The sequence below is a fragment of the Paenibacillus tabacirhizosphaerae genome (assembly GCF_040812395.1).
Taxonomy (GTDB): Bacteria; Bacillota; Bacilli; order Paenibacillales; family NBRC-103111; genus Paenibacillus_E.
The window spans coordinates 1-57,671 of sequence record NZ_JBFNXH010000025.1 but is presented as its reverse complement, the minus strand read 5'-3'; the positions used below and the strand labels follow the sequence as shown (position 1 = coordinate 57,671).

Below are 57,671 nucleotides of genomic sequence, written 5' to 3'. Positions count from 1 at the left end.
CTGAAGATTGTGAAGTTGTAATCGCCTGATTTGTCGATATCATTCAACAAGGAGATTTTAACTTCTGGAATATCATTTCCATTGTCTTCAACTTCATACGTAACGTCTTTGCTATCGATGTAGTTAGTCCAGATCAGTGTAGGATCGGAATAAATTCTAGCAGCAGGAGTTGCGCCGTTTGTTTCGTTGATCAAAGAATCGTAAGAAATGTTGCCGCCGTATTGGTCGTAAAGGTTAACGTCAAACTTAACGTTTTCACCCTTACCAGTCAATTCAGTACCTACTGAGTAACGAGCAGTTCCAAGCTCAAGTTTAGTAAGAATTGGTTGTGTACCAAGCTTGAAGTTCTTAGTTGCTGTTAAGTGGTTATCGTTGTTTACGATTGTCACAGGGATGATTGAAACACCTTGAGTTGTTTGACCATCAACATTAGTATCCAATGTAATCAACAATGTACCTTCGGAATCTTTAGTGATTTTTGTGAAAGTAGCTGCGGATGTGTAAACATTGTAAGAACCAGCGTTTGTAGTAGCAGCTTCACCGTATTGGTTAACAGCTTTTGCTTTGATGATAACTTTGTTCGCGTAAGCGATTGTGTCGCCAGCAGTTACGAAGTCAATTTTTTGAAGAACTTCATCTTGACCTGTGAAAGTAGCTGTTGTTTTATCAGTAGTTGCTGCATCAAGTCCAGTAACATTTACTGTGTACTCGCCAACGCTGATTTTGGTATCAGTCAAAGTCAGAACAGCGGATTTCTTGTCATCAGCAAACTTTGTAGTTGTTACTACATCAGCAGTACCTTTTTTCAAAGCAACTTTTGCTTTGTCAGTATCAACTGGTTTGTTGAAAGTTACTGTTACTTTTTGAGCGCCAGTAGCTTTAGCTTCAGTAACGGATACTTTACCAGCAGGTACGTATTGTTGCTTAGCTTCGTATGCGCCAGTCAAAAGCAGGTCGCGAGTTGCGTTTGCTTGACCTTCGAATTTGCCGCCGTCACCAGCAGGAAGCAATTTCAGTTCAAGAGCAAGAGCTACATAACCTTGTGCCCAATCAGTAACAGTGGAGTCGTTACCAGTTTTTGCTTTTGCATCAGCGTCTTTACCAAGAACACGAACCAAGAAAGTAGCCAGTTGTTCTTTCGTTACTTTACCAGCTGGGTTGTAAGTGCCTTCGCCGTAACCATCAGTTACGCCAGCCGTTTTCAAAGCTTCGATGTAAGGAAGTGCGTAGCCATTAGCTGCATCATTAGCTTGAACGTCGGAGAAGCTGGAAGTTTTCAGATCCTTGTTTATATCAACACCTAGAATCAATGCTGCTACTTTAGCGAATTGCGCACGGTTCATTTCTTCTTTCAGACCAAACTCAGTGTCGCTCACGCCATCAAAGATACCAGCGCTGATCATCGCGTCAAATTTCGCTTTCGTTGCTGCGTCAAGATCCTTAAGATCTGTGAAATCAGCGGATGTTTTCTTAGCTGCAGTAGTCGTTGCTGTGTCAGCAAGTGCTACGGAAGAAAACACGGATAATGCCATTGCAGTCGATAGAATTACGGATAAACTTTTTTTCATAACCTCTATAGTCTTCACTTAATTATGCGAACTACGCGATATCCGAAGAACCTTGATATCAAAGGTAAAACTAAAATCCAAATTCACATCATTTTTTAGAATAAGCATAGTTAAAGTTTAAATCGCATTGTAACTTAAATCATTAGATTTCCAAAGTTAGTTTTTCATTAGGAATCGACCAAAAAAAAATTTATTTGCCGATTAGCACAGAAATTTCTTTGTGATACCCATACTTTTTGAAGAAATCGACTAATGCTACCTCAAAAATATCCTTCTGTGAAACATTTTTCTCCAAACTGAATTCACGTGTCATTTGATCTAATCCGTAATTCATATGCACAGACTTTGTAATACAAACACCTGGTATCAAATATCTTGGAATTTGCATAACATTGGATTGATTATTGATTATATCCATGAGAACTTCTTTGTTGATTTCCAGAAAATTAATGAGTTTCATTGAATTTTCAGTGTAAGGCATGGGTGGCGCGCCTCCTGCTCTTAGTTTAACTTCATCGGGCTCAGATTGTTTAACCTCAAGAGCTTTCTCCTTTGTTTCCTTGATCATTGGCTTGTAACCAGCATCTTTGTACTCTGATTTGTATACATAGGTCGATTGTTCGACATCCCAGACATAGCCTTTACTTTTCAAATAAAGAGCCATTTCTCGGTGGTCTCGAAATTTCAGCTGTAGAGCAATCTCTTTGGCGTCGGCTCCATTTTTAAATAACGATAAAATAGTGGCAACTCGACCTTCGGGATTAGGCAATACATTGACAGAAGATTTCTTCTCTTTAACAGGAAAATAACTCTTCCTTACGCTGTCCCACTCAAAATTCTTTCGTTTCATGTAAGTATCTACGCTTTTCGAGTCCTTATAATTCAACTCTACGGCGAGTTGATCTCTGCTTTTGCCGGCGGACAAACTCATTAAAATGAATCGCACTTTGTCATCTTTATCTTCTTTATAAGCCATAGCTTGCGTCACTTTGTCACCCTCCCAATAACAATTAATTGCTTATAGTTGATTTACGGCCGATGTTAAGTCATCTAATTTCGTATGTGTATAGACGGTTGTTGTTGATAAAGAAGTATGGCCTAAAAGCTTTTGGATTTGAACAACATTCACATTCTTTTTCACAAGATTACTTGCGAAAGAATGCCTAAACGTATGACAGGTGACTTCTTTATTCCAACCCAATTTATCCACGGCCGTCTTGATTAATTTATTTACGTAAGAGTCGGAGACTCCGCCTGATGCAGCGGTACAAAATAAATTGTTTGTTTTAGAGTAGGGACGTTCGTTCTCGATATAGTGAAGCAAAATTTCCTTCAGTTTAAGATTCAAAGGGACGATTCGTTCTTTTTTTCCTTTACCGTAGATCTTAATTGTGTTGTGCTTAAAATCAATCTCTTCGAGCGTCAGATTGATACACTCAGAAATCCGTAATCCCGTGTAATACAACGTAAGAACTACTTTTTTCATTAATTGATGATCGATCGCATCCACAAGCTGCAGTACTTCTCCAGATGTTAAGAATTCCTTCTCTCTATGCTCTTGTTTTATTGTTTCCACGTGTACAGCCGCATTGGTGTTACAATACTTCTTTTTGTTGCAGAAGTTATAAAATGTACGAAATACCGCTAATTTACGCTTTAAGCTGGCAGGAGAGTACCCTCTTTCTTTTTTTAGATAAAAAAAATAATCCTCGATATCCTCTGAAGTAACATCAGTCAAATAGGGCGTGCAATTATAGGCATCCACTAAATATTTGACGAAAAAGAGCAAGTCATTCCGATAGGCTTCAATCGTTTTTTCGCTTCGATCAATCGAAGTCTGGTACTTCTCAAACTGTCCTATCGCCTCTAGCAAAACCATATCCTTTCATCCCTTCTTCGAATGCTCTGTAATACTAGCTTACTGTGCAGCGAAACTTACCCTTAAACCACTCCTTTCATGGTACAAAATTACTCACAGCAGTTAGTGTATCCGACCCAGTAACAGGATATGCAAACTAAGTCACATACAGAAATGAAGACGATTACACTGAAAATCCACATGTTCGTAAGCTCTGGCTGACATAAAAAGCGTCGTCTTGGTTGAATGGTTCGGGATGAAATCGTTCAGTGCCCATAATGTAAGAGGAGATGGGCTGCCCGAAATAATGAAAATGCAGGTGAACCTAATGGGAAGGGCACATCTTTAACGCAATAATCTGAATGTTTGTTGCAATTTTAAAAACTATAAATCTACTTATCTAGTTTCATCTATTCTTGACATGTTAAATAGACTTTAATCCGTGTAAGGAAGAGTTTAAACCATATAAATCATGAAACTCACCAAGCTTGTATTTAATTTTCCAGATTGTCGCTCCTTTCAAGACATTAATTTTAGTTTTCAAACAAAAATAAATGTCCACAGATATTACTATAATTCTATTTTCTATTTAAGAAATGTCAATACACAGATCAATTTTGTTTTCCATCTTGTCAAGTAACTTGGGATAGTGTAATTTGTCGAATTTTCGAATACATTTTTTTATTGTGTTTCAATAAACTGTAAGCTTTTCGATTTAAGAACGGAGTCTCAAGAGAATTTATATATGGGTGACCTCGATCCTAGCCTTGCATACCGCAAACACATTAGAAATATATACATATAGAAAGAGTCCGTATTTAGAACAAAACCTACAGATTGGATTTGCAAAATGCTCATTTAGTAAATAAATTTGTAACAAATAAAGTTTTTTGCTCTGAGACGCAACTTTTTCAAACCATTTGCGTTTAACATTTTAGAAGCAAGTGACGATATAATATTTATTCTCCTGCTTCTCAGTTTAGCTGAGCACGAAAATAATACTTTACTACGCAATTCGACCGCTGTATAATCTATAGTGGTATACGTATCTATTTTTCTTTTTAGTAAGTTTACTAGTTTCCAATGTAGCCACTCGGGCTACAAGCGAACTTAGTTATACATATGCTCAACTCTGGAAAGGGGGTGAACCGGACAATGAGTGAATCGAGCTCAAATATGGTTAGAACCAAACAAAAAAATAAAGCGAAAGATATTCGAGGAGGAGAAATAGAGGTTATGAAGAAAAGTTTATCCGTAGTTTTGTCGACTGCAATGGCATTATCCCTGTTTTCATCTGTAGCATTTGCTGACACAGCAACGACTGAGGTTAAGAAAACATCCGCTGATTTCACGGATTTGAAGGATCTGGACGCAGCAACAAAAGCGAAATTTGACGCATTGATTAGCGCTGGTATCTTTAACGGAACAAGCGACACAACTTTCGGTCTTAAAGAAGAAATGAACCGTGCGCAATTCGCAAAGGTAGCTGCTTTGGTTATCGGTCTTGAAATCAACAAAGACTTGAAAACATCCAGCTTCTCTGATGTTAGTGTATCCGATTCAGCAAATGGCTATGCGCTTCCTTACATCGAAGCTTTGAAAACGGCTGGCGTAACTGATGGTTACGGCGAAGGTACTTACAACCCAGCTGGTAAAGTAACGAAAGAACAATTGGCTACTTTCCTGGTTCGTTTGTTGAATAAAGATGCTGATGCAAAAGCAAAAACTGGTAACGACTCCACTGTTACTGATTGGGCACAAGGTTATGTAGCTCTTGCTCTTGAACTGAAATTGCTTCCTGCTGGTAACGGCGGCAAATTCGAAGGTCAATCAAACGCAACTCGTGATCTGCTTTTGACTGGTGCTTACGAAGTGAAACAACAATACGTTGCTCCTGGTAAAGTATCGGTTACTCAAGCTAAAGCGACTGGCGCTAAAAAAGTAACAGTAACTTTCAACAAACCGGTTGATACAGACAAAGCAAAAATTGCGTTGAAAAAAGGTACTGCTGATGTAGTAACAACTACTAAGTTTGCTGATGACAAGAAATCTGCTGTACTTACTTTGACTGACACGAAAATTTCTGTTGGTGAGTATACGGTTAATGTTACTGGTTTAGATGCTGCTTCCGTTGATAAAACATCTGCAACATTTACTGGTGAAGATGAAGTTATTCAAAAACTCGACTTCGTAAATGCAGGAGATACGATTGCGTATGCTGATAAAACTATCGTTAAAGTAAAAGCTGTGAACCAATACGGTGAAGCTGGTACGACTAATGCTGGTTCCTACAACGTATATACTTCTTCTGCTGAGTTCATCAAAATCACTAAAGACAGCGAAGGCGTTTTGTTGATCACTTTGGATACTGCAACAGTCAATACTACTGCAAGTCTTTCCACTATTCCGGTAACTGTTGTTAACTCCGATAACCATATGACAATTACTAAAAACTTCAAGTTGGGTACACAACCATTCCTTTCAAAGATTGAGCTTGGCGCAGCGCGTTACTCGGTAGGAACTTCTTTGAACGGCAAAGGTGAAAATGTTAAGTATGATATTAACCTTTACGATCAATTTGGCGGTACTGTGTCTTATGATACTCTGATCAATGCGAAAGTTGTTAATAGTGGCGTAACTGGCACGCAGGCGCTATTCAGCGATACAAATGTTATTTGGACTGATGCTATTGATAGAGCTACTGTTGAAACTAAAATTGAGGACAATGGTAACGATATTCCGCAATTGAAAATCTCCCTTATTAAAGATCTTGATAAGTCTGGTGATTACAACTTCACAGTGAATAACCAAGCTGCAACAACAACGGGTAAAATGACTGTGAAATCTGCTAAAATTGCTACTAAGATTAAAATTGGTAACTACGATAATGTAATTGCGGCTGGCGATACAGATATATATATCCCAATCGACGCTTATGATGCTCAAGGAACTGCAATCAGCAAAGAAGATTTGGCTAGCAAAGCAAATCGCGAACGTATCAATATTAATCTCTCTGGTGCAGTTGGCGATGACAATGCAACTTCAGTTAAAGTACAGGAATCAGGCGAGCATAAAGGTGAAATCAAAATTGCAAAAGTGGGCAATAATGCCAAAGGTGCTGTTAACATCTCTGCAATCATTGCTACTATTAATGCAACAAGCACAGATACCAAAACGTTCACTATTCAATCCGCTCGTACGCCAGATCACTTCAATGAAGCAACAGTGCCTGCTAAAGCTGCTGTACCGGGTGGAGATTCCGCATTTAAATTCGAAGTAATCGACCAATATGGTAAGAAGCTTGAAAATTCCTTCTTCACGGATACAGCTGGAAATGCTTATACTACCAACGCTAATGGTCTTAATGCTTATGATGTTGTAGTTACTGCTGCAACTTATAAAACTGTGGGTTCTGCTACAACCGCCGATAAGACTAATGCTTATGTTTTAGCTCCAAATAGTGACTTAACTACTGATCGTGAAGGTGGTATTCCTACTAATAAGAGTATTCTTGCTAATAATGTGGAATACAAGTTTGACCGTCTTACAAATGGTGACTTCAACGCATTTGATGAAGAATGGAAATTCAAGACAACAACCAATGCTACTAATGAGCGCGTTGAGTTTGTAGCTGTGATCCGCAAAAATGGCACAGAGATTTCTAAAGTATCTAGAACTCTTAATATTTCTGCTAAAGATGCAGATTTGAACTACTCCGTGAACGCTGTGAAAGACTTGTTCTATGCTTTGGATAGCGGAGTTGTAACTGAGCAAACGTACAAAGGGTTAACTAAGAAAGACCAAGAATCACCTACGATAAGTAAGCTTGCTCGTGAAATTACTGTGTCCGCTACCAATAATGCGGGAGAAACAGTTAAACTTCCTAAAAACATTACTCAAATTTATTCTTCCAATCCAAGCGTCGCGAAAACTGACCTTGATACTGTTAACAACAAAGCGTTTGTAATTGGTAACAAAGTAGGTACAGCTACTCTGAACGTATCCTACACAGCTGCTGATGGCTCCACTAAGAGCGCTCAAATTCCAGTAACAGTTAAAAACGATGCAATTTCTGTAGCTAAAGTTGAAGCTAAAGGATCCGCTGAGTTCTTTGCAACTGCAAGTGCTAATGCATTTGAGTTAGCTGAGGTGAAAATTACTGATAACTATGGTGTTGAGTATGAAAAATCAGATGCTTATAAATATAACTATTTGTTAAGTATCAACTTCTCTGTAAGTAACGTTAAGAATGGTAAAGTTGAAATTGATCAATATGGCTTTATTAAAGGCACAAAAGCTGGGTCTGAAGCTATTACATTTGATCTGACAACTACTTCGGTTAACGGTAAGTCTGATGTTACTGCTATTACAATCAAGTAATTTAGAAAAAAAGAAGACCCTAGGGGTCTTCTTTTTTTTGGAGTAAATAATTTCTTGTTTACTCAATATCCTGTACCATCAACTCATGAATATAACTTTTAGTGTTCTCAACATTTTTCTGTGTGGATTGAAGAGTATTGATCATGCTGAATTTGAGCGTGGAGGTAATTTGAGCATCACTTTTTACAGTTAGCCATACTTTTAATAATTCTTTAGTTTGTTTAACTTGATCAAAGGCTTTGGATTGGACAGACATAATATCTTGAATGTGGCTATTGGAGTTCTTCTCGGCTATTTTTAAAGCGAATTTCATGGATTCATCATATTGTTTCGAAATATCCAAGAAATCATTGTCAATAATTTGGGATATATTCGACGCATCAGAATTATCTTTATATTGTTGTAATTTCACAGTAAACATCCACAAAGCAACATCGGTATCATTTAACCATTGATATGCGTCTCGCAGGCTTTGTGTCTCCGTAGTGATCGTATTCGAATCCGTTTTTGTATCCTTACTCTTATCTATACTCACATTCACACTATAAGTCGAGTCATTCCAAACAACATCAGCACCGAGTTGTTTTAACATATAAATAGGAACCATTGTTCTTCCCTTATAGTTAATAGCAGGGACATCTTCGGTTTGAATGTTTTTTCCATTGGATTGTACGGAAACAATCGGATTTCCTTCAAAGTCTCCATGACTTGAGGAAGCATTGACGGTACTAGAGATAAAGCATAAACTTATAGCAACAGTTAGTATTTTTTTCATAAGAATCACTCCGTTTTGTTGAAGTATTTGTTTGAATCATATTTCAACAAAACCAGTAAGAATTCCTTTAATTTTACAGATTTCTATTGACAGGAGAGTTTGCATCTAATGAGAAAGAAACAATTTATTTTAACAATTGCCATTGTAATTCTTCTGTTATCATCGTTTATTTCAGTCTCCCAAGCAGAAGCCCCGGCCCCCGGCTCCGCGACGGATCCGGTAATCACCAAGAGCTACTTCGAACAGAACAGCTTAAGCGAAGCCAAGGTGAAGGATCTCATCGCCTCCGCGATCGCGGGCAATGCTGGCAGTAGCCAGCCTAGCGGGAGCAACGGAGGCACTGGCTCTACCGCTTCGGCAGCGGCTCTGACGGTTGTCCAGCTGAAGGCGGGACAAACGCTTTACGCCGGCGCTGGCGCGGAATTTATCGTTCGCTCCGGCAAGGTAATTGCCGTGAGTGGCGACGAAAACGGGATCCCTGACGTGACCGGTGGCAAGGATATTGCCGCGGGAACGGAGATCGCGGCGAATCATCTTTTGATTTTCCCGCGTGATGGGCGTGGTATTAAACCAGCGGCGAAGAATACGGCTGATATCTATGTGATGGTGCGCGGCAGTTATATTTTGCTGAATGAGGATGGCAGTACGGCTACTCCATAATTTTACCCATACTGACAACTTCTTATGCGGTTCAACTTCGAGGTACTAGCCATACTAGAGGTGTACTCAGAACAAAGTAAAGTTGCTAAGTTCTTTACCTGAGGATTATCTCTCAGCAATGCTTACGGATTTTTGCAGAGCAAAATTCTAAGGAGGCGATTGTTATGGCTAGAAGTAACTCGAAGGTAGTTCCCGAGTCGAAGAAGGCATTGGATATTCTTAAGTATGAGATTGCTGAAGAGCTAGGGTTACCAGTAGGCAAGCACTTCTCCCTCCATGCAGACACCGAATTTGCAACAGAGCTTGGCTCAATACCGTCTACTTCGGTGAAAGAAGATTATTGGGGCCACATTTCATCCAGGGATGCGGGCGCGGTAGGTGGAAATATTACGAAAAGGCTGATTCAAAAAGCGGAAGAAGTTCTATTTACTCTATAGGTTAAATGCCCTTCATCTACTAATAATCTTAACAATTGTTTCATTGACACTAGACGACAAATAAAGTAAGATAACTAATTGAAGGTCAATGTTTAATCAAACCTTTTCCAATCGGGAAAGGTTCATTTTTCGTTGCAACCACAGTACTTAATTGCTTTTACCATTCTGGAATTCAAAGTTCTCTGGAGCGCGTGGGCGTATAAGAGAGAGATTCCACTTGGCGTGAAAAGCTTACGCTTAAACGGGCCCATTATTGGCGAGTAAACCTTCCTAGTAGCACGTTCGCTCATCTTTGAATGGCATCCATAGAGGTTTTCTCATATAGGCATCGATTAGAAGCTTTTCAAACATACTAAGAATGATTAGGAGGATGAATAATATGACTTTAGGACGTCGTTTATTTACATCCGAATCCGTGACAGAAGGTCATCCGGATAAAATTTGTGACCAGATTTCTGACTCGGTATTGGATGCGTTTTTGGCCAATGACCCGAATGCTCGTGTAGCATGCGAGGTTTCTGTAGCAACAGGATTGGTTTTAGTTATTGGTGAGATCACTTCAAGCTCTGAATATGTAGATATTCAAGCCATTGCAAGACAAACCATTAAAGAAATTGGTTATACGCGCGCGAAGTATGGTTTTGACTCCCAGACTTGTGCGGTTCTCGTTTCTTTGAATGAGCAATCCCCTGATATTGCACAAGGTGTTAACAAAGCCCTTGAAGCAAGAGAAGGCCAAATGTCTGATGAAGAAATCGAAGCAATCGGAGCAGGTGACCAAGGTCTGATGTTCGGATTCGCTGTTAATGAGACGCCTGAACTTATGCCGCTTCCTATTTCGATTTCTCACCAATTGGCTCGTCGTTTGACTGAAGTTCGCAAGAACGGAACGCTTCCGTACCTGCGTCCAGATGGTAAAACTCAAGTAACAGTTGAATACGATGGTGACAAGCCTGTTCGTGTGGATGCTATTGTTGTTTCCACGCAACACAGCGAAGAAATCACGTTGGAGCAGATCCAAGCGGATATCAAAGAACATGTTATTAAACCAATCGTTCCAGCTAACTTGTTGGATGAGAATACAAATTACTTTATTAACCCGACTGGCCGCTTCGTAATTGGCGGACCTCAGGGGGATGCTGGTTTGACTGGCCGTAAAATCATTGTTGATACTTACGGTGGTTACGCTCGCCACGGCGGTGGCGCGTTCTCTGGTAAGGATCCAACGAAAGTTGACCGTTCCGGTGCATACGCGGCGCGTTATGTTGCCAAAAACATTGTGGCTGCTGGACTAGCTGACAAATGTGAAGTTCAATTGGCTTACGCTATTGGGGTAGCTAGACCGGTTTCAATTGCAGTTGATACGTTCGGTACAGGAAAAGTTAGCGAAGAGAAGCTGGTTGAGCTGATCCGCAAAAACTTTGACCTTCGTCCAGCGGGTATCATTAAAGAATTGGATCTTCGTCGTCCGATCTACCGTCAAACAGCTGCTTACGGTCACTTCGGCCGTAATGATCTGAACGTTCCTTGGGAGCGCACAGACAAGGCTGAGACTTTGAAAGCACAAGCTTTGGCTTAATCCATATAAGTAAAGAAAAAGGCTGTTCGTCGCGAGACGGGCGGCCTTTTTTGCTGTGTAAATACACATATTTCCACTCTATGATTATCGTAACTTTTTCCATAGTTTAAGAGTCTATATAGTTATCTGCAAAAAAGATAGCTCATAGACTTAGACTGAAAGAGGAGAGTGGAGAAGCAACATGAAAGTACAGAAGCAATTAGGGATGGGTGCGCTGGCTTGCGCACTGATGTGGCAAATGGTGGCTGGAACAACGGTGCATGCAGCAGGTCCGACATTAACATTGAGCTCACAAGAAACGATTACGTCTGGTGCCGTTATGAAAAACTATGTTTGGACGACGACTAGAAGCAATAAGGATGTTTCGGTGAATGCGAATGTGGTAGAAGTAGATTTAACGAATCCAAACGTGAAGATAGACGCAATGGCAGGAACAAACACACAGTTCACGAAGAAGCAAAGTGTCTTGGGCATGGTGAAGGATTCAGGTGCGGTAGCTGGGGTGAACGGTGATTTCTACAACACTCAGGCTGAAGGTGTTCCTGAAGGCGCACAAATTACGAACGGCCAGGTAATGGCCACGCCTGCTAAGATATCTGGGCTGTATTCGTTTGCGATAACGAAGGATAATCAACCGATTGTTGATATTTTTGATTTTACAGGAAAGGTCACGGCTAAGGATGGTACGGCATACGAACTTGGCGGTGTGAATAAAACATATTACTGGTACGATGACGGAACACCAAGCCTTGACGATGGGTTGTATTTGTATACAAATGCATGGGCTATGGAGCAGAGGGCTGTAGATGGCTCGCACGTTCCTACCGAAGCGCTCGTTCAGAATGGTGTAATTACAGAGATTGCTATAGATACGAATATTAAGAAAATTGCCCCTGCAAATGGTTACATTTTGAGAGGTTCGGGCAAAGCAAGAGATTTTATTGCTGATCATATGAAAGTGGGAGATAAAATTTCCACAGTTTATGACATGGTTCCGCATGATCCTTCCAAGAAGTATGACTGGAAAAATTTTAAAATGATGATTGGCGGCAGTACTTTATTGGTGGATGACGGGCAGCCGAGCTATTTTACAAGAAATATTAAGGACTTTGATGGTTATTACTATCGTTCCAGAACGGCGCTTGGTTACTCCAAGGATATGAAGACGGCCTATATTATTACTTCCGATCATAGTGCGGGCAGTGCGGGTATGACGCTACCTGAGTTGCAGCAGTTCATGATTCAAGCGGGCGTATGGAGAGGCATGGTACTGGATGGCGGGGGATCGACACAGATGGTTTCTAGGCCTTTAGGCGACGTTGATCCGAAGCTCGTAAATAAGACGGAAAACGGGAATCAACGCGCTGTTGTCAATGGTGTTGGTGTTTATTCCACAGCGCCGAAGGGTGAATTGAAGGGTCTTATTTTAAAAGGGCCAAAACTATTATTCATGAATGAATCCAGCACTTATCAATTCAAGGCCTACGATGACTATTACAATCCAATTGCTGTAGATGGTATTGTTCCACAGTGGAGCAGTTCCGCGGCGATCGGAACTTTCAAGGATAATGTATTCACGCCTACCCAGGTTGGCAAAACGCAAGTTGTTGCTAAATCAGGCAAAGGCTCTGCGACGATGGATGTCGAAGTCGCCGGTAGAGAGCAAATTTCATCGATGAAATTTAGTTCGGGACCATTCTCTGTGACGGAAGGTGGGGATTTTAAACTGCCTTTAACTATAACGACGAAGAATGGAATATCGAGAGAGTTACCGCCAGCTGGCGCCCAGTGGGAGTTAAGCGGCGTGAAGGGAACGATCAAGGATGGCGTTCTGCACGTGGATAGCGCTGCGGGCAGTCAGTCCGCTCAAGTGATTGCGAGATACGATGGGTATAGCACAATGGTTACACTTCCTGTTGGTCAGGAGAAGGTGTGGTATGACCTCGATAAATCTGCTGTGCTTACAACGGGCGATAAGTATCCTGCTGACGTTGTTGCAAACGTGAATATTGCCAAAGAAGCGAATGGGAACAAGAACTTGGAGATTGCCTATGATTTCACCAAAGGAACGGGGACGAAAGCCGCATACGCCCGTTTCGACGGAATGAATGGGATTCAAATCGAAGGCGAGCCGCAATTTATTACGGCTAAGGTTTTGGGAGATGGAAGCTTTAACTGGGTTCGTGCTGAGGTTGTCGATGGGAATGGCGACCTGAAATATGTAAGTTTCACTGAGAATATGAATTGGACTGGTTGGCGCAAAGTAACGGCTGATGTGTCTGATTTAAAATATCCGATCAAAATAAAAAGCGTTTATGTTGCGAATCCGGCAAATGGACAAGATGAAAGAGCGCCCAAAGGAAAAGTAAACATTGATGACATCTCTTTCATATATAAAGGGCAGCTGGCGGCTTTACCCAAGAATTCGGTGAGTCTAACGGTGAATAAAAAGCAAGTTTCGTTGAATGGCAAGTCGGTGACTCTGGAGCAAGCACCGACGATTATTAAGGACAATACGATGATTCCGATTCGTTTTGTAGCGGAGGCTTTGGGAGGCACCATCAAGTGGGATGATAAAGAACGTAAAGTGACGATTACCCGTGGAGATAAACTGATTGATTTGTGGATAGACAACCCGGATCTGATTGTAAATGGGGATCGTGTAACTGCGGAAGTTGCACCGAAAATTATGAATAATTTGACGATGGTGCCACTAAGGCTCATTTCAGAGAAATTAGGTTGGAAAGTAGGCTGGGAACCCAAAAGTCAAGGGATAACGCTTGAATAAATAGTGCTAAAAGTACACTTCAAATAGGCAGAGTTATGATACAATATGGGGTAGACTAATTTGGTTTTTAAAAAGGAGCTTGTTTCGCTTGCAGCCAGACGCTCTAGATCGTGTCATTAAAAATGCCATTAACGTCATGGAGAGCAGTAAGTATCAAATTTTCGAGATTGCAGAAACGTCCCGATTGGAAAAAGAGTCACTGACTCGCGAGCTAGATGAAATTAAGGATGAAACAAGTGTCACGATTGAGTTGGTCGATAGTCTTGAAAATGACTATAAGCGATCTCGGATTCGACTTACTGAGGTTAGCCGGGATTTCAACAAATACCGTGAAGATGACATTAAAACAGCCTACGAGGCCGCAATAGCGCTCCAGCTTCAACTTACAATCGCTAGGGAAAAAGAAAATCATCTTAAGGCTCGGCGCCATGATTTACAGAATCGTGTAAAAAATGTAGACAAGCAGGTTGAACGAGCAGAGACGATTATTTCCCAAATGAATGTTGTCTTGGAGTACTTATCAGGGGATCTCAATCAAGTCACCCGTATATTAGAATCCGCTAAGAATAGGCAACTGCTTGGTTTGAAGATTATTTTGGCGCAAGAAGAAGAAAGAAAACGGATTGCCCGTGAAATTCATGACGGTATGGCGCAAACAATGGCTAATGTTGTGCTGCGCACCGAAATTGCGCAGCGCATGCTTGTCAAGCAGGATATTCCGGCGGTTCAGGAAGAATTAGTAGATTTGAAGGGGCAGGTCAGAGGAGGCCTTGAAGAGGTTCGCAAAATTATTTTTAACCTCCGCCCGATGGCGCTCGATGATTTGGGTATTGTGCCTACATTACGCAAGTATGTACAGGATTTTGAGGAAAAAAATAAGATTCGTGCACAATTCAATCTTGTAGGTAAGGAATCTCGTGTTCCGTCCGGACTTGAAATCGCCGTTTTCCGACTGGTGCAAGAAGCGCTTTCGAATGTGATTAAGCATGCGAAAGCCAGCTTCGTTTCCGTCGAACTCACCTTGGAACCTGATCAAGTACAAATTTATGTGGTAGATAATGGGATCGGCTTCGATGTAGCTCAGACTGAGCAGCGGATAGCTAAGGGGAATAATTTCGGTTTGCTTGGCATGCGTGAGCGTGTTGAGCTGCTGGAAGGCTCGATGGTTCTAGAGTCTGAAAAAGATTCGGGTACAAAAATTACGATGCTGATCCCTATCGGCGGCGCAGAGAACAAGGAGGAAAATCAGAATGGACAACACGGCGAGTCATAAACGCAATGTGCGCATTGTGATTGCGGACGACCATCAGCTTTTTCGCGAAGGCGTTAAACGAATTATTAATATGGAAGATGACATGGAGGTTATTGGGGAGTGCGGCGATGGTATTCAAGTTATCGAGCTGTGCAACCAAATTACACCTGACATCGTCCTGATGGACATCAATATGCCACTTGAGAATGGCGTTGTGGCTACGGAACGGTTAAAGCTTATTTTCCCCGATATTAAAGTTATTATCTTATCGATTCATGATGATGAAAGCTATGTGTTCGAGACGCTCCGCAAAGGGGCTTCCGGATACTTATTGAAAGACATGGAAGCCGAGGCGCTTATTAATGCGATTCGTTCCGTTGTCGTGGGTCATGCTTATATTCATCCAAAGGTTACAGGCAAACTGATCAATCAATTGAGACGTATGACGTATCTGGATGATGTCGGTATCGTTGGATCTGGTCAGGGTGTGAAGGATTCAGCTCTTAAGTACATACATAATGCGAATAGCCCGCTAACGAAACGGGAAGCCGAAGTGCTTCGACTGATGGCGGAAGGCAAGAGCAATAAGTTGATTGGAGAGTTCCTTTACATAAGTGAGAAAACAGTGAAGAACCACGTCAGCAGTATCCTCCAAAAAATGGAGGTTGATGATCGTACACAAGCTGTTATTATTGCCATCAAAAATGGTTGGGTAACCTTGTAGATATCCCTATAACAGGAACCCCCCTTTGCTCTGCCGCATACACTGCAGGTAAGGGAGGGACCCGCCATGTGGATTGGATTGCTTTGTATTATTGGCTGTTATGGACTAAGCGTTGCTGTGCTCCATCTATTACTTGGAGATCGTAAAGGCAGAGGGAAGAAGCCTGCGAACGTTTTACTTATTACTAAAAATAATCAAAATCAAATTGAATGGGTAATTCGCTCTTTGTTTTTCTTTTCACGTATGAAGGGCAGCCAAGTCACGGCAACCATTATCGACGAAGGTTCGTCTGACGATACAAAAGAAATCATTGAGCGATTATCTCATACGCATTCGATTGAACTGCAGATTCAGACGGATTTTGATGCCATTGGCCGTTTTTTACGTCAGCATGATGATGATCCTGTCGTGATTGTTCATTTGAGCAATCGGGGAGACTTAGTGAAGATACCTGTCATCTGACGGCGAACGCTTTTAAATACTTATGTGATGAAGAGGCAAGGTGAGGAATGAAGGCTCAGCTTTATGCCGTTCGTAAGGGAAATGTATGGGAATGGCGATTAACGATTCACCCAGAGACAGATTGTCAATATTGGTTCGAGCAATACGCAGCCGACGCCGGCCTCGTAATGTTCGAACCTTTTATTTCGTTAGGGCAGGGTGTGCGACTGCGCGAGAAGCTTCAAATGCAACTGCATCGTGAAGGCTTAAATGCGGTGGAAGGCAGCGATGATGGGAGAATACTCGGGCGAATTCGGCAGTTGGCAGAGGAATGTGGCATCCTGAACAGTGAAGCTTTGGAGTTAAGGCGAGTTCATTATGAACAGTGGATGCAGGGTAGATGCAAAGGATTTACCTGGCATGCCGATGTGTATGCCAAGCTAGTAAAAGCTTGCAGTGGTCGCTCGTTGCTTGTGGAGGAGCTACAGCAGCTTGTCCTGGCAGCAGGGTTGGAACTTGGGGCAGAGGATGACTGGCAGCCCTATGTGCAGCTTGCTCACCTGAATGGTGATGTGGAAATAATGAATGGCTTGAATGTCTTGGAGCGGCGAGATTGGCGCCGGTGGTTTAGACCGGTTACGGGCTACAGTTGCAAGCGATGCGGAAGTGGGACGGAACGTATGTTTTGGTCAGCATGTCTTCATTGCGGACATGCGTGTCCTTATTGTGAAGAGTGCTTGACGATGGGAAGGGTACGGATGTGTTCTTTGCTTGTTGTGGGGCGCTCCGGTGATACTTCAATTTCGGACAGGGGATACGGAGATGAAGTTGGAGATGGCATACATGAAGTCGAAAGTGATCTCCAAACATACATAGAACCGTGGGGGCTCAGCGAGGCCCAAGAGAGAGCGTCTATGGAGGGTCTACGCTTTATAATCAGGCCAGAGGTGGGAGGAGGGGGAAAACGAGGGGGACGCAAGGAAGGAGGAATAAGGAAACAGCCTGACCCGCGCAGGTTTCTCATCTGGGCCGTCACTGGTGCCGGGAAGACGGAGATGATATTCCCTTTCATACACCTCACCATCGCGCGAGGCGGACGTGTTCTCATTGCGACACCGCGTAAAGATGTGGTGTTGGAACTGCAGCCTCGTATCGAGCGAGCGTTCGCTGATTACAGCGTGGTTACGCTGTATGGGGGGAGTGAGCAGCGCTGGGAGCAGGGGCAGATCACGATTGCGACAACGCATCAATTACTGCGTTTCCAGGAAGCTTTTGATCTTGTCATTATTGATGAAATTGATGCTTTTCCTTACCATAACAATCCGATGCTGGGTTATGCCGCCGCCAAAGTATGCAAGCCCAGCGGGACGAATATTTTGCTATCAGCTACACCTTCAAGAGCAATAAGAAAAGCTGCTGAACGCGGGCGATTACCGCATGTTCGTGTGCCTGTACGCTTTCATAAACACCCCCTGCCTGTTCCTCAGCTAATATCTGTTCCCACATTAAGGAAGTCTCTCAAGGTTCAAACACTCCCTCAATCACTATTGTCTCGTTTCAAAGTTTCTGTAGAACGGGGGGCACAAGTCTTTGTTTTTGTCCCCAATATCCAGCTCGTGGAGCCAACGGTTGCACTGCTAAGGTGTAAGTTGCGAATGGACAAGCAGCAGGCTGCTGTCCGTATAGAAGGAACCTCCTCTAAGGACTTGTCACGTACAGAAAAAGTGCAGCTTTTTCGCAATCGGGAGATTCGCGTTCTGGTCACTACTACCATTCTTGAACGTGGCGTTACAGTACCTCAGTCCGATGTATTCATTATGGATGCCGACTCAAAAATATTCGATGAAGCGGCACTTGTGCAAATGGCTGGGCGTGCAGGGAGATCGAAGGATGATCCCGCAGGAAAGGTTTATTTGGCAGCTGCAGAAATTACGCTATCACAAAAAGAGGCTGTTCGACAGATTCGAACAATGAATCGTATTGCTCGTAAACATGGTTTTTTACTGAGGGGGAAATGAATGAGCACGTGGTGGATGCAGGTAAGGGAGATGTTATTTTCGCTGCTCAATCCGAAGAGAGAGGTGTGTTTACTTTGCAAACAACAGAGCAGCCTTGATCGGGAGGAGTTAGGGCTTTGTCGCGCATGTTTCTCACGGATTCCGTGGATTCGTAAAGTACTTTGTTCATCTTGTGGGCGAGGAGAGTCGTGCCTCGATTGCCGCAGGAAGCCACATACCCACTTCTCTAGAAGCCGAAGCGCTGTTCGGTATGATGACACGATGAAAGAGCTTTTGGCACGATATAAGTACCGGGGAGATGAACGTTTGAAAGCGGTGATCGGGCAAATGCTTGTTCATGCTTATCAGTTATTGCAAGTAGAGAGGGCGTCGTCGTTGCCAAAGAATTCTGAGTTGGTGAAGGAGATCATCACATTCGTGCCTGTGAGTGATCGCCGGATGCAGGAACGTGGGTTCAATCAGGCGGAGCAAATGGCGGTGGAATTAGGACGGCGAGTGGGTCTCCCTGTTGTTCGTTTGCTCAATCGCGCCAAGCATACAGATAAGCAAAGTTTTAAAAAAAGAAGTGAACGTATTGATGATCTGGCGCACGTATTTGAAGTGGTTGCGTCGATTCATAGCGATCTGAGAGAATACCAGGGGGCAACAATTCATATTTATGTTGTGGACGATGTGTACACAACTGGGAGTACCATGAATCAATGTTCGAAGGCGCTGAAAGATCACGTATCTGCTAACATTTATGGGTTAACCTGGGCACGGTAATAAAAGGAGCATGTCGCTATTTCAAAAATACTATTATACAAACCTTGTCGAATTGCGGTAAACTGGAATTAATAATTAGATAATGGGAATAATAAAAGGAGGGCCATATAATGGGCATGAATGTAGCCAATTGTCCACGTTGTGGGAAAATATTTGTGAAGGGCTTTGCTGATGTATGTCCGAATTGCTTAAAAGATCTGGAACAACAATATGATAAATGCTTGAAGTTTCTACGTGAAAACAAAGGTGCGAACATAAATGATTTAAGCGAAGCAACAGGTGTGACGGTTAAACAAATCACCAAATTTATTCGTGAGGGCCGGATCTCGATAGTGAATGCTCCGAATATGACTTATCCATGTGAAGTATGCGGGAATTTAATTCGTGAGAAGGCAATTTGTGAATCTTGTCGTATGAAGCTTGTTAAGGATGTTAGGAACAATACGGAAGATGAGAAGAGAGATGAAGAGCGCAGAAGACAAGAAAACAAGATCACATTCAACATTCAGGATCGTTTGAAAGATAAACGGTAATTTTAGAAATAGGCTTATAGAGATATAAAGTTTCATATTGAGGATGCCGATAATAGTTCTAACGATTATCGGCTTTTTATTTTTTAGGTCAAAGAACATAGGAGTGTATCGGTATGAAAATTAATGATAATCAACGCATCGGAGCTGTGAATCCGTATAAGAAATCGGGAGATGCCACTTTCGCTCATGCTGCCGGCAAGAAAGGGAAAGCGAAGGATCAAGTCGAAATATCAGCAGAAGCGAAAGAGCTCCTTGGTGTGCAAGGCAGCGCTCGTACGGAAGAACAAGCTCGTCGCATCGAAGACCTGAAGGGGTCAGTAGCCTCCGGAACATATCAAGTAGACGCTCGTAAGCTCGCTGAGAAGCTTCTTCCGTACCTGAAGAGCAACTAGGCGCAACAACAGATAAGTAGGTGAACGAGCATGTCAATTCAGACTTTATTGGACACGATGGATAGACTTCAGGAAGCACATGAAGCACTGCTCGAGTTAGCTCAAGATAAGAAGCAAATTCTTGTAAGTAACGATGTGGAACAATTGAATCTCATAGTAAATAAGGAGAGCAAATGGATTCGCGTCATCTCAGAGGCTAATAACCAGCGAATTCAGCTCATTAATTCCTATTTGATCTCTAGAGGTTATAATCCAAACTCGCTAATTACAGTCAGCGACCTTATCAAGGTGATTTTTAATGCACAGGAAAAACAAGCGCTCACGCAGGCTCAACAGAAATTGCTAGCCGCAGTGAAACAGTTGAAAAGTGCCAATACTTTTAATCAACAACTGATAGAGCAATCACTTTCATTTATTAATTATACAGTGGATCTAGTATTAGGTGCTCCTGAGGATGATGTGATCTATCATAATCCAAATCAGCAGGCCTATGGAACGAAACGACTAGGTCTCTTCGATACTAAAGCCTAACTGAGGAAATTCGAAAGGAGATCACAACGATGCGTTCCACCTTCACAGGAATTGAGATTTCTAAACGGGCGTTGTTTACGCAGCAAGCCGCTTTGAGTACAACAGGCCATAATATTGCTAACGCGAATACAAAGGGATACTCTAGACAAGTCGTCAATATGGTTGCGTCTATTCCTATTGAATATCCGGGGTTATCTCGAAGTAATGTTCCGGGCCAATTGGGACAAGGTGTTGAATTCGACCAAATTACCAGAATTCGGGAAAAGTTTTTGGATGACCAATTTCATAATGAAAACAAAAATCTGGGAGACTGGTCCATACGAAAAGATACACTGGATAAAATCGAATCCATCGTCAATGAACCATCGGATACGGGTATTCGACAAACCGTGCAAGGATTTTGGAATGCCTGGCAAGAGTTAAGTAAATCCCCTGAGAACACAACAGCTCGAGTCCTTGTCAAAGAGCGGGCGTTGGCAATGACAGATGCGTTTAATCAAGCTTCAAGGCAATTAAAAGATCTATCGACCGACTTAACCACGAACATAGGCATCAAAGCGACAGAAGCAAATACTGCCATTGGTCAAATCGCAAAACTGAATGGAGATATTTACCGGATTGAGGCTTTGGGAGACGATGCTAATGACTTGAGAGATCAACGAGATCTTCTCATGGACAATTTGTCAAAAATCATCAATGTCACCTTTACGGAAGATAGCAGTGGATATAACGTGAGAATGGGTAGTGTAGCATTAGTAACAGGCAAAGAGGTGTCTAGCACACTAACAACTGCATCGCTAGAAGGCTCAGCTTCCTCCGGTGATTTGAATAGCGGAGAAGTATACGGGATGATTCAATCCCGTGATAAATATGTGGCTAATTATCAATTCCAATTCGACTCTATGCTGAAGTCCATGGTACAGGGCGACATACAAACCACACTGCCTCAAGGCATGGTTGTTCCTGAGGGAACTATATTAACGGTCGTGAATGCGGATGGTACAACAACAGCGCAGACCTTCAGCGGTGCAAATCGTACTTTAACCAGTGATTTGAATGTCATTGTGAAAGGTTTTAATGGCTTGCATCAGCTAGGTTACTCGGGTTCTAGTCCTTTGAAGTCAGGTGTCCCATTCTTTACCTTAAAGCCTGGAGAAACAGAATTTAATGCAGCAAGTATTACGGTGAACCCAATCATTCTCAGCGATGCTTCTAACGTATCATCCTCGGCGAGGACTTATGTAGATCCTGCAGATGGCGTAGAGAAAGTTGTAAAAGGGAACAATGATATGGCGTTGTTGCTGGCAGGACTTAAAGAGAAGAAGATTAATTTCGATTCTTCCACCTCAGGTAATACAGTTCTCAAAGATGGCACTTTCGACGAATTCTTCCGTTCAATCGTAGGTCAGTTAGGTGTTCAAAGTCAAGAAGCCACAAGGCAAACTACCAATCAGCAAATTTTAGTTGATCAAGTTGATTCTAATCGTATGGGCGTCAGCGGTGTTTCCTTAGATGAAGAGATGTCCAATATGATCAAATATCAAAAAGCTTACAGTGCTGCCGCTCGTGTTATGACAACCTTTGACGAAATGTTGGATAAAGTTATTAATAGCATGGGTGTTGTGGGTAGGTAATTGAGGTTTAACTAAATCTAGAACGGAGTGTGTCTTTTCATGACAACTCGAGTGACTCAAGGTATGATGAACAACCAGTTACTTCGTAATGTTAGCGCTAACCTTGGAAGAATCAATGATCATCAGAATCAACTGTCTACAGGCAGGAAAATAAATAAGCCTTCTGATGATCCAGTAGGAATCAGTTTTTCACTCCGTTACCGAAGTGAGGGCTCAGCGAATGAGCAGTTTAAGTCGAATGCAGATGCTGCTGTATCATGGCTGGATTACACGGATACAACTCTGAATCAAGCTAATACAGTTATGCAGCGCGTTAGAGAATTAACTGTGAATGCTGCTAATGGAACCAATCCGCAATCGGCTTTGGATGCTATCAAAAAGGAAGTTGATCAGCTTACTGAGCAAATGGTGACAATTGGTAACAGTCAGTTTAATGGTAAGTATGTATTTAATGGTCAACTCACTGATAAACAACCATATACGTTGGCTACTGCCGAGACGGTTCAAGTGGACACAGGAGATATTAAATTCGATATTGGTGTGGGTGTCCGAGTATCAGCCAATGTCTCTGGAGATAAAATATTTGGTGCCCCAGGCGCAAGCGATAACATTTTTACTGTGATGAAAGATTTGTCTGCAGCTTTAGGTTCTGGAAATCAAAATGCTATTGGGGCTTGTATTGGAAGGTTAGATAGCCGTAACGAAGCTTTTTTGCAAGCAAGAGCAGACGTTGGTGCTAGGCAAAATCGGATTGAGCTAGCTCAATCGCGTCTTGAAGACATTAGTATGAATCTTCAGACTCTCCAGGCTAAGGCCGAAGATGCGGACATACCAGGAGTCATTACAAATCTAAAAACAGATGAGAATGTTTATAATGCCTCTTTATCCGTTGGTGCTAAGATTATAAGCACAAGTCTTGTTGATTTCCTTCGATAGGAGCGGTTAACGATGACGTTACCAATCCCACAAATACAGATTCGTCAACAAAATGCCCAGCTAGGTATTGATGCTGATATAGGTAAGCTGGACATCAAACAACCCAAAGCTACTTTCGAAATAACTACCGAACGTCCTAAGCTTGAAATTCACGCGGAGACCGGCGTGCTTTACATTGACTCCAGCAAAGCTTGGGATGCGCTTGGACTTGGCCCTGCCCTTGAGACTATGAATCGTATCTATTCCAGGGCTCATGAAGTAGCCTTGCAGGGGATCGCCAAAATTGTCGAAGACGGTAATCGGCTGGCGGCAATTCAAGAAGGCGGTAATGCCATTGCTGATATTGCGAAGGAAAAGGGCGCGGAGTTTTTCGAGTTTGAGTTCATGGGAGACGCTTCTATGGATAATGTCGATTTGCATTACGAGCCGGGCAAACTCGATATTCAAGTCAAGGAAGGCAAAGTAAACGTGAACACACATCCGAATCCTCCGGAAATTAATTATACCCGGGGTAAGCTCGATATTTATATGATGCAGTACCCTAAAGTGGAGATTATTCCTCCACAAATTGATATCAAAGCATAGGTCCGTTGATGTTCAATTAAAACGCATGACTAATACAAATAATAAAAAATAATGCTATAGCGCAAGCTATAGCATTATGTGTTTAGGAGAAGATTAGAAAATGCTTGAATTTTTGCATGAGAAAGTGATTCGTTTTAATGGAAGTATCCTCGGGTTTGAGGAATTCGATGATTTTGTAATCTCTGTAGTTGAAGAAGGTAGTCCGTACGCTTATTTGCAAAGTTTACAAGATGAGAATATTGGCTTTTTTGTAGTGACGCCTTTTGTCTTTTATCCTGAGTATACATTTGAAATTGAGGATAAAGACAAGAGCTTGCTTGAGTTGAAGTCGAATGAAGAGGTCGCCGTACTTAATATTGTAACAATTAAGGAGCCGTATATAAAGTCTACGGTGAATTTGTTAGCGCCACTAGTGTTAAATATAGCCACTGGGCAAGCTCGTCAATTGGTGCTACCTCCACAATCAACTTATGGGACTAATGACCCTCTCTTTAAAGAAACCCCCGAAGAAGGTGGTGAGCGGCGATGCTGATCCTGACAAGAAAAAAAGGGCAATCGATCATTATAAATAACAACATTGAGATCGTGATATCGGCATTTGACGGAGATCAAGTGAAGATTGGCATTAATGCTCCTAAAGAAGTAAATATTTTGCGCAAGGAATTGTATGAGGCAGTTCAACAAAGCAATAAAGAGGCGATTCGGTCCAAAATAGATTTAAAGGACTTGAAAAATTTTATAAATCCAGAAAAGTGATTTGAAAAGGAGCTGGCATTCGCTTGAAGGATATATATTTTATATAAGGGCACACCCTGACGTCGAACTTGGTTATCGAAGGTAATCTTGAATATTTGGATGTTCTGAGAAAGTTGTTAGATCCGAACGTGCAATAGGCGAAATTATTTGGCAATAAAGAAGACCATCCAGCGATATGCAAGATGGTCTTTTAAATTTTCCTCCCTAGATTCTATTTGCTGTATTGATTCACCTCGAAGTTTTTATTGGTAAATAATGTTTCTACAAACAATTGGACATATTGTAACATAATAACGGAAATGGGTTTGCTCAAAATATGTTAACTCACTTTGATTTATCCAATAATTTCAGCTATTAATTGATAGTCCGTTGTATATGAGATTCTATATGCCTTTCTGCCACAGTCGAAATTATACACACTGCCCAATTGGAAATCTGTTGACTGACTTTTTTTCAACAAATTCCTTTCATCATTATTAGCTGTGAGTTCAAACAAACCTCGTAACGATGCATCCATCCCATGGTTTAAATTTTTGAAGATATTCCCATCTATATCACTTTCGCTGACTTTAGTGAAATAAGTTTGGTTATAATCGCTTAAGATATTAGCAACTTCTTCTTTCTCCCCCACCGGACACATCTGGTCATTTTTGCTGTGATAAATAAAGTAATTTGTTTCAGATTTCACTCTATGCCTTTTTTCCAACAAACTTCTTATCGATCTATGGCTGTCCGAAAAATAATTAGGAGCATTTTCATTTAAGATCGTCCAAGGTTCATTTGATACGCCTTTAATGAATATTTCATCGTCTTGGTATATTGCAGGACCGCCTTTAAAATCCTTCGCGCAAATATTATGTAAGCTAATCCTGGAGAATCCAGAATTGTCTATCACTGTTGAAAATGTATGGGGAGCAAACTTGCCCATTAACATCGCAATGTATCCACCATATGAGGAACCGAATGCGATTATTTTTTTCTTGTTAAGGTGGTGTTGTTTTAAGATATCCCCTAATACGACAAGGCAGTCTATAGCGGGAAGGAATCCAAATGATTCGTATTCACCTTTTGTGTGGCGGATCGTTTGCGTAATAGGCCCTTCCTCAAAACGTTTTATGCCCTTAGACTTTAGCTGAGATACAAGAACTGGAAAGAAGTCAGGTCGAATACCGCCGTTACCAATAAATACAGTATGAGGTATTCCGAAATGATCCTGCAATTCGGCAATATATTCTGCATCAAAATCAATAGAGTCGGGGCTACGTTCTATACCAAAAAAATTAATTCCAGCAACGATACAGTTATAATTGTCGGCAAGGTGAGGGCGTAATTTTTCAGTTTGATAGATAGAGTTAGGTGTGTCTCCAAATGGTGTGATTACCATTATAAGACCAGTTTCTTCGTTGATTCCTTGAGAGGGATATGTCAATACATATTCTAATTGATCCCTTTTATAGTTTAATTCAATGTCGGGGTGCGCTTTAATAGAAACATGTTTTATAGTTGAAATCATTTTTATTCTCCCTCTATAATTCAATGCTGCATTTATATCTGATTCCAATCTCTCTTCTCAGATCTTAAAAAATTATCCTTTGACCTAATCGCTGTCAAACTAATTTTTTATCAAAATTGTCATATAGGGCAAACTAGTGTAGCCGTCCTTTTTTAGCAATCGAATAAGATTTTGCAAAAATTGCTGATCATGACTTAAAACTTTAGTAAATGATTGAATCAGCTTTATTACGTGTTCGGTATTGAGCCCTTGATGTAACCCCGATATTCCAATTAAATGCAATTTGATCATGGCATAATGTACCGCAAGCATGACGTATTCTTCAAACACAGAGTCGTAATTCCCGATGGGGAAAAAGTTCATATAAACATAATTTACCAAATAATTTTCTAAAATATATTCATGTTCTTTCATGAACGGAACGAAATACATATCGAAAGATTTCTTATAATACTCTGTACACTCTTCCACTGTAGCATTTTCGTCGTATTTTAGGCCTTGAATCATTTCCTGCAAACATTCCAGGTATCTCGGAGTGTTTATGCCGCCACTGTTTAAACGTTCTTCTATGATTTCGATCATCAGCTTTATCTGAATAGAATAGTTAACTGGAATATCGTTCAACTGTTCTCTGAGCGAACCGTCATTAATAATGTTTGTGTAAGTTTCGATAAGCTCCGGTATTTCATCGTATTGGCCGGAGTTAATATATTCTTCTACTTTCTGAAAGAACAACCCCAGCAAGACAAGGCGTTCCCACAAAGCGTAGGTACGCAGCTGAAGCACCTTTATTGTAAAAATCCTCAGCTCCCAAAAATATTGTACATACGTATGTCGAAACTTCTTGGAACGAGTGTCGATTGACTTACTAATTATACTTCGCAATTGCGCGGATTCAACGATTTCGTCAAATTCCATTTTGGCAGGATTCAACAAAGCAAGCCGTGCTACCTCGGGACATGATAAAGTGGCCGATCTTTCCAGCACGCCATTAACAATGCTTGTCACTCTGGGATAACTAGTACATGTATCAGAGAGGTAGTCCTCTCCCAGCTTTTGTTGCAGCTTGCATAACTTTCCTTCTGATAAAAACGGGCAAGATCTGGTGGTTTGATTTATTCGGATTTTTGCATAGTTGATCTCAGAACGATTAGATTTTACTCGAGCGATATTTTTTTCAATTAAAGGTTTCAGTTCTGGCTCCCGGATGCGATTATATTTCTTGTAGGTCGCTTCGTCTATATTTACCTGCCAGCCTATGCAGCAGCTATCCTCACAATCGGCCCCAATGCATGCGAAATCATGCATATATTTAGGAACTAGCGCCATCCGCTGATTCTGGTTCATCCATGGTCTCCTCCTTTTTACGTATATATAAATTATCGGTTTACGACATGAAAATAATTAAGAAATGAATTATTGTTTTTACAAGTCTGCGGCGAATTGTTTGGAAGACGCGGTAACAGTCGAAGGAGTTAAGGACGTGAACAGATCAGGGTAGTACAGCTTTTTGATGACCTTGCGATTGATGCTGCCCATTACGGCGAGTTGGGTTCCAAGGTCGATCCGTCCAAATACGACACCAATCAAGCGGGCGACGATATGTTCAGAACGAAGACCTTGTGTACATTGTGAATCAATCAATAAGTCGAATAAATTCTAAAATCGCAAAATTTGCTCTAAACTATTAAGCGACATGTTCCGATATATAAATCAAGCGCTTCTCCTTTAGGGCGGCCGACCTAATTCGGAAAGCGGAAAATTAAGGACACATGGATGTGTTCTTTACAACTCAAGGAGGAATAATACATGATTATCAACCACAACCTGCCCGCACTGAATACGTACAACAAACTGACTACCAACAATGCTGGTACAAATAAGGCTATGGAGAAGCTCTCCTCTGGTCTTCGCATCAACCGTGCAGGTGATGACGCTGCAGGTCTGGCGATCTCCGAGAAAATGCGCGCTCAAATCCGTGGTCTTGATCAGGCTTCCCGTAACTCTCAAGACGGTATTTCCCTGATTCAGACAGCTGAGGGCGCACTTAGTGAAACGCAAAACATTCTGCAACGTATGCGCGAGTTGACAGTTCAAGCTGGTAACGATACCTATGTGACTGCTGACCGTAAAAAGATTGGCTTGGAAGTGCAACAGTTGCAGAAAGAAATTAATCGGATCTCTTCTGCTACGGAATTTAACACTAAGAAGCTGTTGAACTCCACAGTTAGTAAAATCGGATTTCAGGTTGGTGCTAACTCCAAACAAACCATCACAGTATCTGTGCTTGTTAATGCTAAAGCGAGTAAATTAGTTGGTGCGCTGTATGGCTCCAAGTTCTCGGCAATCAAATCCAGCACTGTTGGATCTATCATTAAAGCTATTAACGATGGCATTGGTTCTGTATCTTCCATTCGCGCGAATCTTGGTGCGTACCAGAACCGTTTGGAATATACTATCAACAACCTGAATACTTCATCGGAGAATTTGTCCGCCGCAGAATCCCGTGTTCGCGACGTGGATATGGCGAAAGAAATGATGAACTACACCAAGAGCAACATTCTTGCTCAAGCAGCGCAAGCGATGCTGGCGCAAGCAAACCAACAGCCGCAAGGCGTTCTGCAATTGCTTCGATAATTTTTCTCCCGTATTTCATAAAAAAGCCAACCCGAATGAGGTTGGCTTTTTTAAAACAAATGATTTGCTGTAAATGAATGGGGGAGACTATGTACGACAGAATCGTTGAGGCACTACATGAGAAAGTGAAGCGCATTTGTTATGCTTTCTATCGCTATGAAATAAAGGACGGCTTGAAACAAGTAGAACTTTTTACAAAGGAAATGTCTTCATTATTGACACATAAATCTGTTTCTGAGGCACAACATCGGGAACTGAACAAACTGCTAGAACTGATCTTACTGGCTGTGGAAAACAGAGACTATTTGATAGCTGCAGATATATTAATGTATGAATTGTTCGGACGGATAAAGGCTGTTGCCGGGTCTTCCGAATAAAAGGAGTTTAGTATGAACTATTACGATAGCAATGTACAATTCTTCACGGAATACAACGAATGGCTCTTGAAGCAGATGGAAAAAATCAGTACCGATGAACTTGCATGTATTCATATTGGCGACGATATTGCCTTTAAACTGACAGATGGGCAAGGAAATGAATTTTATTCGGCAAGTATGTATGATCCGCAGTATGAGGCGGAACAATTTTTGGATGGCATCAATTTCGACAATACAGGTTATATCCTGTTTGGGATGGGCTCTTCTGCGATTATCAAACAAATATTGGAAAACAAAACCGAAACGGCATGGGTTTTAATTATAGAGAAAGATCCCGCACTTGTGAAGAAATTTTTTCAGGAAGTTGATTTATCGCCATATCTGTTGGGAAAATTGCAGAGAATTATTATTTTGACTGACCTTATGGGTGATTTGTCTGCTTTAATGAGTCACTATATTTTTTCCTATATCGGATATTATTTGTTGCAGACCGAATTACTGCGTACGTTTGCCAGCTACCGCCGGGATTCCGATTATTATGATACGGTTATCAATATTATTGTAAATCAACTGCGCACTACTGTGACTGCTATGGGTAACTCCATGGACGATACTCTGCTTGGCATGTCCAATGAATTGAAAAATGTCCCAATTGCTCTTCGCTCCCGAAGCATTAAAGATTTAAAAGAAAAATATAAAGGAAAGCCGATTTTTTGCGTAGCATCCGGTCCATCATTGGACAAACAACTTCCCCTGCTCAAGCGGGCTAAAGGAAAGGCGCTGATTATAAGCGCAGAATCGGCGTTCAAAGTACTAATGAAAAACGGGATCGCCCCTGATGTGCTGTGTATTTTGGAAAGGGGGCCCAATTCTTATGAACTCAGTACAAACGGTATGGAAATACCAGAAGAAACGGCCTTGATTGCGCTGTCATTAATGGATCCGCGGCTTCCGCGTGCCTGGAATTCATATGTGGTACCCATATTCAAAGCAAATATTACACATTCCCGGCTTATGAGTGAAGCGCTCGGGGACATGGGGACGCTTTACAATGGCAACTCAGTAGCTCATTTGAGTTATTCCCTGGCTCAGCATCTCGGCGGGTATCCAATTGTTTTTATCGGTCAGGATTTAGCTTATTCGGAAGAGGGGGTTACGCACAGCAAGGATAGTTTTTATGTTGACCAAAATGACGAACAGGTAACCGATGAACAACGCAAGCAGCTTCAAGCTGCTTTGCAGCCAGATCAAAACTTTTATAATAAAACGGTTTATGTGGACGGGTATTATGGCGGGAAAGTGAGATCAAGGGAATTATGGAGACAGTTTCTGTTTTGGATGGAACACATGGTTGAGGCTTTGCCGGCCCCGTTGGTAATCAATTCCACAGAGGGAGGGGCGGATATTAAGGGGACGATAAAGATGCCGTTCCAAGAGGTGCTGGAAAAATATTGCCAAGATCCGACTCCGTCTATTCCCGATTTGTTCCGAGAGTTGCCGTCGCAGCCATCAGATTCAGAATTGTACGATAAAATGAGAAATATGATCGATTTCTTTAATGAACGGCTAGGTGAGATCGAGCGTATAAGCAAGTTTGCGGAAGAGATTCTGCAATCAATTGATCAATTGTTAATGGAGCAGCCGTTTTTGCTGGAGAAGCCGGTGCAATTTTTGGAAATGAAGGCTAGCCGGATTATGCGCAATGTAGAGCACTTGATAAAGGACATGTTAAAGGATCCTTTCAGCATGTTTTACCTCTCCCCGCTTCTTACCAATTATCATGTGAAAATGAATCCGATTTCCCGTGTGTCCTCAATGGAGCGCTTGAAATCTATTTTGGTGCATCAAAGCAACTTTATGATGTGGGTCGTTGAGGGAAAAGATCAAATTATGGACGTGTATGAGAGAGGAATTCGGGAGGCAGTTGCCGAGCTGGAATTAGATGATAAAGAGTTGTACTTTGACCCGAAATTAAAATGGGAAGCGCCGAATCTGGAGCAAGAGGAGGAAGAAGTTTAATGCAAGACATCGTTCAGGAAACATTGGAAAGTATGAAAGACTACGTACCTAGATTGGCAGCGGCTTCTGAGCAAATTGCTCATGATATTCAAACTCACCAGGCGGGCTGGTTAGACACACTAATGGCCTATTTGGAAGGGTTAGATTGGTTGATATCAGCTGTCAACGGAATCCAGCGGTTGGATCGGCGCTTTTTGGAGGGGTGGAACGTTGAGCTCATAAAGCCGCTCATTGATCAAATGGGGGAGGCGATGGAGCAAAAGGATTTTGTATCTTTATGCGACCTGTTGCAGTATGAACTGCGCCCAACGTTGGAATCTTGTGAAAATCAACTAAGAGGAATGGTTCAGTGAGTGAGCGACATCACTTTATCCAAAAGGATGATCCGCGATTTCATGCACCTGATGTGACTCTTGAAAGAGCGAGAAATGGATCGTGGACGGCCTTGATACATGAGTACGGGGTTCCGCCTGTTTACTTGCACAGCCGCTACGATCCCATTGTTGAAGCCAACCGGTTCGCTGCTTCACAATTGAGCAGTTTCGACGGGGAGGATTTGGAGCGTATCGTGCTTTACGGCGTTGGATGCGGGTATCATGTTAGCGCCCTGCTGGAGCAAACAGAGAGTCAGAGAATTCCTATCGAAGTATGGGAGACTAATGTTGCGGCCTTTTTGTATATCAAACAATCGGGTGCAGTTACAGAAATTATGAATAACCCACGGCTAACGTTAGTCGTTACGGATGATTTGAAAGTTTTTGGCGAACGGGTGAATGCTTGGCAGGGCGATTGTGTACACGTAATCGTCCATGAACCGTCTTTGCGCGCAATGCCCGCGGAGTTGGAGTTTTTAAAAAGAATTTTGCAAGATTATAAAATTAAGCATAACAGTGCAATTATTAACAAGGAATCGATGCATCATAATTTTATGCAAAATACTCGGCAGGGTTGGCCGTCAGTTTCAACATTTCAAAGTTTTCCATCTTCAGTTCCAGCTATCCTCATTAGCGCTGGCCCGTCTCTTGCCAAAGCATTGCCCCTCTTGCAAACTGCTGCCAAACATTGTTTACTCGGGGCAGTAGGAACGGCATCTTCTTTGTTGGTTCGTCATGGAATCAGACCCGACTTTATAGTTATGACCGATCCGCAACAGGGAATGATCAGACAGTTGGAAGGTTGGGAAACAGCTGAAATCCCCTTGTTATTCTTGAGTACCGTCAATTCGGAAGTTGTGGATCAATACGCCGGTCCTAAATTTATCCTCTTTCAGGAAGGCTTTGTGCCAGCAGAGAAGATGGCTGCTCTTCGCAGCGAGCCGCTTGTACAGACGGGAGGCTCCGTGTCCACAACGCTATTTTCTCTTGCCCGATTATTGAGCATGCGCCCGCTTTGCTTGGTTGGTCAAGATCTTGCCTACACGGACAACCAGACACACGCAGTGGGGGCGCCGCTCTACAAGAGATGGGAACAGCAAGCGTCGGGAGAGCGTGTGTTAGCGTTTGATCGCAAAGGAACTGTTGTTACCTCGCGCAATTTGCTTGTCTATAAAAAGTGGTTTGAGGAGCAAGCCAGGAGCAGCAATGAGATTTATTTCAATGCTACGGAAGGCGGCGCCTATATCGACGGGTTTGCTCATGTGACACTTTCGGAATTTTTAACAACTTTGCAACTGAACGATGTTTCAAAGGAACGCGAAGAATTTCAGCGATTGGTACGATCCGCATCTATGAACTGATTTGGAGTTGGAAGCATGAACTATGAAGGCAAAAAAATATTGATCATCGGTGGTACTGGAACGCTCGGTCAACATCTTACCCGTTATTTATTGCGGCAAAATCCGCAGGTTATTCGAATTATGAGCCGTGATGAGTACAAACAGTATGAGATGCAACGACATTTTACAGAACACTTGTCGAAACTGCGGTTTTTAATCGGGGACGTCCGGGATGGACAAAGGCTTCTTCGTGCCATGGAGGATATTGATTGCGTCTTTCATCTGGCAGCTATGAAACATGTGCCGTTCTGCGAATACAATCCATTTGAGGCCGTTCAGACGAATATCATCGGTACGCAAAACATGATTCAGTCGGCTATTCAGAGCGGGGTAAAGAAAGTTCTCTTCACTTCTACTGATAAAGCCATATCGCCAACTAATACGTACGGAGCGTCTAAACTGATGGCCGAACGTCTCATATCGGCAGCAGAGTACCAGAAAGGGCCAAAGAAAACCGTATTTGCATCCGTCCGTTTCGGAAATGTAATGGGATCTAGAGGTTCTGTTATCCCACTCTTTGTCAAGCAGATTCTGGAGAAACGGATAGTTACCATAACGGATCTACAGATGACTCGTTACATGATGACGGCCACACAGGCAATTACGCTAATGTTACAGGCGAACGACATATCTCAGGGTGGGGAAGTTTTCGTGTTAAAGATGCCGACCATTTTGCTCGTTGATCTGGTCGATGTAGTCATTGAAGAGGTATGCAAAAAATACGGAATTTCCGAAAAAGTGGTTCGCGAAGAAATCGGCTTGCGGCCAGGGGAAAAGCGGTATGAAGAATTAATGACTGAAGATGAAACGTTGCATGCTTGGGAAACTCCAAATATGTTTATCGTTCCTTCTGCATTTCGTGATGAAAAATGGGAAACCCCGTACCCCAACGCTCAAAAAATGCAGCAATGCACAGTCAACTCTCATCAGGAACAACCTATTGATCGTGATACCCTCCGCCAGTGGATACTAGAGGAGGGTTTAATCAAGGGGGATTTATCTTGAAAAATGTGGTGATCATTCAGGCGAGAATGGGATCGACCAGACTCCCTGGAAAAGTGTTGAGAACCTTGGCTGGTAAAACGGTTCTTGCGCACGTAATTGAAAGAGTGCAAAATTTTCAGAACGTGCAAGGGATTGTGGTTGCGACAACAGACGGGACTCAGGACGATCCGATTGTTGAAGAAGCTAAGGCTCGAGGTGCTATGGTTTACCGCGGTAGCGAATCGGATGTTTTATCGCGGTATTACGAAGCCGCGCTGCAAGCGCAAGCAGATACAGTCATTCGGATTACTTCCGATTGTCCACTGATCGATCCGGAAGTTTCTTCCTTTGTGATCCAGGAGTATCTTATCGGCGAGAAATATGATTATGTAAGCAATACTTTGCAACGCACCTATCCGCGAGGATTGGATACTGAGGTATTTTCCTTCGCTTCTTTGGAGGCGGCACATCGGAAAACGCAAGAGGCCCATGATCGCGAGCACGTTACTCCCTATATATATAATAACCCGGAATGCTTTTTCAGCCGTTCTGTTGTATGTCAGGACGGTATTCCCGAATACCGCTGGACACTTGATACTCCTGAAGACTGGGAGCTAATCTCGCGGATTTATGAAGCTTTGTACCAGCCCGGTCGTTTGTTTTCATGGAAAGAAGCGGCATCTCTCATGCGTCAAAATCCTGATTGGGCGATGATTAATTCACATATTCAACAAAAGCAGTAAATCAAATCGGGACTTCTGCCGATATATAATATAAAACACTTGTGAATGCGAGGGTGATTCCATTGACGACTCGAATTAGCGGATTAGGCTCATCAGGATTGGATATTGATTCGCTTGTTAGCCAAATGATGAAGGCTAAACGAGCCCCTATCGATCAAATGATTCAGAAAAAGACATCTCTCACTTGGCAACGCGATGCTTATCGTGATATGAATACCGATATGTCAAGCTTTATGAATGAAGCGCAAAAGTTGACATATCAGTCCACATTTATGGCGAAAAAGACGACTTTATCGACCTCTGATACGAGCAAAGTACAGGTTACTCCGACAGCTAATGCATTGAGCGGAAATTTTACTTTGCAGGTAGATAAGCTTGCAAAAGTTGCGACCATCACCAGCACCGGTCCAGTTGGGGCTTTCTCCGGGACTGCCGGTACGATAAATGTAGCAGGGACGTTGGGCAACAAAGACATCACGATTAATGCCGGGGATAGTGTGAGTCAAATCGTTGCCAATATTAATGGAGCAACATCATCTACCGGGGTTAAAGCAATTTACGATCAGCTTTCCGACAAATTGACGTTCGTTAGCAACCAAACGGGCTCGACAGCGAAAATACATGTAAAAGAAACGACCCCCACATCAAATTTGACGAATCTCAAGATTGGTGCCGGTCAGATAGATACAGATGTTTTTGGACAGGACGCAGAAGTTTATTTCAACGGTAGTCCGGACGTTGTAAAGTCTGCTTCCAACTCTTTTACGTTGAACAACATCAACTTTACGTTGTTGGCAGACCCGGCTGGTGTCCCTTATACGATCAGCGGATCTAATAACTTGGATGTGGACACTATCGTTTCAACGATTAAAAGTACTTTTGATAAGTACAACACGTTAATCGATAAAACGAACAACAAATTAAGCGAAAAGAGATATCGCGACTATGCTCCGCTGACAGACGATCAGAAAAAGGATATGAAGGATGCGGATATTACTCTTTGGGAAGAAAAGGCGAAATCCGGTTTGCTGCGAAATGACAGCACAATAGATTCGGGCCTGTATGCAATGCGGAACGATCTTTCGAACAATGTATCCGGAATTGCGGCAGGGCAATATAATGATTTGTCGGATATAGGCATTACTACCTTCCCGAGCAGTGGTTCAAGCAGCTATCTGGCTTATCAGGAAAAAGGGAAAATTTATATTGATGAAGATAAATTGCGCACTGCGTTGCTAAATAATCCGGATCAGGTGGTCACTCTTTTTACAAAAGATGGAACACGCGATGTGAACGGCAATTTGACAACCGGGAATGATGCCGGCATTGGCACCCGTTTGTATGAAACTTTGAAAAAAGATATCGTCGCCGGACTTACGGCAAAGACGCAGGTCGTACCTTCACAGAGCTACTTGAACAAACAAATCGACGATTACGCAACGCGCATTACATCGGAGCAATCGAAATTATCCGACTACGAGCAGAAGTTGTACAGTCGGTACACAACGCTGCAAACATCCTTGGAGAAGTTGAGTTCCCAAAGTTCGCAACTTGCCAGTTATTTTAAATAATGGAGGAACCGTATGATTCAACCAGCAGCAAAAGGCTATAAACAAAACCAAGTGGACACGGCTCCTTCGGAAGAACTTACACTTATGCTTTATAATGGCGCCATTACATTTACAAAGCGTGCAAAACAAGCTATCGAGAATAAAGACTATAATCATGCTCATCAGCACATCACCCGTGTGCAAGATATTGTCGATGAATTGATCATTACCCTTGATAGGAAATATCCGATTTCTGAACAATTGCTCTTGCTCTACGATTACATGAAGAGAAGACTCATTGAAGCCAATGTCTCGAAGGATGTTTCTATTTTGGAAGAGGTTGAAGGCTTTTTTATGGAGTTTCGCGATACATGGAAACAAGCGATCGCTCTTGCCCGCAGCCAAAAACAGTAGGAGGAGCCCACATGGGACCGACTGAAAAGCTGTTTCATCAGCTAATTGACAGAACGGATGATTTGCTTCGGATGATTCAGTCTTCCCGGCAGGACGAGGGTCTGGAAGGTATGGAGCAACTGTATACAGAGCGCGAGTCGTTGCTGAAACAGTTGAGTGACAATCTGCAGCAAGATGCAGATGTCGGTAAATACCGGGCGTTATACGAATTTTGGCAGGCTAAGGAAACCGAATTGCGGAATTTCGTTCAAACCTCTTTACAAGAGACGGAAATAAAGATGAATGATGTCCAAAAATCCAGAACGATTTCCTCGCAATACGATTCTTATATGAGACAAATGCCGTATGGGGTCTTTTTCGACCGAAAAAAATAGAAGTAATTTTTCATATTTAAAGCACAGGGAGGGCAAAATGGAAATTCGACCGATTACTGATATTTCTGGTTTACAGGAGCGATCAGGTGCTCAGGAATACTCCAATGAGAAGAAGGTACTTAATCAAGGGGAAATTTCGGACGTTGAAATTCAACAAGATCGGACTTACAACAAAACAGAAATTAGCAAGGAACTCGACAATCTCAATAAAATGCTGCAGTCTAAAAATTCTCATCTCCATTTCGTTTTGCATGATAAGCTGCAAGAATATTACGTTCAAGTTGTAGATGACAAGACGAATGATGTGATTAAAGAAATTCCATCCAGGAAAGTTATGGATATGGTGGCTAATTTTTATGAGAAATTGGGCATCATTGTTGATAAAAAAATATAGGGCCCCCGTCTGGCGGGCTTTTTTCTTTCTCCACTGAAAGAAAGGATATGATCATGTGCAAGTAGTCATTCGAGCGGATGCATCTACCCAAATAGGAATTGGTCATGTAATGAGATGTTTGACATTTGCAAATAAGCTACGATCTTACATGGCTGATGTCATCTTTATTTGCCGGGAGTTGACCGGTCATATATGCGATGTAATTGAAGCTCAAGGGTTTAGAGTGATTAAGCTACCAAACGTTGGTCTCTTTCAATTGGAATCTGAAGATAATCCTCCACATAGTAGTTGGTTGGAAGCTGATCCTATGGTGGACGCAAGACAAACCTTGGAATATCTTAAGCAACTAGTTCCGGATTGGTTGATCATTGATCACTATGCATTGGATGAACGATGGGAAACGCTGATGCGATCTTATGTCAAGCATATTATGGTAATAGATGATTTGGCAGATCGAATTCACAACTGTGATCTGTTGTTGGATCAAAATTTATATGAAAAAGCAGATGAGCGATATAGAGGACTAATACCTGATCATTGTAGAACTTTTTTTGGACCGAGATATGCGCTACTAAGGGAAGAATTTTCAAATATTAAGCAGCGGAAAGAACGCGATGGTATAGTAAATCGGATATTAGTTTTTTTCGGGGGAAGTGATCCGGATAACGTAACGATGCTTACAATAAGAGCGATTTTGTCGTTAAATTTGTCAAATATTCATGTGGATATCGTTGCGGGCTCTTCCAATCCGAATAAGGGAAGTATTGCAGAGTGCTGCTTGGAGCTTCAAAACTTTCAATTCCATTGTCAAATAAATAATATGGCTGAACTTATGTCCAAATCTGATTTGGCCATAGGGGCGGGAGGTACTGCAACATGGGAACGTTGCAGTGTAGGACTGCCTGCAATCACCATTGTAATGGCAAAAAATCAGTGGGAAATTGCCTGTATGGTAGCGAAACAAGGCGCGATATGGAATTTAGGATATCATTATGACGTCGACGTCGAGAAAATTGCCCAAGCAATTCGTTATACTTTAACGCACCCATCAGCAGTTCGCCAAACAAGTATAAATGCTTTGAGCTTGATGAGCGATAATGAAGCAAACGGCAAAAACATACTAATTGCCACGATGCTAAAGGGGTTTTAAGGGTGAAATTAAATTGAATATTTTATATCTTGGACCTTACCATGAACAAATGATACAATTTTTAAAATCGTTTGGAGATACGGTAGTTCAAACCGAAGAACCCATTACTTTATTAACCTTAGAACAGAATAATATTGATTTTTTGATTAGTTATAGGTACCGGAGTATTCTGAAAAAAGAAATATTGGATCGGTTTGTTTATAAAGCAATTAATCTCCATACTTCATATTTGCCGTGGAATCGTGGGGCAGACCCTAATATTTGGAGTTTTCTGCATAATACACTTAAGGGTGTTACGATTCATTATTTAGATAGCGGAATCGATACAGGGGATATTATTGCTCAGAAAACTGTTGAATATATGCCTAGTGATACGCTGAAAACAAGTTATAATCGTTTAATTGCGGAAATCGAAGCATTATTTCTTGAGATTTGGCCAGATGTTCGTTGTGGTAACATAGTAGCGGTATCTCAACCAATAGCGGGAGGTACTTATCATAAAAAAGTTGATAAAGAACCTTATCTACACTTGTTGAACAATGGTTGGGATACGCCTGTTGAAAGAATAATTGGCATGGCAGATACTAAAAATTTATACTGAGGTGCTATGGCATGCATGACAAGCTCGAAATCGATATAGGAAATCGGAAAATTGGGTTCGGACATCGACCGTTCATTATTGCAGAGATGTCAGGTAATCATAATCAGTCTTTGGAGAGAGCTCTTGAAATTGTCGATGCAGCAGCTCGAGCGGGCGCACATGCCTTGAAAATACAAACATATACAGCTGACACGATGACAATCGAATCAGACCAGGCAGACTTTTTCATTAACGATGCCGAGAGTTTATGGAAAGGGCAGTCCCTGTACGGCCTTTACCAACAAGCACACACGCCATGGGAATGGCATAAAGTGATTTTTGATCGTTGCACGGAGCTAGGGATGATCGGATTTAGTACACCGTTTGATGAGACGGCTGTTGATTTTCTTGAGACATTAGATGTGGCTTGCTACAAAATTGCTTCTTTTGAAAATACAGATATACAGCTTCTTCGTAAAGTCGCCTCCACGGGCAAACCCATAATTGCCTCCACGGGGATGGCAAGTGTTGCTGAACTGGATGAGTTAGTGAAAACTGTGCGTGAAGCAGGATGTAAGGATCTTGTTCTATTGAAATGTACAAGTTCTTATCCGGCTACACCTGAACATTCGAATATCCGAACAATACCACATATGCAGCAATTATTTGATATTCAAGTGGGTCTATCAGACCATACGTTAGGCGTTGGTGTTGCGGTTGCGAGCGTCGCATTAGGAGCTACGGTGATTGAGAAGCATTTTACCTTGAGCAGAGCAGACGGTGGGGTAGATAGCGCGTTTTCTCTTGAACCTGATGAAATGCAAAGCTTGGTTGAAGAAACGGAGCGCGCATGGCAAGGTCTGGGTGCTGTATCGTATGGCGTTAGCGAGAAAGAAAAAAACTCTCTGAAGTTTCGTAGGTCTTTGTACGTGGTTAAAGATATGAAAGTCGGGGAAGCTTTTACAACAGACAATTTACGTGTCATTCGCCCTGGCTTTGGACTGCCTCCTAAATATAGAGATCTGCTCTTAGGCAAAACGGTGAAAAACGACATTCCAAGAGGAACTGCTGTAACGTTAGATATGATTCTATAATACTGACGTTTTATAGTAAATTTAAGCTATATCCTAGAAGGGGAAGATATAGATGAAAGCATTGGTTACAGGCGGTGCAGGCTTTATTGGCCGTTGGGTGGTCAAAAGGCTGTTGGAAGACGGACATAGCGTTTGGGTGCTTGACGATTTATCTAATGGTGAAGAAACAAATATAAATGAATTTAGAGCTCATCCTGGATTTAAACAATTCTTGAAAGGCGATATTAAGGATGAGGGTACTTTAGAACAGCTGTTTGATAATAAGTTCGACATCTGCTATCACCTGGGCGCGAGTATTAATGTTCAAGACAGTATCGACGATCCGCGTACAACATTTAATAATGATACGTTGGGTACCTTTTATGTACTAGAGCAATGCCGTAAGCATCAAGTGAAAATCGTTTTCATGAGTACTTGCATGGTCTATGATCGCTGTTTAGATGAAACAGGAATAACAGAGACACACCCAATTAAGCCAGCGTCCCCGTATGCGGGAGCCAAAATTGCAGCGGAGAATATGGTGCTTTCTTACTTCTATGCTTATGATTTGCCTGCTGTTGTGGTCCGTCCATTTAATACGTATGGGCCTTTTCAAAAATTTGGCGGTGAGGGTGGCGTAGTTGCCATTTTCATTAAGAAGAAGCTAAAGGGTGAAACGCTTCATATTTATGGTGAGGGAACGCAAACTCGGGACTTGTTGTTCGTCGATGACTGCGCAAGGTTCGTTGTAGAAGCAGGGTATTCGAATAAAGTAGATGGCCACATCGTGAACGCCGGTCTAGGCCACGATATTTCAGTGAATGACTTAGCGAAACTGATCGTTAAAGATGAGAGCAGAATCGAACACGTGGAGCATATCCATCCACAAAGTGAAATTCAAAAACTGCTGTGTAATTCATCAAAAGCTAAACAGTTGCTTGGTTGGGAACCAAAGACTTCGCTTGAGGACGGGCTTAAGCTTACCGAGGAATGGATCAAAACAATTTTGTAATCAATTTGGGCTGAGATGTGGTCAAATCCTACATTTCAGCCCGTTTTATAAACGTTAGAGGTGATACTATTGGTGCAAAAATCAGGGGAACAATTAGCGATTCAAGGTGGACGACCTGTACGCGATTCTTTACTGCCATATGGCAGGCAATGGATCGATGACTTTGATATCGAAATGGTGATACAAACCTTAAAATCGCCTTTTCTAACGCAAGGGCCGAAGATTAAGGAATTTGAGGATGCGGTGGCCCAGTATGTTGGCGCTAAATATGCAGTCGCATTTTCTAATGGTACTGCAGCGCTTCATAGTGCTTGCTTTGCTGCAGGTATCGGCGAAGGAGACGAGGTCATCACGAGTCCGATGACTTTTGCCGCAAGCGCGAATTGTGTTCGTTATCGTGGTGGAGATGTCGTGTTCGCTGATATTGAATCAGATACGTACAATATAGACAAATATAAGATTAAATCCTTGCTGACACCGAAAACGAAAGCGATTATACCCGTTGATTTTACGGGGCAGCCAGCTGATATGGACGAGATTATGGAGCTCGCCAGAGATCGGAAGCTGATCGTCATTGAAGATGCGGCACATTCCCTCGGTGCAGAATATAAAGGGCGCAGAGTTGGATCAATAGCGGATATGACGATGTTTAGCTTTCACCCGGTGAAGCATGTAACCACGGGTGAGGGTGGCATCATTACAACGAATTCGTCTGATTTATACGAAAAGCTTCTTTTGTTCCGCAGCCATGGTATTACACGGGATAAAGATTGGCTCGAACAAAAAAATGAAGGCGATTGGTATTACGAAATGCATGAACTCGGATTTAATTACAGGATGACGGATATCCAGGCTGCTTTAGGAAGCTCACAAGTAGGAAAGCTAGATGGTTTTGTAAAGAGGAGGAAGGAGATTGCCAAGCAATACTCGGAGGCATTCGCTAAGAATTCTACGATCATCACCCCTGCTCAAAAGTCAGATCGCGAATCGAGTTGGCATCTCTATATCATTCAACTTAAACTAGACGAGCTTACCGCGGGAAGAAAAGAAGTGTTTGACGCATTGCGCAAAGAGAATATCGGAGTTAATGTTCATTATCTCCCAGTTCATTTTCATCCTTATTATAAAAAGCTTGGTTATGAGAAGGGTATTGCCCCTATTGCAGAAACTTTATATGAAGGAATTATTTCTCTTCCGTTGTTTCCGGCGATGTTAGATTCGGATATTCAAGATGTGGTAAATGCGGTGGAGAAAGTGGTAGCTCATTACCGCAAGTCATGAACTAATTTGCGTAGGATCAAGAACCTTTTGCTGAGGCAAAAGGTTTTTTGCTTATTAGTCGATTTACAGAGTTTTTTTCAATCATCTTTGGACAAAGCATTTTCGTGGCAGTTCTACTTGTGCATAAACCAACCCCAATGGGGCCCCGATTCCCAAAAGTTTCATAAAGCATCCTGTGGATAATGTGCACAAAGTTGTGCATAACTTTGTTAATAATATGTAAAAAAACCCGATATGACAGGATTCTACATATTTTTTATTTATCCACGGCATGTATATACCCGAATTTTCTAAATATTTAAGCAAATAAAAAAGGGCAAATTGACAGGTCAAGCGGCTAGGTGATATAGTCGAAAAGTAAGGGCTTTCATTTTTATGGTTTTTCTATTTTTTAAAACGAAAGGAATGTGTACGTTATGCAAGGTAAAGTAAAATGGTTTAATGCAGAAAAAGGCTATGGTTTCATTGAGCGTGAGGATGGCGGGGATGTATTCGTGCATTTCTCGGCGATTCAATCGGAAGGGTTCAAAACATTAGATGAAGGCCAAGCGGTTGAGTTTGACATTGTGGAAGGCGCGCGCGGACCACAAGCCGCTAACGTAAGCAAACTATAAGCGTCCGGCACGAGCTGGTGCCGCTTGAATACATCTACGATTGCACTAGCACCCTGGGACATATCCTGGGGTGTTTTTCTGCATATTTTGTCTCTTTATGTTTTTTTGCAAATTGTAGATCGGAATTTAAAGGAATTATGAAGATGGGATAGAATGTAGTATAATGTAAGCAGGAAGGGAGATGTTGAACATGGAAATTAGCATTCGCGGAGAACACCTTGAAGTAACTGAAGCCCTCAGGGACTATGTCGACAAGAAATTGAATAGACTAGAGAGGTATTTTGAAGCTCCCCTTACATCCGATGTACAAGTAAAGCTAAGTGTAGTTAAAGGTCTGCAAGCCATTGAGGTGAGCATTCCCCTAACAGGCGTGCTGCTGAGAGCTGAGGAACGCAATACGGACATGTACGCATCCATTGATTTGGTTGTGGACAAACTTGAGCGTCAGATCCGCAAGCACAAAACCAAAACGAATCGTAAAATTCGCCAAGAAGGCGGCAAGCGTGATTTATTTAAGGTCGAGACATCGTCGGTTACTTATGCGGATGAGGAAGAAGATTTCGAGTTGGTGCGCAACAAGCGCTTCGCATTGAAGCCGATGGATGTGGAGGAAGCGATTCTCCAAATGAATCTGGTTGGCCATAGTTTCTTCGTATTCTCCAATATGGACACAGACACTGTGAATGTGGTGTATAAACGCGATGACGGCAAGTACGGTTTAATTGAGCCAGCGGTATAAATCGTTGTTAACCAACAGCCCTTATAAATTTTAGTTTACATTCCTATACTAATTAAAAAATGAGCTTGATTCGGCCTTGTCGAATTGAGCTTTTTTCTGTAGATGAGAAGTAGAATATGTGAAAAGATGAATTTTTTATCCCTTTTGGATAGATGATAGAAGGATTATATGAGGTTGAAAGCAGGCGTTTGTTGCGGCACGACCGCCAAACTGGTACAATTTAAGGATACGAATGCAAGGGAAAGGGGTTCACCGATGCTAGGACTAGTGAAGAAAATTTTTGGTGATTCCAATGAGCGGGAAATTAAACGGATGCTGAAAGCTGTTGACTTGATCAATGAGTTGGAAGCCACCATACAGCCGTTGTCGGATGAAGAACTGAAAGGCAAGACGGTTGAATTCAGAAACCGCATAGAGCAAGGCGAGGATCTTGATGATTTGCTGCCAGAGGCTTTTGCTGTTGTCAGAGAAGCGGGCAAGCGGGTATTGGGCAAACGCCATTATGACGTACAGCTCATTGGGGGTATGGTCCTTCATGAAGGCCGTATCGCCGAAATGAGAACAGGGGAAGGGAAGACGCTCGTAGGGACGCTTCCTGTTTATTTGAACGCTTTGCTGGGCCGAGGCGTGCATGTGGTTACGGTCAATGATTACTTGGCACAGCGGGATAGCGCTGAAATGGGCCAAATTTATGAATTCCTCGGTTTGACGGTTGGGGTTAATTTGCACGATCTGTCTCATGAAGAGAAGCAAGCGGCATACGCTTGTGATATTACTTATGGAACGAACAATGAATACGGATTCGACTACTTGCGTGATAACATGGTGCTTTACAAAGAGCAGATGGTTCAGCGTCCGCTGTATTTTGCGGTCATTGACGAGGTGGACTCCATCTTGGTCGATGAAGCGAGAACGCCGCTCATTATTTCCGGACAAGCTGCGAAGTCTACAGACTTGTACTATTCGGCTGACCGTTTTGTGGCAAAGCTGAAACAAGAAGAAGATTACACTATTGATATAAAAGTACGTTCCGTAGCGTTGACCGAAGAGGGTGTGGCGAAGGCGGAGCGGGCATTCGGCATTGAGAACTTATTCGATCATCAGAATGTGAATATCAACCATCACGTGACGCAAGCTCTTAAAGCACGCTTTATTATGAAACGTGATGTGGACTACGTTGTGCAAGAAGACGAAGTCATGATCGTTGATGAGTTTACGGGTCGTATCATGACCGGACGCCGTTACAGTGACGGGCTGCACCAAGCGATTGAAGCCAAAGAGCAGCTGCAAGTACAGAACGAGAGTATGACGCTGGCAACGATCACGTTCCAAAACTACTTCCGTATGTACCGCAAGCTTGCCGGTATGACCGGTACGGCGAAGACGGAGGAAGAAGAGCTTAAGAAAATTTACGGTCTGGAGGTTATCGTCATTCCGACGAACCGTCCGATGATCCGTAAGGATATGCCCGATGTAGTTTATAAATCAGAGAAGGGTAAGTTCAACGCGGTTGTTGAGCAAATCGTGGAGCGCCACAAATCGAACCAACCGGTGTTGGTCGGTACGATTTCCATCGAGAATTCGGAGCTTCTCTCCGAAATGCTCAAGCGTAAAGGTGTACAGCATAAAGTATTGAATGCGAAGTATCATGCGGAAGAAGCGGAAATCGTTTCTCGTGCGGGCCAACCGGGCTCGGTAACGATTGCGACGAACATGGCTGGCCGCGGTACGGACATTATGCTTGGCGAAGGCGTACATGATGCAGGCGGTCTGCATATCATAGGTACAGAACGTCACGAAAGCAGACGGATTGATAATCAGCTGCGTGGACGCGCAGGACGCCAAGGCGACCCGGGTTCTTCACAGTTTTACTTATCGCTTGAGGATGAGTTGATGAAGCGTTTCGGCGCTGAAAATATTATGGCGATGATGGATCGCCTAGGCATGGAAGAAGATCAGCCGATCGAGAGCAAATTGATCTCGCGTGCTGTTGAATCTGCGCAAAAACGCGTAGAGGGCAACAACTTTGACGTGCGTAAAGTGGTTCTCCAGTATGACGATGTCATGAACCAACAGCGTGAAATTATTTATAAACAGCGCCGCGAGCTACTGGAGTCTGAGAACATCCGTGAAGTCGTAGAGGGTATGATTAACTCGGTTATCGAGCGTGTGGTCAAGGCGCATTGTCCGGTGGAACAAATTCCGGAGGAGTGGGAGCTTCAAGAGGTTGCGAATTTCGTGAACAACAACTTGTTGGCGGAAGAAGGCCATATTAAGGATCAGGATATTTGGGGCAAAGAGCAAGAGGAAATTATCGAGCTCATCCAAGGGTTGGTCAGCAAGCGTTATGATGAGCGCGAGGAAGAAATCGGCGCGGAATTCATGCGTGAGTTCGAGAAAGTTGTCGCGCTTCGCGCGGTAGACAGCAAATGGATGGATCACATCGACGCGATGGATCAGCTTCGCCAAGGTATTCACCTTCGCGCTTACGGCGGTACGGATCCACTGCGCGAATATCAATTCGAAGGTTTCGAGATGTTCCAAGAGATGATCGAGAACATTCGCGAGGAAGTTGCGATGTACATTATGAAAGCTCACGTACAAAGCAACCTGGAGCGTCAAGCGGTAGCGGAAGGTCAAGCCGTTGATACGAAGAACGAAGCGGGCGGTAAAAAGCCGGTCGTTCGCGACGAGCAGCGTATTGGACGCAATGACCCGTGCCCATGCGGAAGCGGCAAGAAGTTCAAACAGTGCCATGGTCAAGGCAGCTAATCGCTGTCCGAGGTCGACGAGCAGAGGCACAACCAGAATAAAAGAGGTGTAAGACATGCTGGAACCAGAAGTAAAACAGGACTTAAGAGAAACAGCAAAGCGACTAACCGAATTACGGGGGTCTCTTTGACTTAGATCATAAGCTCGAAGCGATAGGTGATTTTGAGGAAAAAATGTCAGCTCCCGATTTCTGGGACGATAATGATCGGGCCCAGAAGACAATCGGTGAGCTCAATGCTATCAAAAGCGTTGTGGACCAGTTTCAAGGCTTCTCGAATGAGTACGACGACCTCACGGTTATGGTCGAACTCGAAGAAGAGGAAAGCGATGAAGGTTTAGTTGCCGATATCGAGGCGGGCATTGAAGCGCTTATTAAAAAGCTCGAATCGTTCGAGCTTGGCCTATTGCTCAATCAGCCCTACGATCGGCTGAATGCGATTCTGGAGCTTCACCCGGGCGCCGGCGGCACGGAGTCGCAAGACTGGGCGGAGATGCTGTTGCGCATGTACCGCCGTTGGGCAGAGAAGCGCGGCTACAAGGTCGAGGTTCTCGACTATTTGCCGGGCGACGAAGCAGGCGTGAAGAGTGTCACGCTGCTCATTACAGGCTTCAACGCCTACGGGTATTTGAAGGCAGAGAAGGGTGTGCATCGGCTCGTTCGTATTTCACCTTTCGATGCATCCGGGCGTCGTCACACGTCATTCGTATCTTGTGACATCATGCCGGAGATCGAGGACGATACAGAGGTTGAGATTCGCACGGAGGATCTCAAAATCGATACGTATCGGGCCAGCGGCGCCGGCGGCCAGCACATCAATACGACCGATTCGGCTGTACGGATTACGCACATGCCTACGGGCGTCGTGGTGAGCTGTCAGCAGGAACGCTCCCAGATCAAGAACCGCGAGAAAGCGATGAAGATGCTCCGCTCCAAGCTCTATGAGAAGAAAATCGAAGAGCAGGAAAAGCATCTTGCCGAAATTCGCGGTGAGCAGTCCGATATTGCATGGGGCAGTCAAATCCGTTCTTATGTGTTCCATCCCTACAGCATGGTCAAGGACCATCGGACCTCGGCAGAGACGGGGAACGTCGGTGCTGTCATGGATGGCGATCTGGATACATTCATTGATGCTTATCTCCGTCACCAAATCCGCAAGCCGGAATAGTTGCATTTCGCCGACTCGGGAGGCAGGCCGTTTGCTCAGGGCCGGAACTTGCAACCTGCGGCGGAGTGGCGCTTGCGCATACAAGCTAATCAAGACGATCATCCTACACCTGTCGGTGTAGGATTTTTTGTGAGAGGAGGGCCTGGAGTGCCTAGAAAAGAACGGCGTTTACGTATCGGGGGTCCAGTTCATACAATTTTTGAATACATATTGTTAATTCTCGGCTCGCTTATTATGGCGGCGAGCTTTAATGCTTTTTTAAATCCGAATCAAATCGCTTCCGGCGGAGTGGCTGGGGTTTCGACAATTGTCCAGCATGTAATAGGGCTGAATCCCGCGATTATTCAATGGGGGTTGAATATTCCGATTTTTTTGTTGGCGCTTTGGCTGTTAGGCGGGCAATTCGGGCTGAAAGCAGCGGTCGGCTCTGTCGTATTCCCGCTTTGCGTGCTCGTCACCACCCACATAGGAACGCCAACACATAATCCATTGCTGGCAGCGGTGTATGGCGGAATAGGGGTAGGACTTGGGCTCGGCATCGTATTCCGAGGACGAGGTTCAACCGGCGGACTCGGTCTGGCTGCCCAAATTTTGCATAAATACTCAGGTCTTAGCTTTGGTCTTTGTGTGGCGATCTTCGATGGTATCGTTATATTGAGCTCGGCGCTTGTGTTCACGCCGGAGAATGCGCTATATGCGCTGATTGCCCTATTTGTGACAACGAAGACGATTGATATCGTTCAACTCGGCTTTAACTACGCGAAGGTTGCATTCATTATTTCTGAGCAGACCGAGGCAATACGTAAGGTGATCCTGAATGATTTGGATCGCGGGTTAACCGAGCTCAGCGGGTCGGGTGGATACACCGGGGAATCGCGGACGGTGATGATGGTGGTTGTGAAACAGAACGAGGTGACTCGTTTAAAGACGCTGGTCCGCTCCGTTGATCCGCAAGCTTTTGTCATTTTGAGCGATACGCATGAAGTGCTGGGGGAAGGATTTAAAAGGCATGCTTGAGTTCATCATTCAAGGGGACGGCTCATAGCTCATAATAGCGAGAAAAGGGCGTTCGCCAATATTTCACTGTATCCTATAAAGAAGCTGGAAACGTAAAAGTTGCTTGGTAGGCGCTTTGTTTGGGATAATATAACTAATCGTTACGCTCACTGCAATTTGAATGGCTGTATAATTTGAATAAGATTATTGGAAATAGGAACGGTCGACAAGGATGACCCTCTGTTGTTTCATGTAACAAAACCGCGCGGATGCTGATCTTAAGCCCTTTTGAGGGGGCGGACTAGCAGGAAAAATTTCATTGAATTATTATGTATACGATTGTATAATAATACATATATTTTGGGGACGTTTGGAGGAATTTCTAATGGGAAATGCAATTAGAGCGGCTATTATTGGGGCCACTGGTTATGGCGGTGCAGAGGTGATTCGTCTTTTGCAGGCACATCCGCTGGTTAGCGTTACTTCAGTGATTTCGACTTCCAATGCGGGGGCACCGCTGGCGGATCATTTTCCGCATTTGCAAGAAATTATTGTGGATCTATTAGATGCACTTGACGTTGAGCTGATCGCTGGCAAGGCGGATGTGGTGTTCCTGGCGACACCTGCTGGCGTGAGTGCGGAGTTATCGCCTAAACTGCTTGAAGCTGGCCTCAAAGTGATTGATATTTCTGGAGATCTGCGTTTAAAATCACAGGCTGAATATGAAAAATGGTATAAGCGCACAGCAGCCCCGGAAGAGGCATTGGCGCGCGCCGTGTATGGTCTTTCGGAAGTGTTTGGCGAAGAGGTCAAGGGCAAAGATTTGATCGCGAATCCCGGATGTTATCCGACAGCTACGCTGCTCGGTTTGATTCCGTCTGTTGAAGCGGGTTGGATCGATCCTTCGACCATTATTATCGATGCGAAGTCAGGCGTCTCAGGGGCGGGACGCGGTGTAAATCTGGGTGTTCACTATTCGGAAGTGAATGAGAATTTTACGGCTTATAAAGTGAATAAACATCAACACATTCCGGAAATTGAGCAGGCGCTCAGCCGTGTGGCGGGCAAACCGGTAGTAACGACGTTTACGACACATCTGGTGCCTATGACGCGGGGAATTATGTCAACCATGTATGCGACTTTGAATGGCGGGCATACGAACGAGGACTTTATTGCGCTGTATCGCCAGTATTATGAAGGCCGCAAATTTGTGCGCATTCGGAACAATACTGGGAAAATGCCTGCGACGAAGGAAGTATACGGGTCTAACTACTGTGATATCGGCTTTGCGGTCGATGAACGTACGGGACGTGTTACGATCGTATCAGTCATAGATAATGTGGTTAAAGGAGCCGCCGGTCAGGCGATTCAGAATTTAAACATCATGATGGGCTGGGACGAGACGACGGGTCTGTTGTTTGCTCCAGTGTATCCATAACGGAGGACGAACATGTCGGGTCAAGAGATTTTTACAGTTGTGCCGGATGGCACAGTGACAACGCCGAAAGGCTTTCGCGCAGGCGGACTGCATTGCGGATTGAAGAAAACACAGCGCCACGATCTGGGCGCTATTGTGTGTGAAGTGCCGGCGGCAGCGGCTGGCGTGTATACGCTGAACGCGTTCCAAGCGGCACCGCTTCGCGTGACGCAGGAGAGCATCGCCCATAGCGGGAAGCTGCAGGCGATGATCGTGAACAGCGGCAACGCCAATGCGTGCACCGGCCAGCAAGGCGAGGACGACGCGCGAGCGATGCGCGCAGCCAGCGCGAAGGCGCTAGGCGTGGCCGAGCATCTCGTCGGCGTGACGAGCACAGGCGTCATTGGCGAGCTGCTGCCGATGGGCAAGGTGCTGAGCGGCATCGAGAAGCTGCCGCAGAGCGTGAAGGTAGACGGCGGCGACGACTTCTGCCAGGCGATCCTGACCACGGATCTCGTGCAGAAGATGACGTGCGTCCGTCTCGTGGTTGGCGGCAAAGAGGTTCACATTGCCGGGGCAGCCAAAGGGTCGGGGATGATTCACCCGAACATGGCGACCATGCTCGGTTTCATGACCACCGACGCGAACATCGAGAGCCAGTACCTGCAGCTGTTGCTTAGCAGGATTACAGATAGTACGTTCAACATGATAACCGTTGACGGCGATACAAGCACCAACGACATGGTCGTGGTGATGGCAAGCGGCCTTGCGGAGAACGAAGCTCTGCATCCGGAGCACCCGGATTGGGAAGCGTTCGCCGCAGGCGTGCAGTACGTTGGCGAGTACCTCGCCAAGGCGATCGCTCGCGATGGCGAGGGCGCGACGAAGCTGATCGAGACGACGGTTATCGGCGCGGAGAGCGAAGATGCTGCGCGTAAGATCGTGAAGTCAATCATTGGTTCGAGCCTCGTGAAGTCGGCCGTTTACGGCGCAGACGCGAACTGGGGTCGTATCATTGCGGCTGTCGGTTACTCGGGACAGCCCGTGAATGTAGACACGGTCGATATTCGCCTGGGCGATATCGCGGTTCTGGAGCAATCCCGTCCTGTGAAGTTCGACGAGGAAGTGGCATTGGCTTATTTGAAAACGGACACGATTCAAATTCATGTGAATTTAAATATGGGTACTGGCCAAGCGACGGGCTGGGGTTGCGATTTAACGTATGACTATGTGCGGATTAATGCGGCATACCGGACGTAAGAATTAGCAGGCGTAGCAGCCGCAATGGTAGGGGGAAACGATGGCTTTGAAAAACAATTGCTTTGTGATGAAATGCGGTGGAAGCACGTTGGCGGCTTTGCCGGCTAGTTTTTTCGAGGATATGCGGCAGCTGCAGGACGAGGGTATTGTCACCGTGATCGTTCACGGCGGCGGTCCGGCGATTTCGGAGACGCTGACCAAGCTGGGTATCGAGACGGAGTTCGTGAAGGGGCTGCGGAAGACGAATGAAGCGGTGTTGGATGTGGTGGAAATGGTGCTTTCCGGCCAGATCAACAAAGAAATCGTCCGTCGGATTCAATTAACAGGCGCAGCAGCGCTAGGGCTGTCCGGTGTGGATGGACACCTGATCGAGGCGAAACCGGTGAGCAATGCTCATGAGGTAGGGCTTGTCGGCGACGTGACGAAGGTAAATGCCGAATTGATTCAAGGCATCGTGAATATGGGGTACATACCGGTCATTGCGCCAGTGGGACTCGGTTCTGATGGCGGACAGCGGTACAACATCAATGCGGACACGGCGGCAGGCGCAGTGGCTTCCCATCTGGGCGTGGAACAAATGATCGTTGTGACGGACGTTCCCGGCATTATGAAAACGGTGGATGGCGAGAAACAGGTCCTGCCCGTCGTAAGCGTAGCGGAGATCGAAGCGATGATCGAGAGTGGCGATATTTATGGGGGGATGATTCCCAAGGTTCGTGCAGCGATCGCTTGTATACAGGGTAAAGTGCAGGAAGTTGTGATTGTTAACGGTTCGGAGCCGAATGTGCTGAGCAAGGTGCTCAAGGGTACGGGTATCGGTACACGTATTGTGCGATGAGCCAACTCGGTAACTCGTAACTTGGTAACTGAGCAGTTGGGCAATTGAATGGCTGAGCAACTGAGTAACTGATTAACTACAAGCTTCGCACCATCAAACGGAACGACGATCCTCTATTTGCTGGATATGGGATCCGAAAGCTATGCTAGCGGAACTGGAGTACGCTATTTTAACAGAAAGCGCTCGTGTAATGCTAAAATCAAGGAAATAAGTGATCGTAGTTCCGCCTACCTGCGGAATTCGATCTTCTATAAGCTAATAAGGCACTCACGTTCCGTTTAAAAGGACGTTTAACTATTCAAAAACCCTGAAGGAGGGAATATACATGACTGAAACGGGAAAAAGCTCACTCTTTCCAACTTACGCGAGATATCCGATCACGCTGGTGAAGGGAGAGGGCAGCCGACTGTGGGATGATACAGGCAAAGCATACATCGACCTGATGAGCGGGATTGCGGTGACGAACCTCGGACATGCGCCTCAGGCTGTCAAAGAAAAGCTGGTGCAGCAGTTGGATCAGCTGTGGCACGTCAGCAATTTATTCCACATTCCGAATCAAGAGAAGCTGGCAACTCTGCTGACAGATAACAGCTGCGCGGACGCCGTGTTTTTCTGTTCAACGGGCGCGGAGGCGAATGAGGCGGCGATTAAGCTAGCCCGTCGCTATTCACAGAAAGTGCTGCAGAATGGCCGCTACGAGATCATCACGTTCAATATGTCGTTCCATGGACGGACGCTGGCTACCTTAACTGCAACGGGGCAGGATAAAGTGAAGGAAGGCTTCCATCCGCTTCCAGAGGGTTTCAAGTATGCGCCTTATAATGATTTTGAGGCTGTTCGCAGCCTTGTGAGCGATAAAACTTGTGCGATCATGCTCGAAATGGTGCAAGGCGAGGGCGGCGTGCTGCCGGCTGACCCTACCTTTGTGAAACAAATCGCCGAGCTTTGCAAACAGGAGAATCTGCTTCTGATCGTGGATGAAATCCAGACGGGTGTTGGCCGTACGGGCAAGCTTTTTGCCTATGAGCATTATGGGATTGAACCGGATATTTTCACGTTAGCCAAAGGTCTTGGCGCAGGATTCCCTATCGGCGCTATGTTGGGCAAAGCGTATCTAGCTGAAGGTTTCAGCGCAGGCAGTCACGGATCTACGTTTGGCGGTACGCCGATTGCTACGGCAGCGGGGATCGCGGCTATCGAGACGGTGCTTGCTGACAAACTGCCGGAACGTGCAGCGGAGCTGGGGGCTTATACCGTAGAGAAGCTGGAAAGCAAGCTGGCAGGCAATCCGCTTATCGCGAAGGTGCGCGGCGTTGGTTTATTGATCGGCATTGAATGCACGCTGCCAGCAGGTGAAATCATTAGCGAAATTCATAAGCAAGGCGTGTTGGTGATTCCGGCAGGACCGAACGTGATTCGTTTGGTACCGGCTTTGACGATTCCTAAGGAAGATCTGGATAGCGCCTTGGATGTAGTTTGCGCAGTATTGGCACAGAAGGCGGCCGCCTCCGCGTCGCATACAGTCTAGAGTTAACAGTAGAGAGGTTGGATGAAATGAACAGTACCGTACAGGAAGAACTGGCTGCCCAATTGAAGGGCAAGGATTTTCTTGCTTTGGTTGATTATACAACGGAAGAAATCGATTATTTAATTCAATACGCGATTGAGCTCAAGCGCAAGCAGAAAGCCGGAGAGCCGCATGCTGTGCTTGCCGGCAAAACGCTCGGGATGGTTTTCGAGAAATCGTCGACTCGTACGCGGGTATCCTTTGAAGTGGGGATGTATCAGCTTGGCGGTCAAGCGCTATTCTTAAGTAAAAACGACATCCAGCTTGGACGCGGTGAAACGGTCTGGGACACGGCGCAGACCCTGTCTCGTTATCTCGACGGCATTATGATCCGTACCTACGAGCACCGTAAGGTGATCGACCTGGCTAGAGGTGCGACTGTGCCTGTTATTAACGGACTTTCGGATCATGCGCACCCATGTCAAGTGATGGCTGACTATCAGACGGTGCTGGAGAAAAAGGGTAAGCTGGCTGGGCTTAAAGTCGCTTATATTGGGGATGGCAACAATATGGTGCACTCCCTGATGATGGGTGCTAGCAAGCTGGGCATGCACTTTGCTGTAGCTTCGCCGGAAGGCTATGAGTCGGATGCACAAGTCATCCAAACTTCCAAGGATAACGCTGCACAAACCGGGGGCAGCATCTTGGTGACTCGCGATCCGCGGGAAGCGATCGAAAATGCCGATATCGTCTATACGGATGTATGGGCGAGCATGGGCTTTGAGGCGGAACAGAAGGAACGCGAAATTGCCTTCAAGAATTATCAAGTGAACGAAGAGCTTGTGAAATACGCGAAGCAGGATTACCTGTTCATGCATTGCTTGCCGGCACACCGCGGGGAAGAAGTGAGTGAAGGCGTCATCGATGGCGCGCATTCGATTATTTTTGACCAAGCAGAGAACCGTCTTCACGCGCAAAAGGCTATCATGGCCGCGACGATGATATAAATGATGACTACCAGCAATGGAGAGAAACGGAGAGAAGAAGAACATGGCTAAGGAAAAAATCGTACTCGCGTATTCCGGCGGGTTGGACACATCTGTTATTTTGAAATGGCTCAAGGAGACTTACGACGCAGAGATTATTGCGTTTACAGCGGATATTGGGCAAAAGGAAGAGTTGGATGGCCTGGAGGAAAAAGCGCTCCAAACCGGCGCATCCAAGATCTACATCGACGACCTGCGCGACGAGTTTGCGAAGGATTTCATCTACCCGATGTTCCAAGCGGGTGCTCTGTATGAAGGGCAGTACCTGCTCGGCACGAGCATTGCGCGTCCGCTGATCGCGAAGCGCATGGTCGAGATCGCCCGTGCTGAAGGTGCAACGGCGATTGCGCATGGCGCAACCGGCAAAGGCAACGACCAAGTGCGCTTTGAGCTGACAGCTGCAGCGCTGGCGCCTGAGCTGGGCGTTATCGCGCCTTGGCGCTTGGAAGAATTCCGCGAACAGTTCCCGGGTCGCGCGGAAATGATCGCCTATGCCGAGAAACACGGCATTCCGGTTACCGCGTCGGCGGCAAAGCCGTACTCGACGGACCGCAACCTGCTGCATATCTCCTTCGAGAGTGGCGTGTTGGAAGATCCTTGGTTTGACGCTGCTGCGGACGAGAACAAAGGGATGTACGTATTGAGCGTGGCTCCTGAAGACGCTCCGGATCAAGCCGAGTATGTGGAGCTTGATTTTGAAAAGGGCGATTGTGTAGGCCTTAATGGCGCGAAACTGTCTCCGCTGCAAGTCATGGAAGCATTGAATGAAATCGGCGGCAAGCATGGTATTGGCCGCGTTGATATGGTAGAGAACCGCTTCGTCGGCATGAAGAGCCGCGGCGTATACGAAACTCCGGGCGGTACAATCCTATTCACCGCTCATCGCAAAATGGAGTCACTGACGATGGACCGCGATGTCATGCACTTACGTGACTCGCTTATTTCGAAATACGCGACATTGGTGTACAACGGCTTCTGGTTCGCGCCTGAGCGTTTGGCCATTCAAGCGCTTGTAGGCGAAAGCCAGAGAAACGTTACCGGTACAGTGCGTTTGAAGCTGTACAAAGGCAATATCATGGCGGCTGGCGTGAAAAGCCCGGTTTCCCTGTACAATCCGGATATTGCGACGATGGAAGCAGATCCAACCAAGGCTTACGACCAAGGCGATGCAACCGGATTTATCCGCTTGAATGCATTGCGTCTGAAAGTATCCTCCGGCGTGGAGCAAAACGCAAAAAAATAGCAGGAGCATCTGGGCTTTCCCTACTAGCGGAAAGCCTTTGGGCTGTAAATACGAGAGGAGCATCAACCGTGTCTAAGCTTTGGGGTGGACGATTTACGAAACAAACCGACCAACTGGTCGAAGAATATACAGCATCGATTCTGTTTGATAAAGAGCTGGCTGAAGAGGATATTCAAGGCAGTCTGGCGCACGTGACCATGCTCGGCAAGTGCGGCATCCTGCCGGCTGATGATGTGGAGAAGATTAAAGACGGCCTGCACGAAGTGCAGCGGATGATTCGCCGCGGTGAATTGGAATATACCGTGCAGAATGAAGATATTCATATGAATATCGAGAAGACGCTGATCGACTTGATCGGTCCCGTCGGCGGTAAGCTGCATACGGGCCGCAGCCGTAACGACCAAGTGGCGACGGACATGCATCTGTACCTGCGCAAGCGGGTTGTGGAATTCGTCGGCCTCTTGATCAAGCTGCAAGAGGCGCTTCTGGAACAGGCCAAGAATAATCTGGATACGATTATTCCGGGTTACACGCATCTGCAGCGCGCGCAGCCGATTCTGTTCGCGCATCACATGATGGCTTACGTCAGCATGTTCCAACGCGACCTTGAGCGCTTGCAAGACAGCTACAAGCGCGTGGACATCCTGCCGCTTGGCGCTGGCGCGCTCGCCGGCACGACGTTCCCGATCGACCGCCATTTTGTGGCGTCGCAGCTTGGGTTCGAACGCGTGTACGAGAACTCCCTGGACGCGGTCAGCGACCGCGACTTCATCCTGGAGTTCCTCTCGAACGCGTCGATGATCATGATGCACCTTTCTCGCTTCAGCGAGGAGATGGTGCTCTGGTCCAGCACCGAGTTCGCGTTCATCGAACTCGATGATGCCTTCTGCACCGGCAGCTCGATCATGCCGCAGAAGAAAAACCCGGACGTCGCTGAGCTCGTCCGCGGCAAAACCGGACGCGTCTACGGCAACCTGTTCGGTCTGATGACCGTGCTCAAGTCCTTGCCGCTGGCTTACAACAAAGACATGCAGGAAGACAAAGAAGGCATGTTCGATACGGTTCGTACCCTGCAAGGGGCGCTCCAATTGTTTGCGCCGATGGTGTCCACGATGAAAGTGAACACAGCGCGCATGAGACAAGCAGTGAACCAAGATTTCTCCAATGCGACGGATATCGCGGACTACCTGGTTAACAAAGGTCTTCCTTTCCGCCAAGCGCATGAAGTGATTGGTAAAACCGTCCTGTACTGCATTCAAAATAAGAAGTATTTGCTCGATATGACGATCGAAGAATTCAAAACCTTCTCGAGCCTCTTCGAGTCGGATATCTATCAGGTGCTTCAGCCGGAGCAGGTCGTAAACGCTCGTAACGTTTTCGGCGGAACGGCTAGCAATCAAGTGTCGGAAGCGATCGGTCGTGCGGAGCAGGTGCTCCAAGCGTCGAACGAGTGGTTCCAGTCCTATTTGGAAAAAAGTAAATAAGCATGTTCAAAGGAAAAAACCTCCATACCCACGATTTAAGGTGGCCACTGACAAACTAATGATTTTTCGATGAGTTCTAGCAGTGGGTACAAAAAATGCGAC

At 44.4% G+C, this 57,671-nt stretch carries 53 protein-coding genes (1 of these 53 running past the window's edge); 46 read left to right on the top strand and 7 right to left on the bottom strand.

Features of this window, described 5'->3' with window-relative positions; translation table 11 throughout:
• The 3 genes from ABRS97_RS26095 to ABRS97_RS26085 form a co-directional block, all read right to left on the bottom strand.
• Positions 1–1,568, bottom strand: the 5' portion of a protein-coding gene (locus ABRS97_RS26095) for an S-layer homology domain-containing protein (RefSeq protein WP_367818876.1). 1,600 nt of this gene lie to the left of the window's left edge; 1,568 of the gene's 3,168 nt are visible here — the first part of the coding sequence; the start codon lies at positions 1,566–1,568; its stop codon lies off the left edge, out of view.
• 190 nt (positions 1,569–1,758) lie between these two features.
• Positions 1,759–2,556, bottom strand: a complete 798-nt coding sequence (locus tag ABRS97_RS26090) for a hypothetical protein (RefSeq protein WP_367818874.1) — start codon at positions 2,554–2,556, stop codon at positions 1,759–1,761.
• A 30-nt stretch (positions 2,557–2,586) separates the two neighbouring features.
• Positions 2,587–3,447 carry a tyrosine-type recombinase/integrase gene (locus tag ABRS97_RS26085; protein WP_367818872.1) on the bottom strand — a complete coding sequence of 287 codons (861 nt, stop codon included), beginning with the start codon at positions 3,445–3,447 and terminating at the stop codon, positions 2,587–2,589.
• A gap of 1,134 nt (positions 3,448–4,581) precedes the next feature.
• Here ABRS97_RS26085 and ABRS97_RS26080 point away from each other — a divergent pair.
• Positions 4,582–7,806, top strand: a complete 3,225-nt coding sequence (locus ABRS97_RS26080) for an S-layer homology domain-containing protein (RefSeq protein ID WP_367818871.1) — start codon at positions 4,582–4,584, stop codon at positions 7,804–7,806.
• A gap of 58 nt (positions 7,807–7,864) precedes the next feature.
• Here ABRS97_RS26080 and ABRS97_RS26075 read toward each other — a convergent pair whose 3' ends face one another.
• Positions 7,865–8,581: a stalk domain-containing protein gene (locus tag ABRS97_RS26075; RefSeq protein WP_367818869.1), complete on the bottom strand. Its 717-nt coding sequence runs from the start codon at positions 8,579–8,581 to the stop codon at positions 7,865–7,867.
• 108 nt (positions 8,582–8,689) lie between these two features.
• On the opposite strand from ABRS97_RS26075, the gene ABRS97_RS26070 reads away from it, so the two are divergent.
• The 17 genes from ABRS97_RS26070 to csrA all read left to right on the top strand — a co-directional run bounded on the left by ABRS97_RS26070 (position 8,690) and on the right by csrA (position 24,612).
• Positions 8,690–9,241 carry a hypothetical protein gene (locus tag ABRS97_RS26070; protein ID WP_367818867.1) on the top strand — a complete coding sequence of 184 codons (552 nt, stop codon included), beginning with the start codon at positions 8,690–8,692 and terminating at the stop codon, positions 9,239–9,241.
• A gap of 164 nt (positions 9,242–9,405) precedes the next feature.
• Positions 9,406–9,678, top strand: a complete 273-nt coding sequence (locus ABRS97_RS26065) for an alpha/beta-type small acid-soluble spore protein (RefSeq protein WP_367818865.1) — start codon at positions 9,406–9,408, stop codon at positions 9,676–9,678.
• Positions 9,679–10,057: 379 nt separating this feature from the next.
• Positions 10,058–11,257 carry a methionine adenosyltransferase gene (gene metK, locus ABRS97_RS26060; protein ID WP_367818863.1) on the top strand — a complete coding sequence of 400 codons (1,200 nt, stop codon included), beginning with the start codon at positions 10,058–10,060 and terminating at the stop codon, positions 11,255–11,257.
• 181 nt (positions 11,258–11,438) lie between these two features.
• Positions 11,439–14,045, top strand: coding sequence for a stalk domain-containing protein (locus ABRS97_RS26055; protein WP_367818861.1), 2,607 nt, complete (start codon positions 11,439–11,441; stop codon positions 14,043–14,045).
• 88 nt (positions 14,046–14,133) lie between these two features.
• Positions 14,134–15,318, top strand: coding sequence for a sensor histidine kinase (locus tag ABRS97_RS26050; protein ID WP_367818859.1), 1,185 nt, complete (start codon positions 14,134–14,136; stop codon positions 15,316–15,318).
• On the top strand, positions 15,296–16,021 hold the full coding sequence (locus tag ABRS97_RS26045) for a response regulator (protein WP_367818857.1): 726 nt from the start codon (positions 15,296–15,298) through the stop codon (positions 16,019–16,021). The genes ABRS97_RS26050 and ABRS97_RS26045 overlap by 23 nt, the downstream gene beginning before the upstream one ends.
• A gap of 66 nt (positions 16,022–16,087) precedes the next feature.
• Positions 16,088–16,483, top strand: coding sequence for a hypothetical protein (locus tag ABRS97_RS26040; RefSeq protein WP_367818855.1), 396 nt, complete (start codon positions 16,088–16,090; stop codon positions 16,481–16,483).
• Between the two features lie 47 nt (positions 16,484–16,530).
• Positions 16,531–18,480 carry an ATP-dependent helicase ComFA gene (locus tag ABRS97_RS26035; protein ID WP_367818853.1) on the top strand — a complete coding sequence of 650 codons (1,950 nt, stop codon included), beginning with the start codon at positions 16,531–16,533 and terminating at the stop codon, positions 18,478–18,480.
• A 306-nt stretch (positions 18,481–18,786) separates the two neighbouring features.
• Positions 18,787–19,245, top strand: a complete 459-nt coding sequence (locus ABRS97_RS26030; RefSeq protein WP_367818851.1) for a ComF family protein — start codon at positions 18,787–18,789, stop codon at positions 19,243–19,245.
• Between the two features lie 110 nt (positions 19,246–19,355).
• The gene (locus ABRS97_RS26025) at positions 19,356–19,778 is read left to right on the top strand and encodes a TIGR03826 family flagellar region protein (RefSeq protein WP_367818849.1); all 423 of its coding nucleotides are present in this window, start codon (positions 19,356–19,358) and stop codon (positions 19,776–19,778) included.
• Between the two features lie 113 nt (positions 19,779–19,891).
• Positions 19,892–20,170 carry a flagellar biosynthesis anti-sigma factor FlgM gene (flgM, locus tag ABRS97_RS26020; RefSeq protein WP_367818847.1) on the top strand — a complete coding sequence of 93 codons (279 nt, stop codon included), beginning with the start codon at positions 19,892–19,894 and terminating at the stop codon, positions 20,168–20,170.
• 30 nt (positions 20,171–20,200) lie between these two features.
• Positions 20,201–20,701 (top strand): flagellar protein FlgN, encoded by a 501-nt coding sequence (locus tag ABRS97_RS26015; protein ID WP_367818845.1) that lies wholly within the window; start codon positions 20,201–20,203, stop codon positions 20,699–20,701.
• A 29-nt stretch (positions 20,702–20,730) separates the two neighbouring features.
• The gene (gene flgK, locus ABRS97_RS26010) at positions 20,731–22,335 is read left to right on the top strand and encodes a flagellar hook-associated protein FlgK (protein ID WP_367818844.1); all 1,605 of its coding nucleotides are present in this window, start codon (positions 20,731–20,733) and stop codon (positions 22,333–22,335) included.
• A 39-nt stretch (positions 22,336–22,374) separates the two neighbouring features.
• Positions 22,375–23,271, top strand: coding sequence for a flagellar hook-associated protein FlgL (gene flgL / locus ABRS97_RS26005; RefSeq protein ID WP_367818842.1), 897 nt, complete (start codon positions 22,375–22,377; stop codon positions 23,269–23,271).
• 12 nt (positions 23,272–23,283) lie between these two features.
• Positions 23,284–23,856: a DUF6470 family protein gene (locus ABRS97_RS26000; protein ID WP_367818841.1), complete on the top strand. Its 573-nt coding sequence runs from the start codon at positions 23,284–23,286 to the stop codon at positions 23,854–23,856.
• Positions 23,857–23,956: 100 nt separating this feature from the next.
• Complete coding sequence (fliW, locus tag ABRS97_RS25995) at positions 23,957–24,388, top strand: flagellar assembly protein FliW (protein WP_367818839.1); 432 nt, start codon at positions 23,957–23,959, stop codon at positions 24,386–24,388.
• Positions 24,382–24,612 (top strand): carbon storage regulator CsrA, encoded by a 231-nt coding sequence (gene csrA / locus ABRS97_RS25990; RefSeq protein ID WP_367818837.1) that lies wholly within the window; start codon positions 24,382–24,384, stop codon positions 24,610–24,612. The genes fliW and csrA overlap by 7 nt, the downstream gene beginning before the upstream one ends.
• A 334-nt stretch (positions 24,613–24,946) precedes the next feature.
• Here the strand turns inward: csrA and ABRS97_RS25985 are convergent, their stop codons facing one another.
• The 3 genes from ABRS97_RS25985 to ABRS97_RS25975 form a co-directional block, all read right to left on the bottom strand.
• The gene (locus ABRS97_RS25985) at positions 24,947–26,125 is read right to left on the bottom strand and encodes a DUF2920 family protein (protein ID WP_367818835.1); all 1,179 of its coding nucleotides are present in this window, start codon (positions 26,123–26,125) and stop codon (positions 24,947–24,949) included.
• Between the two features lie 99 nt (positions 26,126–26,224).
• The gene (fliB, locus tag ABRS97_RS25980; RefSeq protein WP_367818834.1) at positions 26,225–27,472 is read right to left on the bottom strand and encodes a flagellin lysine-N-methylase; all 1,248 of its coding nucleotides are present in this window, start codon (positions 27,470–27,472) and stop codon (positions 26,225–26,227) included.
• 78 nt (positions 27,473–27,550) lie between these two features.
• Positions 27,551–27,769, bottom strand: coding sequence for a hypothetical protein (locus ABRS97_RS25975; protein WP_367818832.1), 219 nt, complete (start codon positions 27,767–27,769; stop codon positions 27,551–27,553).
• Between the two features lie 165 nt (positions 27,770–27,934).
• On the opposite strand from ABRS97_RS25975, the gene ABRS97_RS25970 reads away from it, so the two are divergent.
• The 28 genes from ABRS97_RS25970 to argH all read left to right on the top strand — a co-directional run bounded on the left by ABRS97_RS25970 (position 27,935) and on the right by argH (position 57,569).
• On the top strand, positions 27,935–28,762 hold the full coding sequence (locus tag ABRS97_RS25970; protein WP_367818830.1) for a flagellin N-terminal helical domain-containing protein: 828 nt from the start codon (positions 27,935–27,937) through the stop codon (positions 28,760–28,762).
• Between the two features lie 89 nt (positions 28,763–28,851).
• Entirely contained in the window at positions 28,852–29,139 is a 288-nt protein-coding gene (locus ABRS97_RS25965) for a hypothetical protein (RefSeq protein ID WP_367818829.1), read from the top strand.
• 12 nt (positions 29,140–29,151) lie between these two features.
• Positions 29,152–31,158 (top strand): motility associated factor glycosyltransferase family protein, encoded by a 2,007-nt coding sequence (locus ABRS97_RS25960; protein WP_367818827.1) that lies wholly within the window; start codon positions 29,152–29,154, stop codon positions 31,156–31,158.
• Positions 31,158–31,511 (top strand): hypothetical protein, encoded by a 354-nt coding sequence (locus ABRS97_RS25955; protein ID WP_367818825.1) that lies wholly within the window; start codon positions 31,158–31,160, stop codon positions 31,509–31,511. Before ABRS97_RS25960 ends, ABRS97_RS25955 begins: the two co-directional genes overlap by 1 nt.
• Positions 31,508–32,893, top strand: a complete 1,386-nt coding sequence (locus tag ABRS97_RS25950) for a motility associated factor glycosyltransferase family protein (RefSeq protein ID WP_367818823.1) — start codon at positions 31,508–31,510, stop codon at positions 32,891–32,893. Before ABRS97_RS25955 ends, ABRS97_RS25950 begins: the two co-directional genes overlap by 4 nt.
• 15 nt (positions 32,894–32,908) lie before the next feature.
• The gene (locus ABRS97_RS25945) at positions 32,909–33,937 is read left to right on the top strand and encodes a polysaccharide biosynthesis protein (protein ID WP_367818821.1); all 1,029 of its coding nucleotides are present in this window, start codon (positions 32,909–32,911) and stop codon (positions 33,935–33,937) included.
• 5 nt (positions 33,938–33,942) lie between these two features.
• On the top strand, positions 33,943–34,659 hold the full coding sequence (locus ABRS97_RS25940; RefSeq protein WP_367818880.1) for a cytidylyltransferase domain-containing protein: 717 nt from the start codon (positions 33,943–33,945) through the stop codon (positions 34,657–34,659).
• A 62-nt stretch (positions 34,660–34,721) separates the two neighbouring features.
• A complete protein-coding gene (gene fliD / locus ABRS97_RS25935) occupies positions 34,722–36,230 on the top strand; it encodes a flagellar filament capping protein FliD (RefSeq protein WP_367818820.1) in 1,509 nt (502 codons plus the stop codon).
• A 12-nt stretch (positions 36,231–36,242) separates the two neighbouring features.
• The gene (gene fliS, locus ABRS97_RS25930; RefSeq protein ID WP_367818818.1) at positions 36,243–36,623 is read left to right on the top strand and encodes a flagellar export chaperone FliS; all 381 of its coding nucleotides are present in this window, start codon (positions 36,243–36,245) and stop codon (positions 36,621–36,623) included.
• A gap of 11 nt (positions 36,624–36,634) precedes the next feature.
• Positions 36,635–36,997 carry a hypothetical protein gene (locus ABRS97_RS25925; RefSeq protein WP_367818816.1) on the top strand — a complete coding sequence of 121 codons (363 nt, stop codon included), beginning with the start codon at positions 36,635–36,637 and terminating at the stop codon, positions 36,995–36,997.
• Between the two features lie 37 nt (positions 36,998–37,034).
• Positions 37,035–37,391, top strand: a complete 357-nt coding sequence (locus ABRS97_RS25920) for a flagellar protein FlaG (protein ID WP_367818814.1) — start codon at positions 37,035–37,037, stop codon at positions 37,389–37,391.
• A 55-nt stretch (positions 37,392–37,446) separates the two neighbouring features.
• On the top strand, positions 37,447–38,541 hold the full coding sequence (pseG, locus tag ABRS97_RS25915; RefSeq protein ID WP_367818812.1) for a UDP-2,4-diacetamido-2,4,6-trideoxy-beta-L-altropyranose hydrolase: 1,095 nt from the start codon (positions 37,447–37,449) through the stop codon (positions 38,539–38,541).
• Positions 38,542–38,554: 13 nt separating this feature from the next.
• On the top strand, positions 38,555–39,142 hold the full coding sequence (locus tag ABRS97_RS25910; RefSeq protein WP_367818810.1) for a formyl transferase: 588 nt from the start codon (positions 38,555–38,557) through the stop codon (positions 39,140–39,142).
• 11 nt (positions 39,143–39,153) lie between these two features.
• The gene (pseI, locus tag ABRS97_RS25905) at positions 39,154–40,215 is read left to right on the top strand and encodes a pseudaminic acid synthase (RefSeq protein ID WP_367818808.1); all 1,062 of its coding nucleotides are present in this window, start codon (positions 39,154–39,156) and stop codon (positions 40,213–40,215) included.
• A 52-nt stretch (positions 40,216–40,267) separates the two neighbouring features.
• Positions 40,268–41,206, top strand: a complete 939-nt coding sequence (locus ABRS97_RS25900) for an SDR family NAD(P)-dependent oxidoreductase (RefSeq protein WP_367818806.1) — start codon at positions 40,268–40,270, stop codon at positions 41,204–41,206.
• Between the two features lie 72 nt (positions 41,207–41,278).
• Positions 41,279–42,487: a UDP-4-amino-4,6-dideoxy-N-acetyl-beta-L-altrosamine transaminase gene (pseC, locus tag ABRS97_RS25895; RefSeq protein WP_367818804.1), complete on the top strand. Its 1,209-nt coding sequence runs from the start codon at positions 41,279–41,281 to the stop codon at positions 42,485–42,487.
• A gap of 416 nt (positions 42,488–42,903) precedes the next feature.
• A complete protein-coding gene (locus tag ABRS97_RS25890) occupies positions 42,904–43,101 on the top strand; it encodes a cold shock domain-containing protein (protein WP_367818802.1) in 198 nt (65 codons plus the stop codon).
• Positions 43,102–43,291: 190 nt separating this feature from the next.
• On the top strand, positions 43,292–43,840 hold the full coding sequence (hpf, locus tag ABRS97_RS25885) for a ribosome hibernation-promoting factor, HPF/YfiA family (protein WP_367818800.1): 549 nt from the start codon (positions 43,292–43,294) through the stop codon (positions 43,838–43,840).
• Positions 43,841–44,095: 255 nt separating this feature from the next.
• Positions 44,096–46,612, top strand: a complete 2,517-nt coding sequence (gene secA / locus ABRS97_RS25880; protein ID WP_367818878.1) for a preprotein translocase subunit SecA — start codon at positions 44,096–44,098, stop codon at positions 46,610–46,612.
• 55 nt (positions 46,613–46,667) lie between these two features.
• Positions 46,668–47,778, top strand: a protein-coding gene (gene prfB, locus ABRS97_RS25875; RefSeq protein ID WP_367818798.1) for a peptide chain release factor 2 whose coding sequence is annotated in 2 segments (ribosomal slippage) — positions 46,668–46,739 and positions 46,741–47,778 — 1,110 coding nt in all. Because the reading frame shifts where the segments join, the coding sequence is not laid out codon by codon here.
• 147 nt (positions 47,779–47,925) lie between these two features.
• Positions 47,926–48,795, top strand: coding sequence for a YitT family protein (locus ABRS97_RS25870; RefSeq protein ID WP_367818796.1), 870 nt, complete (start codon positions 47,926–47,928; stop codon positions 48,793–48,795).
• 364 nt (positions 48,796–49,159) lie between these two features.
• The gene (gene argC, locus ABRS97_RS25865; RefSeq protein WP_367818794.1) at positions 49,160–50,212 is read left to right on the top strand and encodes an N-acetyl-gamma-glutamyl-phosphate reductase; all 1,053 of its coding nucleotides are present in this window, start codon (positions 49,160–49,162) and stop codon (positions 50,210–50,212) included.
• Positions 50,213–50,224: 12 nt separating this feature from the next.
• Entirely contained in the window at positions 50,225–51,451 is a 1,227-nt protein-coding gene (argJ, locus tag ABRS97_RS25860; protein ID WP_367818792.1) for a bifunctional glutamate N-acetyltransferase/amino-acid acetyltransferase ArgJ, read from the top strand.
• A 40-nt stretch (positions 51,452–51,491) separates the two neighbouring features.
• Positions 51,492–52,289 carry an acetylglutamate kinase gene (gene argB / locus ABRS97_RS25855; protein ID WP_367818790.1) on the top strand — a complete coding sequence of 266 codons (798 nt, stop codon included), beginning with the start codon at positions 51,492–51,494 and terminating at the stop codon, positions 52,287–52,289.
• A gap of 325 nt (positions 52,290–52,614) precedes the next feature.
• Positions 52,615–53,817, top strand: coding sequence for an acetylornithine transaminase (locus ABRS97_RS25850; protein WP_367818788.1), 1,203 nt, complete (start codon positions 52,615–52,617; stop codon positions 53,815–53,817).
• Positions 53,818–53,843: 26 nt separating this feature from the next.
• Entirely contained in the window at positions 53,844–54,803 is a 960-nt protein-coding gene (gene argF / locus ABRS97_RS25845) for an ornithine carbamoyltransferase (RefSeq protein ID WP_367818786.1), read from the top strand.
• Positions 54,804–54,846: 43 nt separating this feature from the next.
• Positions 54,847–56,085 carry an argininosuccinate synthase gene (locus tag ABRS97_RS25840; protein ID WP_367818784.1) on the top strand — a complete coding sequence of 413 codons (1,239 nt, stop codon included), beginning with the start codon at positions 54,847–54,849 and terminating at the stop codon, positions 56,083–56,085.
• A 68-nt stretch (positions 56,086–56,153) separates the two neighbouring features.
• Positions 56,154–57,569 carry an argininosuccinate lyase gene (gene argH / locus ABRS97_RS25835; protein WP_367818782.1) on the top strand — a complete coding sequence of 472 codons (1,416 nt, stop codon included), beginning with the start codon at positions 56,154–56,156 and terminating at the stop codon, positions 57,567–57,569.
• Positions 57,570–57,671 lie beyond the last annotated feature (102 nt).

Excerpts from the sequence above, each read along its gene's own strand:
- ABRS97_RS26085 (WP_367818872.1), bottom strand. The coding sequence starts at position 3,447 with ATGGTTTTGCTAGAGGCGATAGGACAGTTTGAGAAGTACCAGACTTCG.
- ABRS97_RS26080 (WP_367818871.1), top strand. The coding sequence starts at position 4,582 with ATGAGTGAATCGAGCTCAAATATGGTTAGAACCAAACAAAAAAATAAA.
- ABRS97_RS26075 (WP_367818869.1), bottom strand. The coding sequence starts at position 8,581 with ATGAAAAAAATACTAACTGTTGCTATAAGTTTATGCTTTATCTCTAGT.
- ABRS97_RS26070 (WP_367818867.1), top strand. The coding sequence starts at position 8,690 with ATGAGAAAGAAACAATTTATTTTAACAATTGCCATTGTAATTCTTCTG.
- ABRS97_RS26065 (WP_367818865.1), top strand. The coding sequence starts at position 9,406 with ATGGCTAGAAGTAACTCGAAGGTAGTTCCCGAGTCGAAGAAGGCATTG.
- metK (WP_367818863.1), top strand. The coding sequence starts at position 10,058 with ATGACTTTAGGACGTCGTTTATTTACATCCGAATCCGTGACAGAAGGT.
- ABRS97_RS26055 (WP_367818861.1), top strand. The coding sequence starts at position 11,439 with ATGAAAGTACAGAAGCAATTAGGGATGGGTGCGCTGGCTTGCGCACTG.
- ABRS97_RS26045 (WP_367818857.1), top strand. The coding sequence starts at position 15,296 with ATGGACAACACGGCGAGTCATAAACGCAATGTGCGCATTGTGATTGCG.
- ABRS97_RS26040 (WP_367818855.1), top strand. The coding sequence starts at position 16,088 with ATGTGGATTGGATTGCTTTGTATTATTGGCTGTTATGGACTAAGCGTT.
- ABRS97_RS26035 (WP_367818853.1), top strand. The coding sequence starts at position 16,531 with ATGAAGGCTCAGCTTTATGCCGTTCGTAAGGGAAATGTATGGGAATGG.
- ABRS97_RS26025 (WP_367818849.1), top strand. The coding sequence starts at position 19,356 with ATGGGCATGAATGTAGCCAATTGTCCACGTTGTGGGAAAATATTTGTG.
- flgM (WP_367818847.1), top strand. The coding sequence starts at position 19,892 with ATGAAAATTAATGATAATCAACGCATCGGAGCTGTGAATCCGTATAAG.
- ABRS97_RS26015 (WP_367818845.1), top strand. The coding sequence starts at position 20,201 with ATGTCAATTCAGACTTTATTGGACACGATGGATAGACTTCAGGAAGCA.
- flgK (WP_367818844.1), top strand. The coding sequence starts at position 20,731 with ATGCGTTCCACCTTCACAGGAATTGAGATTTCTAAACGGGCGTTGTTT.
- flgL (WP_367818842.1), top strand. The coding sequence starts at position 22,375 with ATGACAACTCGAGTGACTCAAGGTATGATGAACAACCAGTTACTTCGT.
- ABRS97_RS26000 (WP_367818841.1), top strand. The coding sequence starts at position 23,284 with ATGACGTTACCAATCCCACAAATACAGATTCGTCAACAAAATGCCCAG.
- fliW (WP_367818839.1), top strand. The coding sequence starts at position 23,957 with ATGCTTGAATTTTTGCATGAGAAAGTGATTCGTTTTAATGGAAGTATC.
- csrA (WP_367818837.1), top strand. The coding sequence starts at position 24,382 with ATGCTGATCCTGACAAGAAAAAAAGGGCAATCGATCATTATAAATAAC.
- ABRS97_RS25985 (WP_367818835.1), bottom strand. The coding sequence starts at position 26,125 with ATGATTTCAACTATAAAACATGTTTCTATTAAAGCGCACCCCGACATT.
- fliB (WP_367818834.1), bottom strand. The coding sequence starts at position 27,472 with ATGAACCAGAATCAGCGGATGGCGCTAGTTCCTAAATATATGCATGAT.
- ABRS97_RS25970 (WP_367818830.1), top strand. The coding sequence starts at position 27,935 with ATGATTATCAACCACAACCTGCCCGCACTGAATACGTACAACAAACTG.
- ABRS97_RS25965 (WP_367818829.1), top strand. The coding sequence starts at position 28,852 with ATGTACGACAGAATCGTTGAGGCACTACATGAGAAAGTGAAGCGCATT.
- ABRS97_RS25960 (WP_367818827.1), top strand. The coding sequence starts at position 29,152 with ATGAACTATTACGATAGCAATGTACAATTCTTCACGGAATACAACGAA.
- ABRS97_RS25955 (WP_367818825.1), top strand. The coding sequence starts at position 31,158 with ATGCAAGACATCGTTCAGGAAACATTGGAAAGTATGAAAGACTACGTA.
- ABRS97_RS25945 (WP_367818821.1), top strand. The coding sequence starts at position 32,909 with ATGAACTATGAAGGCAAAAAAATATTGATCATCGGTGGTACTGGAACG.
- fliS (WP_367818818.1), top strand. The coding sequence starts at position 36,243 with ATGATTCAACCAGCAGCAAAAGGCTATAAACAAAACCAAGTGGACACG.
- ABRS97_RS25925 (WP_367818816.1), top strand. The coding sequence starts at position 36,635 with ATGGGACCGACTGAAAAGCTGTTTCATCAGCTAATTGACAGAACGGAT.
- ABRS97_RS25920 (WP_367818814.1), top strand. The coding sequence starts at position 37,035 with ATGGAAATTCGACCGATTACTGATATTTCTGGTTTACAGGAGCGATCA.
- pseI (WP_367818808.1), top strand. The coding sequence starts at position 39,154 with ATGCATGACAAGCTCGAAATCGATATAGGAAATCGGAAAATTGGGTTC.
- ABRS97_RS25900 (WP_367818806.1), top strand. The coding sequence starts at position 40,268 with ATGAAAGCATTGGTTACAGGCGGTGCAGGCTTTATTGGCCGTTGGGTG.
- ABRS97_RS25890 (WP_367818802.1), top strand. The coding sequence starts at position 42,904 with ATGCAAGGTAAAGTAAAATGGTTTAATGCAGAAAAAGGCTATGGTTTC.
- hpf (WP_367818800.1), top strand. The coding sequence starts at position 43,292 with ATGGAAATTAGCATTCGCGGAGAACACCTTGAAGTAACTGAAGCCCTC.
- secA (WP_367818878.1), top strand. The coding sequence starts at position 44,096 with ATGCTAGGACTAGTGAAGAAAATTTTTGGTGATTCCAATGAGCGGGAA.
- argC (WP_367818794.1), top strand. The coding sequence starts at position 49,160 with ATGGGAAATGCAATTAGAGCGGCTATTATTGGGGCCACTGGTTATGGC.
- argJ (WP_367818792.1), top strand. The coding sequence starts at position 50,225 with ATGTCGGGTCAAGAGATTTTTACAGTTGTGCCGGATGGCACAGTGACA.
- argB (WP_367818790.1), top strand. The coding sequence starts at position 51,492 with ATGGCTTTGAAAAACAATTGCTTTGTGATGAAATGCGGTGGAAGCACG.
- ABRS97_RS25850 (WP_367818788.1), top strand. The coding sequence starts at position 52,615 with ATGACTGAAACGGGAAAAAGCTCACTCTTTCCAACTTACGCGAGATAT.
- argF (WP_367818786.1), top strand. The coding sequence starts at position 53,844 with ATGAACAGTACCGTACAGGAAGAACTGGCTGCCCAATTGAAGGGCAAG.
- ABRS97_RS25840 (WP_367818784.1), top strand. The coding sequence starts at position 54,847 with ATGGCTAAGGAAAAAATCGTACTCGCGTATTCCGGCGGGTTGGACACA.